At 43.2% G+C, this 57,671-nt stretch carries 50 protein-coding genes (1 of these 50 running past the window's edge); 33 read left to right on the forward strand and 17 right to left on the reverse strand.

Annotated features, from left to right (window positions below):
• On the reverse strand, positions 1-6,814 hold a 6,814-nt coding region (locus EAE93_RS19650), incomplete at its 3' end, for a non-ribosomal peptide synthetase (RefSeq protein WP_250151114.1).
• 973 nt (positions 6,815-7,787) lie between these two features.
• On the opposite strand from EAE93_RS19650, the gene hutU reads away from it, so the two are divergent.
• From hutU to EAE93_RS19690, 8 genes are all read left to right on the forward strand, one after another.
• Positions 7,788-9,467: a urocanate hydratase gene (gene hutU, locus EAE93_RS19655; protein WP_214040382.1), complete on the forward strand. Its 1,680-nt coding sequence runs from the start codon at positions 7,788-7,790 to the stop codon at positions 9,465-9,467.
• Positions 9,468-9,475: 8 nt separating this feature from the next.
• The gene (gene hutH / locus EAE93_RS19660; protein ID WP_110086640.1) at positions 9,476-11,020 is read left to right on the forward strand and encodes a histidine ammonia-lyase; all 1,545 of its coding nucleotides are present in this window, start codon (positions 9,476-9,478) and stop codon (positions 11,018-11,020) included.
• An 88-nt stretch (positions 11,021-11,108) separates the two neighbouring features.
• Positions 11,109-12,503 carry an amino acid permease gene (locus EAE93_RS19665; protein WP_040149697.1) on the forward strand — a complete coding sequence of 465 codons (1,395 nt, stop codon included), beginning with the start codon at positions 11,109-11,111 and terminating at the stop codon, positions 12,501-12,503.
• A gap of 231 nt (positions 12,504-12,734) precedes the next feature.
• Positions 12,735-13,667: a 50S ribosomal protein L3 N(5)-glutamine methyltransferase gene (prmB, locus tag EAE93_RS19670; RefSeq protein ID WP_214040383.1), complete on the forward strand. Its 933-nt coding sequence runs from the start codon at positions 12,735-12,737 to the stop codon at positions 13,665-13,667.
• 82 nt (positions 13,668-13,749) lie between these two features.
• Positions 13,750-14,835, forward strand: a complete 1,086-nt coding sequence (aroC, locus tag EAE93_RS19675) for a chorismate synthase (protein WP_214040384.1) — start codon at positions 13,750-13,752, stop codon at positions 14,833-14,835.
• A 92-nt stretch (positions 14,836-14,927) separates the two neighbouring features.
• Complete coding sequence (locus EAE93_RS19680) at positions 14,928-15,731, forward strand: sulfite exporter TauE/SafE family protein (protein ID WP_105399083.1); 804 nt, start codon at positions 14,928-14,930, stop codon at positions 15,729-15,731.
• Between the two features lie 22 nt (positions 15,732-15,753).
• A complete protein-coding gene (locus tag EAE93_RS19685) occupies positions 15,754-16,305 on the forward strand; it encodes an elongation factor P hydroxylase (RefSeq protein WP_110086644.1) in 552 nt (183 codons plus the stop codon).
• A gap of 21 nt (positions 16,306-16,326) precedes the next feature.
• Positions 16,327-16,605 (forward strand): YfcL family protein, encoded by a 279-nt coding sequence (locus EAE93_RS19690; protein WP_036778735.1) that lies wholly within the window; start codon positions 16,327-16,329, stop codon positions 16,603-16,605.
• A gap of 124 nt (positions 16,606-16,729) precedes the next feature.
• Here EAE93_RS19690 and EAE93_RS19695 read toward each other — a convergent pair whose 3' ends face one another.
• From EAE93_RS19695 to EAE93_RS19705, 3 genes are all read right to left on the reverse strand, one after another.
• Positions 16,730-17,017, reverse strand: a complete 288-nt coding sequence (locus tag EAE93_RS19695; RefSeq protein WP_040149691.1) for a type II toxin-antitoxin system RelB/DinJ family antitoxin — start codon at positions 17,015-17,017, stop codon at positions 16,730-16,732.
• A 120-nt stretch (positions 17,018-17,137) separates the two neighbouring features.
• The gene (gene mnmC / locus EAE93_RS19700; RefSeq protein WP_214040385.1) at positions 17,138-19,180 is read right to left on the reverse strand and encodes a bifunctional tRNA (5-methylaminomethyl-2-thiouridine)(34)-methyltransferase MnmC2/FAD-dependent 5-carboxymethylaminomethyl-2-thiouridine(34) oxidoreductase MnmC1; all 2,043 of its coding nucleotides are present in this window, start codon (positions 19,178-19,180) and stop codon (positions 17,138-17,140) included.
• 168 nt (positions 19,181-19,348) lie between these two features.
• A complete protein-coding gene (locus EAE93_RS19705) occupies positions 19,349-19,960 on the reverse strand; it encodes a LysE family translocator (RefSeq protein ID WP_214040386.1) in 612 nt (203 codons plus the stop codon).
• Between the two features lie 177 nt (positions 19,961-20,137).
• Here EAE93_RS19705 and EAE93_RS19710 point away from each other — a divergent pair, with 177 nt between their 5' ends.
• Both EAE93_RS19710 and fabB read left to right on the forward strand, forming a co-directional pair.
• Positions 20,138-20,602: an Lrp/AsnC family transcriptional regulator gene (locus tag EAE93_RS19710; RefSeq protein WP_214040387.1), complete on the forward strand. Its 465-nt coding sequence runs from the start codon at positions 20,138-20,140 to the stop codon at positions 20,600-20,602.
• 1,174 nt (positions 20,603-21,776) lie between these two features.
• Positions 21,777-22,991 carry a beta-ketoacyl-ACP synthase I gene (gene fabB / locus EAE93_RS19715; RefSeq protein WP_214040388.1) on the forward strand — a complete coding sequence of 405 codons (1,215 nt, stop codon included), beginning with the start codon at positions 21,777-21,779 and terminating at the stop codon, positions 22,989-22,991.
• 404 nt (positions 22,992-23,395) lie between these two features.
• On the opposite strand, the gene EAE93_RS19720 is transcribed toward fabB, so the two are convergent.
• From EAE93_RS19720 to EAE93_RS19730, 3 genes are read right to left on the reverse strand one after another with little or no spacing between them, the layout of a single operon-like run.
• Entirely contained in the window at positions 23,396-24,916 is a 1,521-nt protein-coding gene (locus tag EAE93_RS19720) for a tripartite tricarboxylate transporter permease (protein ID WP_214040389.1), read from the reverse strand.
• Positions 24,917-24,926: 10 nt separating this feature from the next.
• Complete coding sequence (locus EAE93_RS19725; protein WP_036778752.1) at positions 24,927-25,358, reverse strand: tripartite tricarboxylate transporter TctB family protein; 432 nt, start codon at positions 25,356-25,358, stop codon at positions 24,927-24,929.
• Between the two features lie 13 nt (positions 25,359-25,371).
• Positions 25,372-26,352, reverse strand: coding sequence for a Bug family tripartite tricarboxylate transporter substrate binding protein (locus tag EAE93_RS19730; RefSeq protein WP_214040390.1), 981 nt, complete (start codon positions 26,350-26,352; stop codon positions 25,372-25,374).
• Between the two features lie 378 nt (positions 26,353-26,730).
• On the opposite strand from EAE93_RS19730, the gene EAE93_RS19735 reads away from it, so the two are divergent.
• The 3 genes from EAE93_RS19735 to EAE93_RS19745 all read left to right on the forward strand — a co-directional run bounded on the left by EAE93_RS19735 (position 26,731) and on the right by EAE93_RS19745 (position 29,667).
• Positions 26,731-27,384: a DUF7424 family protein gene (locus EAE93_RS19735; protein ID WP_235319508.1), complete on the forward strand. Its 654-nt coding sequence runs from the start codon at positions 26,731-26,733 to the stop codon at positions 27,382-27,384.
• Between the two features lie 197 nt (positions 27,385-27,581).
• The gene (gene tctD / locus EAE93_RS19740) at positions 27,582-28,259 is read left to right on the forward strand and encodes a transcriptional regulator TctD (protein WP_036813992.1); all 678 of its coding nucleotides are present in this window, start codon (positions 27,582-27,584) and stop codon (positions 28,257-28,259) included.
• Positions 28,246-29,667 (forward strand): sensor histidine kinase, encoded by a 1,422-nt coding sequence (locus EAE93_RS19745; protein WP_036813989.1) that lies wholly within the window; start codon positions 28,246-28,248, stop codon positions 29,665-29,667. The genes tctD and EAE93_RS19745 overlap by 14 nt, the downstream gene beginning before the upstream one ends.
• On the opposite strand, the gene EAE93_RS19750 is transcribed toward EAE93_RS19745, so the two are convergent.
• Positions 29,648-30,562 (reverse strand): DMT family transporter, encoded by a 915-nt coding sequence (locus EAE93_RS19750; RefSeq protein ID WP_036813987.1) that lies wholly within the window; start codon positions 30,560-30,562, stop codon positions 29,648-29,650. The two genes, EAE93_RS19745 and EAE93_RS19750, sit on opposite strands and share 20 nt — an antisense overlap.
• 102 nt (positions 30,563-30,664) lie before the next feature.
• Here EAE93_RS19750 and EAE93_RS19755 point away from each other — a divergent pair, with 102 nt between their 5' ends.
• From EAE93_RS19755 to EAE93_RS19805, 11 genes are all read left to right on the forward strand, one after another.
• Positions 30,665-31,438 carry a helix-turn-helix domain-containing protein gene (locus tag EAE93_RS19755; protein ID WP_040149679.1) on the forward strand — a complete coding sequence of 258 codons (774 nt, stop codon included), beginning with the start codon at positions 30,665-30,667 and terminating at the stop codon, positions 31,436-31,438.
• A gap of 89 nt (positions 31,439-31,527) precedes the next feature.
• Positions 31,528-32,655: a 4-phosphoerythronate dehydrogenase PdxB gene (gene pdxB / locus EAE93_RS19760; protein WP_036814054.1), complete on the forward strand. Its 1,128-nt coding sequence runs from the start codon at positions 31,528-31,530 to the stop codon at positions 32,653-32,655.
• Between the two features lie 51 nt (positions 32,656-32,706).
• Entirely contained in the window at positions 32,707-33,717 is a 1,011-nt protein-coding gene (locus EAE93_RS19765) for an aspartate-semialdehyde dehydrogenase (RefSeq protein ID WP_214040391.1), read from the forward strand.
• A gap of 41 nt (positions 33,718-33,758) precedes the next feature.
• On the forward strand, positions 33,759-34,553 hold the full coding sequence (gene truA / locus EAE93_RS19770; protein ID WP_181147867.1) for a tRNA pseudouridine(38-40) synthase TruA: 795 nt from the start codon (positions 33,759-33,761) through the stop codon (positions 34,551-34,553).
• Positions 34,554-34,600: 47 nt separating this feature from the next.
• Positions 34,601-35,290: a DedA family protein gene (locus EAE93_RS19775; RefSeq protein ID WP_036778774.1), complete on the forward strand. Its 690-nt coding sequence runs from the start codon at positions 34,601-34,603 to the stop codon at positions 35,288-35,290.
• Positions 35,291-35,393: 103 nt separating this feature from the next.
• Positions 35,394-36,338, forward strand: a complete 945-nt coding sequence (gene accD / locus EAE93_RS19780; protein WP_214040392.1) for an acetyl-CoA carboxylase, carboxyltransferase subunit beta — start codon at positions 35,394-35,396, stop codon at positions 36,336-36,338.
• On the forward strand, positions 36,331-37,629 hold the full coding sequence (gene folC / locus EAE93_RS19785; protein WP_214040393.1) for a bifunctional tetrahydrofolate synthase/dihydrofolate synthase: 1,299 nt from the start codon (positions 36,331-36,333) through the stop codon (positions 37,627-37,629). The genes accD and folC overlap by 8 nt, the downstream gene beginning before the upstream one ends.
• Positions 37,619-38,302 carry a cell division protein DedD gene (gene dedD / locus EAE93_RS19790; RefSeq protein WP_036813974.1) on the forward strand — a complete coding sequence of 228 codons (684 nt, stop codon included), beginning with the start codon at positions 37,619-37,621 and terminating at the stop codon, positions 38,300-38,302. The genes folC and dedD overlap by 11 nt, the downstream gene beginning before the upstream one ends.
• A 248-nt stretch (positions 38,303-38,550) precedes the next feature.
• On the forward strand, positions 38,551-39,057 hold the full coding sequence (gene cvpA / locus EAE93_RS19795; protein ID WP_036813971.1) for a colicin V production protein: 507 nt from the start codon (positions 38,551-38,553) through the stop codon (positions 39,055-39,057).
• Positions 39,058-39,071: 14 nt separating this feature from the next.
• Positions 39,072-40,589 carry an amidophosphoribosyltransferase gene (purF, locus tag EAE93_RS19800; RefSeq protein ID WP_036778785.1) on the forward strand — a complete coding sequence of 506 codons (1,518 nt, stop codon included), beginning with the start codon at positions 39,072-39,074 and terminating at the stop codon, positions 40,587-40,589.
• 45 nt (positions 40,590-40,634) lie between these two features.
• Positions 40,635-41,219 carry a UbiX family flavin prenyltransferase gene (locus EAE93_RS19805; protein ID WP_046396071.1) on the forward strand — a complete coding sequence of 195 codons (585 nt, stop codon included), beginning with the start codon at positions 40,635-40,637 and terminating at the stop codon, positions 41,217-41,219.
• Here the strand turns inward: EAE93_RS19805 and EAE93_RS19810 are convergent.
• From EAE93_RS19810 to EAE93_RS19820, 3 genes are all read right to left on the reverse strand, one after another.
• A complete protein-coding gene (locus EAE93_RS19810; RefSeq protein ID WP_214040394.1) occupies positions 41,200-42,114 on the reverse strand; it encodes a TIGR01777 family oxidoreductase in 915 nt (304 codons plus the stop codon). The genes EAE93_RS19805 and EAE93_RS19810 overlap by 20 nt on opposite strands.
• Positions 42,115-42,268: 154 nt before the next feature.
• Positions 42,269-42,889 carry a GSH-dependent disulfide bond oxidoreductase gene (yfcG, locus tag EAE93_RS19815; protein ID WP_214040395.1) on the reverse strand — a complete coding sequence of 207 codons (621 nt, stop codon included), beginning with the start codon at positions 42,887-42,889 and terminating at the stop codon, positions 42,269-42,271.
• Between the two features lie 124 nt (positions 42,890-43,013).
• Entirely contained in the window at positions 43,014-44,186 is a 1,173-nt protein-coding gene (locus EAE93_RS19820; protein WP_214040396.1) for an RNA-guided endonuclease InsQ/TnpB family protein, read from the reverse strand.
• A 56-nt stretch (positions 44,187-44,242) separates the two neighbouring features.
• On the opposite strand from EAE93_RS19820, the gene tnpA reads away from it, so the two are divergent.
• Entirely contained in the window at positions 44,243-44,668 is a 426-nt protein-coding gene (gene tnpA / locus EAE93_RS19825; protein ID WP_036813960.1) for an IS200/IS605 family transposase, read from the forward strand.
• A 91-nt stretch (positions 44,669-44,759) separates the two neighbouring features.
• Here the strand turns inward: tnpA and EAE93_RS19830 are convergent, their stop codons facing one another.
• From EAE93_RS19830 to EAE93_RS19845, 4 genes are all read right to left on the reverse strand, one after another.
• Complete coding sequence (locus EAE93_RS19830; protein ID WP_214040397.1) at positions 44,760-45,518, reverse strand: transposase; 759 nt, start codon at positions 45,516-45,518, stop codon at positions 44,760-44,762.
• Between the two features lie 112 nt (positions 45,519-45,630).
• Positions 45,631-46,212 (reverse strand): transposase, encoded by a 582-nt coding sequence (locus tag EAE93_RS24770; RefSeq protein WP_250151116.1) that lies wholly within the window; start codon positions 46,210-46,212, stop codon positions 45,631-45,633.
• Positions 46,213-46,395: 183 nt separating this feature from the next.
• On the reverse strand, positions 46,396-47,925 hold the full coding sequence (locus EAE93_RS19840) for a hypothetical protein (RefSeq protein ID WP_214040398.1): 1,530 nt from the start codon (positions 47,923-47,925) through the stop codon (positions 46,396-46,398).
• 69 nt (positions 47,926-47,994) lie between these two features.
• Positions 47,995-48,405 carry a type III secretion system chaperone gene (locus EAE93_RS19845; RefSeq protein WP_036813954.1) on the reverse strand — a complete coding sequence of 137 codons (411 nt, stop codon included), beginning with the start codon at positions 48,403-48,405 and terminating at the stop codon, positions 47,995-47,997.
• 812 nt (positions 48,406-49,217) lie between these two features.
• Between EAE93_RS19845 and EAE93_RS19850 the strand changes: the two genes are divergently transcribed.
• Both EAE93_RS19850 and yfcD read left to right on the forward strand, forming a co-directional pair.
• Positions 49,218-51,095 (forward strand): lipase family protein, encoded by a 1,878-nt coding sequence (locus EAE93_RS19850; RefSeq protein ID WP_214040399.1) that lies wholly within the window; start codon positions 49,218-49,220, stop codon positions 51,093-51,095.
• A 357-nt stretch (positions 51,096-51,452) separates the two neighbouring features.
• A complete protein-coding gene (gene yfcD, locus EAE93_RS19855) occupies positions 51,453-51,995 on the forward strand; it encodes an NUDIX hydrolase YfcD (RefSeq protein ID WP_036778799.1) in 543 nt (180 codons plus the stop codon).
• A 182-nt stretch (positions 51,996-52,177) separates the two neighbouring features.
• Here yfcD and EAE93_RS19860 read toward each other — a convergent pair whose 3' ends face one another.
• Positions 52,178-53,047 (reverse strand): AraC family transcriptional regulator, encoded by an 870-nt coding sequence (locus EAE93_RS19860; protein WP_214040400.1) that lies wholly within the window; start codon positions 53,045-53,047, stop codon positions 52,178-52,180.
• A 703-nt stretch (positions 53,048-53,750) separates the two neighbouring features.
• Here EAE93_RS19860 and EAE93_RS19865 point away from each other — a divergent pair.
• From EAE93_RS19865 to EAE93_RS19880, 4 genes are read left to right on the forward strand one after another with little or no spacing between them, the layout of a single operon-like run.
• The gene (locus EAE93_RS19865) at positions 53,751-54,530 is read left to right on the forward strand and encodes a DUF4225 domain-containing protein (RefSeq protein ID WP_105396411.1); all 780 of its coding nucleotides are present in this window, start codon (positions 53,751-53,753) and stop codon (positions 54,528-54,530) included.
• Positions 54,523-54,882 (forward strand): hypothetical protein, encoded by a 360-nt coding sequence (locus EAE93_RS19870; RefSeq protein WP_105399568.1) that lies wholly within the window; start codon positions 54,523-54,525, stop codon positions 54,880-54,882. The genes EAE93_RS19865 and EAE93_RS19870 overlap by 8 nt, the downstream gene beginning before the upstream one ends.
• Complete coding sequence (locus EAE93_RS19875) at positions 54,875-55,228, forward strand: hypothetical protein (RefSeq protein ID WP_041380192.1); 354 nt, start codon at positions 54,875-54,877, stop codon at positions 55,226-55,228. Before EAE93_RS19870 ends, EAE93_RS19875 begins: the two co-directional genes overlap by 8 nt.
• Entirely contained in the window at positions 55,221-55,595 is a 375-nt protein-coding gene (locus tag EAE93_RS19880; RefSeq protein ID WP_146110738.1) for a hypothetical protein, read from the forward strand. The genes EAE93_RS19875 and EAE93_RS19880 overlap by 8 nt, the downstream gene beginning before the upstream one ends.
• Before the next feature lie 85 nt (positions 55,596-55,680).
• Here the strand turns inward: EAE93_RS19880 and EAE93_RS19885 are convergent, their stop codons facing one another.
• Positions 55,681-56,148 (reverse strand): Hcp family type VI secretion system effector, encoded by a 468-nt coding sequence (locus EAE93_RS19885; protein ID WP_214040406.1) that lies wholly within the window; start codon positions 56,146-56,148, stop codon positions 55,681-55,683.
• An 808-nt stretch (positions 56,149-56,956) separates the two neighbouring features.
• On the opposite strand from EAE93_RS19885, the gene EAE93_RS19890 reads away from it, so the two are divergent.
• The gene (locus EAE93_RS19890; RefSeq protein WP_110086787.1) at positions 56,957-57,265 is read left to right on the forward strand and encodes an antitoxin of toxin-antitoxin stability system; all 309 of its coding nucleotides are present in this window, start codon (positions 56,957-56,959) and stop codon (positions 57,263-57,265) included.
• Between the two features lie 362 nt (positions 57,266-57,627).
• Positions 57,628-57,671, forward strand: partial view of a hypothetical protein gene (locus tag EAE93_RS19895; RefSeq protein ID WP_052739652.1) — the start only. Its footprint extends 724 nt past the window's final position; 44 of the gene's 768 nt are visible here — the first part of the coding sequence; the start codon lies at positions 57,628-57,630; its stop codon lies beyond the right edge, outside the window.

Genomic DNA, 57,671 nt, shown 5'->3' on the forward strand with positions numbered 1-57,671 from the left:
TGTCGCGGCCTTCCTGCAAGGAGTGGTAAATCTCCGCCAGTTCAGCCATAAAGATATCGACCGACCAGCCATCAATGGCGATATGGTGCCATAGCATTAGTAAGTAGTGCCGACCAGACACCGAATAGTGGCACAGGCGCAGGCTGGGTTCTGCGGTTAAATCAAACGGGGTGGCTATTTCTGCCCGAACCGTGTTCCGCAGCATGTCAGTGTTTTCACAGGGCTGGGATTGGATAACCAAATTTCCGTCCAGTCTCTGTGGGTAAACCTGTCCATCATCATCGCTGCGGTACACCATTTTCATTACAGCATGGCGTTCAGCCAGCCGGTTAATGGCGGTCTCCAACAGGGGCAGACAGGCATCATTATCCAGTTGAACCAGATAAGGGATATGGTAGGTATTGGAGCCTTGTTCAAATTGCTCGATAAATAGCATCCGCTCCTGAGCAAACGATAAGGGATAACGCTCCCGTGCCAGATGTGGGATAACCGTATAAATCTGCTGTTCCATCTGGGTTGTCAGGCCCGCGATGGTTTTCAGCGCAAACAACTGCGCCAGTGAAACCTCGGTTGCCAGTATGCGGCGGATGGCGGCGGTCAGCTTAATTGCCGTCAGGGAGTTGCCCCCGATACGGAAGAAATTATCCTCGATGCCTACCCGTTCCACACCTAACACGTCCTGCCAAATGGCACACAGTTGGGTTTCCAGCGTATTGCGGGGCGCCACGTATCCCTCTTTATTTCCCCAGACAGGTTCCGGCAATGCCCGCCGATCCAGTTTGCCGTTCAGGGTCAGAGGAACGGACTCAATAAGGGTAAAGCTGGCAGGCACCATATGTTCTGGCAGGTGGGAAGATAAGTGCCTGACGAGCTCATCGTCTGAGAGTTTCTCTTCCGTCACCAGATACGCGACCAGTACTTTATGACCGTTATGATCACGGTCAATCACCACTGCCTGTTTGACTTGAGGATGAGTCGCAAGGGCAGTCTCAATTTCGCCCAGTTCTATGCGGTAACCGCGGATTTTGACTTGGAAATCATCGCGTCCGAGATATTCCAGATTGCCATCCGGCCGCCAGCGGACTAAATCACCGGTTTTATACAGACGGGTATAACCTTTGGCTTTATCTGCTGCGGTAGCAAAGGGGTTTGCTATAAACTTCTCGGTGGTGAGTTCAGGCTGGTTCCAGTAACCTCGCGCGACTCCGGCCCCACCGATATGCAGTTCTCCCGGCGCTCCGACAGGAGACAGATGACCATGACTATCAAGAACATAAAGGCGGGCGTTATTAATGGCTTTGCCGATATTTGTTGGGATGACCCCACGTTGATATATTTTTTCGGTTGCACAAACGGTCACTTCAGTTGGACCATAAGAATTGAGGACAGAGCTATGACGGCTGAAATGGTCAAGAAAATCCAGCGAGGGGGATTCTCCGGCGGTCACTAATAACTGCAAGGAAGGTAAGTGCGAGCCAATTAACAGCTTGAGTATGGCTGGCGGTAAGGCGGCGATTTCAATGCCTTCTCGTTGAATGAGTTTTTCAATTGCCTGGGCATGACGTTCTGTTTCGCTGCAAAGGTAAAGCGTCAGGCCATTAAATAAACTGGGGAAGAGCTCGAAAACAGAGCCATCAAACACATAGGCGGCAAACATTAAGGCTTTTTTTCTCTTGGCGGCATTAAAAATTTCTGCCTGTGCCGCCGCCATATGCGCCACATTCTTGTGCTCAATCATGACGCCTTTCGGCTGGCCGGTGGTGCCTGAGGTATAAATGATATAAGCCAAATCTGAGGGTTTGTTTACCGATATCGGATTGTCCTCGGGCTGGCCTGCGGTGATTATCGGGTCATCCGTTGCCATCAGTATCGGCTGTTCCACGAGTGCCTGACTGTATGCCGTCAGCGTTATCAAGTGTCGCTGTTGGGTCAATATGCAGGAAGCTGCCGTGTCAGTCAGGATAAACTGGACTCGTTCTGGTGGGTATTCCGGCGAAATGGGCACATAGGCGCCTCCGGCTTTCAGTACCGCCAAAATACTGATCACCATTTCCAGACTGCGGTCGAGGTAGAGGGCGATGGGGGTATCCGCTTGCATAGGGACATGATGGTGTGGCTGACACCGTTCACGGATCACATAGGCCAGTTGGTTTGCCCGTTCGTTAAGCTGGCGGTAGGTCAGGGATTCGCCTTCAAACACCAACGCTATGTTATCTGGTGTGCTTTCCACTTGGGTTTCAAACAGTTGTTGCAGGGTTTTATCCCGCGGGTAAGGCGCGTCGGTCTGATTCCAGCAGTGCAGCAGGGTATAACGTTCCTGGGCAGACAGGATGTCAATTTCGGACGGCGATTGTGTCTGGTTTGTCACGAATGCTTCTAGCACCCGTTGATAAATCCCCGCCAGTCTCTCGATGGTGGCCTCAGCAAACAGGCTGACGGCGTAATTCAGACACCCGGTAATATCGGTTTGCCCATCGGATAAAAGCAGGCTCAGGTCAAACTTGGCAGGGCTGTATAACGGCTCATCCAGTGTCACCGGCCTGAACGGCAGACGACTGTCTGGCGGATTTTCTCCAAAGTTCTGCAACCCGAACATCACCTGAAAAATCGGATGGCGGGCGGTGTCACGCTCAATATCCAGCGCCTCAACCAGCTGTTCAAACGGCATGTCCTGATGGACCTTGGCCTCAGTCACCCGCTGATGGGTCTGTTGAATCAGTGCTTCCACACTGGCGGTTTGTTGAAGTTGTATTCTTAAGGCCAGTGAGTTGACAAACATCCCAATCAGGGGTTGGGTTTGGGCGTGGTGACGGTTATCCGTCGGCGTCCCCAGGACGATATCATTTTGCCCGGATAATTTTGCCAGCGTGAGATAAAAGGCGCTGAGCAGCACGGTATACAGGGTGGTTTCCTGCGCTTTTGCCAGCGTCCTTAACTGTTCAGACAGCCGGGTGTTTAGCACAAACTTGAAATCCCGTCCCTGATAATTCACCCGTGTGGGTCTGGGATAATCGGTGGGCAAGGCCAGTGATTCATAACCGGCCAGGGCCTGCCGCCAGTAAGCGAGCTGGCGTTCACCGATGTCGCCCTGTAAATAGTCCCGTTGCCAGACGGCGTAATCGCCGTAGGTAATCTCCAACGGGGGAAGCTGGCTGTCGCGGCCTTCCCGTAAGGAGTGGTAAATCTCTGCCAGTTCAGCCATAAAGATATCGACCGACCAGCCATCAATGGCGATATGGTGCCATAGCATTAATAAGTAGTGTCGGCCAGACACCGAATAATGGCACAGGCGCAGGCTGGGTTCCGCAGCCAAATTAAACGGGGTGGCTATTTCTGCCCGAACCGTGCTCCGCAGCATGTCAGTGTTTTCACAGGGCTGGGATTGGATAACCAAACTGCTGTCCAGCACCTGAGGAGCAATCTGCCCTTCATCATTGCTGCGGTACGCCATCTTCATTACAGCATGGCGTTCAGCCAGCCGGTTAATGGCGGTTTCCAACAGGGGCAGACAGGCATCATTATCCAGTTGAACCAGATAAGGGATATGGTAGGTATCGGAGCCTTGTTCAAATTGCTCGATAAATAGCATCCGCTCCTGAGCGAACGATAAGGGATAACGCTCCCGTGCCAGATGAGGGATAACCGTATAAATCTGCTGTTCCATCTGGGTTGTCAGGCCCGCGATGGTTTTCAGCGCAAACAACTGCGCCAGTGAGACCTCGGTTGCCAGTATGCGGCGGATGGCGGCGGTCAACCTAATTGCCGTCAGGGAGTTGCCCCCGATACGGAAGAAATTATCCTCGATGCCTACCCGTTCCATACCTAACATGTCCTGCCAAATGGCACACAGTTGGGTTTCCAGCGTATTGCGGGGCGCCACGTATCCCTCTTTATTTCCCCAGACAGGTTCTGGCAATGCCCGCCGATCCAGTTTGCCGTTTAAGGTCAGAGGAATGGATTCAATACGGGTAAAGCTGGCCGGTAGCATGTAGTCCGGCAGACGGGAAGATAAGTGCCTTATAAGCTCATTGTCTGAGAGTTTCCCCGCCGTCACCAGATATGCCGCCAGTGCTTTATTACCCTCATATTCGCGATCGATCACCACGGCCTGTTTTACCTGTGGGTGCAAAGCGAGTGCAGTCTCAATTTCGCCCAGTTCAATGCGATAACCGCGGATTGTGACTTGAAAATCATTGCGCCCGAGATATTCCAAATTGCCATCCGGCTGCCAGCGGACTAAATCGCCGGTTTTATACAGGCGGGTGTAACCGCGTTCCTTATCTTTATTGGTGGCAAATGGGTTCTCTACAAAACGTTCGGCTGTCAGTTCAGGCCGGTTTAAATATCCCCGAGCCAGTCCCGCACCGCCGATGTATAACTCTCCGGGTGCGCCAATGGGGACAAGGTTCCCGGAATGATTTAAGACATAGGCGTACATGTCATTTAATGGCCGTCCAATGCAAGATACTGTTGTGGCGTCGCCTTGGGTTAATTTCTTGTAGGTAACATGTACGGTTGTTTCGGTTATCCCATACATATTGATGAGAGCAGGAGATTGATCGCCGTAATGGTTCCACCAGGGTTTCAATTGAACCGGATTCAGTTTATCTCCACCAAAAATCACGTAGCGAAGGTGGGGAAATTCAGCGCCAATATTCAATGACGCATCAATAAAGGCATAAAATGCCCCGGGTGTCTGGTTTAATACGGTAACTTTCTGGTCTGAACAGAGATGACTGAATCTGCCGAAATCCTTCGTACATTCTACGGTCGGAATAATTAAACGCCCGCCATAGAGCAATGCGCCCCATAATTCCCAGACACTGAAATCAAATGTGTAAGCATGGTACAGCACCCAGGTATCATTTTGATCAAATTGATAATCCTCCTGAGTAGTTGCGAATAAACGCACGACATTATGATGTGTCTGCAACACGCCTTTCGGTTGTCCGGTTGTGCCTGAAGTATAGATAACGTACGCCAGATCTGTGGCTCCGCTGACGGGTGTCGGATCTTCTGTCGAGAGGTTTTCTGTCACTGTCCGATCATCCGCAGCTATCAATGCAGGCTGTTTAGTCTGTGTCTGCGTATATTTCCCTAGCGTTGTCAGATATCGCTGTTGAGTCACCACACAGGGGGATGCGGTATCTTCTAAAATAAACCGGACCCGCTCCGGCGGATATTCCGGGGAGATTGGTACATAGGCTCCCCCGGCTTTCAGCACCGCCAGAATGCTGATGACCATTTCCAGACTACGATCCAGATATAAAGCTACTAGCGTATCGGCTGGCATGGGTTTATTGCACTGCTGTTGATACTGTTCGCGAATCACTGTGGCCAACTGGTTAGCCCGTTCGTTTAGTTGGCGATAAGTCAGTGTTTTCCCTTCGAACACTAACGCTATGTTGTCTGGTCTGGCTGTTGCCTGAGCCTCAAATTTCTGCTGGAGAGTGCGGTCTTGCGGATAGGATATATCGGGTTGTTTCCAGGTATGCAGTAATGTATGACGCTCCTGCTCTAATAAAATAGGTAATTCACTGACTAATGATGCAGGGTTGTTGAGTAAGGTAATAAACAGGTTTTGCAATCGTTTAAGTATTCTGTTGACATCCTGCTTATTAAAGTATTTCCGCAGATAATCTATCGTTATTTTTAATTTCTGGGCATACCCATAGTTTTTTAATCTAAAGACGATAGGATAAATATTAAATACCCCATTTATGTGATGGTGCTGATTTTCGGTGACTTCGAAGTCTGACTCAGAAAAACGTTCATAGAAAATAGATATATTAGGTAAAGAAAGCTTATGTTTATGAGCAATTCGAGCAAGGTGAGATTGAGGAAATTTACAGTGATAATAACTATTTTTGAGTTCAGATTCGGTTAATTTAATCTGTTCAATCACACTAGCCGCATGAGAAATATGACAATGCACCGGATACATATTTGCATGCATCCCAACAACATCTTTTTCTGATTTTCCTTTTCTTCCATGTGTAATCGTGTTAAAAACCAGCTCTTGTTGCCCTGTAAGTTCAGTCATAATAATGCTGACCAGACTCGAAAAGATGAAAAGCAGATTGGTTTTGTATTCTCTACAAAAAGTACGCAAATCTTCTTTAATTGGAAGAGGTAGTATTAACGTACAATTATCACTACCTGTATTTTGGTAGCAAGGTGTTAATTGATGTATTTCTTTTTGTTTCAGAAAATCAAACCAATAACTCTTATCTTTTTCATATTGAGTGTTATTAAAATATTTTCTCGACTTGATTATTGTAGTTAAATATTGTGGAATTTCTGACAACCATGCGGTAGATGTTTCATTTTCAAGACATTTGTATAATTTATGGACATATTCATGAAGTCGATATACCCCGACACCATCAATCATAATATGATGGAATTTAGTGAAAAAGTAATGTTTTTCATTATTTAAGCGAATTAGTGTAACCTGATATGGAGTTTCTTTTAAATAATCGATAGGAATACCTACTTGTTGCTTCATCCAGAGATAGGCTTTCTTTTCAGGATCAAGCTGCATCGAAACATCGTAGCACTTGATTAATTCTGGCGTACTCTGATTTTGAATATATTGAATAGCTTCATTATTCGAATTAATTGATATACGTAAACGTAACATATCAATGTGTTGATATAGTAAATTCCACACTTTTTGCAGAATAACGATATCAACATTTTTCTCTATCAATGTATACCAGCCGAGGCTGTGTATTGGACTATTCTCATAAAGCACTTGTTCGTAAAACACATCTTCCTGAGAAGGATGAAGACTATATAAGTTCGAATCCAACGAACCCTCAGATGTTCTCATAATCAGTTATACGAATGTATTCCGCTTGTAAGTTATTTGTAGTTTATGGTGCGAATGAGTAGATTTCATTACTTTCCTGACTTTAAATTATTATATTGAGCATTAATTTAATAGACATGGGCATAATCTATCATAGCGTCATTACAGATAATCTCGCAATCTTTCAACACTCTTCCTCATGAAAAAATAGTTAATATAGTATTTATTGGCTAATGATTCACTTTCTATTAATTTCCTATACACTTAAGCACACATATTTGTCACCAACCTTATTTTTATTAAATTTACTTTCGGAATTATTATTATCTTTGTTTATCATATTATAATCATGATTTTTTGCGGCGTAATAATGATTGTTATTGAAATTGATGTCTATATTGTATAACAAGCTTTTTAATCAGAGCAAGGCCGCGAATATTTTTTAATTACGAATAAAGAATAAATCAGTTGATTCGGAGAAATAGCCGTGATCTTATACTCTCTTTTTGGGAGCAGATACTATGTACTTTGAGCGGGAACTCTTAAAAATTTTCTCAATAGCCAAATTGAAGAAAATACAGACAATGTAATTCTTGACAAGGTAATGCCGTCATTTTCTCCTGTATCTGTAGAACCGCATGCACCACAGTGATAAGGCAATATGTCGATATCAGCTTTTCCACTGCTGAACCTCGTTATGGGTTACGACTGTCGTACCAGGAAAAACATTTTCTCCCTTAAATTATATTTTTGTAAAATTAATGTAAATAATTTGTGATTATAAACACAAAAATAAGAAAAACATTATTCCTTGATAATTAGAAAGAAATAATATTAACAAATTGATTTATAAGAAAATAAAAATAATAACTCTGTAAATATGTTATTTTAGTTAATGATTTGGCCTATTGAATATACATGTATATACAACTATACATTTAACAAATATCTAAAGACCAGAAGGAGCCAGATCGTGAACGCCCAGAATAGTAAATTTCGTAATGCCGATATCCGGGCCTCCAGAGGAACACAATTAACAGCCAAAAGTTGGCTAACCGAAGCTCCTCTGCGCATGTTAATGAATAATCTTGATCCGGAAGTTGCTGAAAACCCTCATGAACTGGTGGTGTATGGCGGTATTGGCCGGGCTGCTAGAGATTGGGAATGTTATGACAAGATTATTGAAACACTGAAAAAGTTGGAAGACGATGAAACGTTGTTAATCCAATCGGGTAAGCCAGTTGGGGTATTTAAAACCCACCGTAATGCCCCACGGGTACTCATTGCGAATTCGAATTTGGTGCCGCACTGGGCGACTTGGGAACATTTCAATGAGCTGGATGCTAAAGGGCTGGCTATGTATGGCCAAATGACGGCGGGTAGCTGGATTTACATTGGCAGTCAGGGAATTGTTCAAGGCACCTATGAAACGTTTGTGGAAGCTGGCCGCCAACATTATAACGGTAGTTTACAGGGTCGTTGGGTGTTAACTGCTGGTTTGGGTGGTATGGGGGGAGCACAACCGCTGGCTGCAACATTGGCTGGAGCGTGTTCACTAAATATTGAATGTCAGCAAAGCAGGATTGATTTCCGTCTGCGTACGGGTTATGTCGATGAACAAGCGAAAGATCTGGATGACGCTCTGGTTCGGATCGAAAAATACACTCAGGAAGGCAAAGCCATTTCTATCGCTCTGTGTGGCAATGCCGCTGAAATCTTGCCGGAATTAGTTCGTCGTGGTGTGCGCCCGGATTTGGTCACTGACCAGACAAGCTCACACGATCCTCTCAACGGCTATTTGCCAAAAGAGTGGAGTTGGGAAGAATATCGCCAACGTGCTATTTCAGCACCGGCAGAGGTCATCAAAGCAGCAAAAGCTTCAATGGTGGAACATGTTGAGGCGATGTTGACTTTCCATAAGCAGGGCATTCCTGTTTTTGATTACGGCAACAATATTCGCCAAATGGCATATGAAGTCGGCGTAGAAAATGCTTTCGATTTCCCTGGTTTTGTTCCTGCTTATATTCGCCCGTTATTTTGCCGTGGTATCGGGCCTTTCCGTTGGGTAGCGCTTTCCGGCGATCCACAGGATATCTATAAAACCGACGCCAAAGTTAAAGAATTACTCCCCGATGATCAACATTTGCATCACTGGCTAGATATGGCGAGGGAACGCATTAGCTTTCAGGGATTACCAGCTCGTATCTGCTGGGTTGGTTTAGGGCAACGCGCCAAATTGGGGCTGGCTTTTAACGAAATGGTGCGCAGTGGCGAACTTTCTGCACCGATTGTTATTGGTCGTGACCATCTGGATTCCGGCTCTGTCGCCAGTCCGAACCGCGAAACCGAATCTATGTGTGATGGCTCTGACGCCGTATCGGACTGGCCGTTGTTAAACGCCTTACTTAACACTGCCAGCGGCGCTACTTGGGTTTCTCTGCATCATGGCGGTGGTGTCGGCATGGGTTTCTCACAACATGCCGGTATGGTGATTGTTTGTGATGGAACCGATGAAGCCGCAGAACGTATAGCACGGGTGCTGCATAACGATCCCGCCACTGGGGTTATGCGTCATGCTGATGCAGGTTATGAAATCGCTATCCATTGTGCCAAAGAGCAAGGATTAAACTTGCCGATGCTTAATACAAAATAAGGAACATTATGAAGCAACTAACTATTTATCCAGGCAAATTGACTCTTGATGAACTGCGTCAGGTTTATCTACAACCGGTGAAAATTACGCTGGATAGTCAGATTTTTCCTGCTATTGAACACAGCGTGGAGTGTGTTAATGCGATTCTTGCTGAAAATCGCACTGCCTACGGAATTAATACTGGGTTCGGGCTATTAGCCAGTACACGGATTGAAAAGGATGACTTAGAAAAACTACAGCGTTCGCTGGTTGTCTCTCATGCTGCCGGGGTCGGCGAAGCGTTGGACGATAATATGACCCGGTTGATCATGGTATTGAAAATTAACAGCCTCTCCCGTGGTTACTCCGGTATTCGTCTTGCCGTTATTCAGGCATTAATCGCGTTAGTCAATGCGGAAATTTATCCTCATATTCCCAGTAAAGGATCGGTAGGGGCTTCTGGTGATTTGGCGCCGTTGGCACATATGAGCCTGTTATTACTTGGGGAAGGGCAAGCGCGTTATCAGGGTGAATGGCTGCCAGCCAAAGAAGCGCTGGCAAAGGCCAATTTACAACCCATTACATTAGCGGCTAAAGAAGGTTTAGCATTACTCAATGGAACCCAAGTCTCTACCGCTTTTGCGTTACGTGGATTATTTGAAGCAGAAGATCTACTGGCGGCAGCGATAGTTTGTGGTTCTTTATCCGTAGAGGCGGCATTGGGTTCACGCAAACCATTTGATGCCCGTGTACATGAAGTGCGGGGGCAACAGGGGCAGATCGATGTTGCCGCATTGTATCGTTATGTATTGGAAGAGAGCAGCGAACTATCAGATTCTCATATTAATTGCCCCAAGGTACAGGACCCTTATTCATTACGTTGTCAGCCGCAAGTTATGGGAGCCTGCTTGACTCAATTGCGTCATGCGGCTGATGTTATTCTGACCGAAGCTAATGCCGTATCTGATAACCCATTGGTGTTTGCTGAGCAGGGAGAAGTGATTTCCGGTGGTAATTTCCATGCTGAACCTGTTGCAATGGCGTCTGATAATTTGGCGCTGGTATTAGCAGAAATAGGTGCATTGTCAGAACGACGTATTGCGTTGTTGATGGATTCGCATATGTCACAGCTTCCGCCTTTTCTGGTTGAGAATGGTGGTGTGAATTCAGGTTTTATGATTGCACAGGTGACGGCAGCGGCGCTTGCCAGTGAAAATAAAGCGTTGGCGCACCCGGCGAGTGTTGACAGTTTACCGACGTCGGCCAATCAGGAAGATCATGTATCAATGGCTCCGGCTGCGGGGCGTCGTTTATGGCAGATGGCAGAAAATACCCGAGGTATTTTGGCAGTTGAATGGTTATCTGCCTGCCAGGGAATTGATTTCCGTAATGGCCTGAGAAGCAGCCCAATTTTGGAAGAAGCGCGTGGTATCCTGCGAGCGAAAGTAGATTATTATGATCAGGATCGCTTTTTTGCGCCTGATATTGATGCTGCTGTGAAATTATTAGCCGAGCAACATCTCACCTCATTACTTCCTTCTGGACAGATATTACAGAGTAAAAATAGTCGTTAAACAAACCAATGGCCGGCACCTGACCGGCCTGATTATCACATTTATCTTTCTCATAAAACCCACATAATAAAAGATAAGAGGGTAAATCATGCAAGCCTCATTACAACTAGAGCGAGGACTCAACGCACGCCATATCCGGTTTATGGCGTTGGGTTCTGCGATTGGTACAGGTCTTTTTTATGGTTCTGCTGAAGCAATAAACATGGCTGGTCCGGCAGTATTATTAGCTTATTTAGTGGGCGGCGCCGCTGTTTTTATGGTGATGCGTGCTTTAGGGGAGATGGCGGTCCACAGACCGGATGCCGGCTCTTTTGCCAGTTACGCTCATCAATATTTAGGCCCGTTACCCGGATTTATTACCGGCTGGACTTATACTTTCGAAATGATCATCGTTTGCCTGGCGGATGTGACTGCTTTTGGCATTTATATGGGGCTATGGTACCCGGAAGTGCCACGTTGGATATGGGTACTTAGCATTATTTTCATTATTGGCGCACTCAATCTTTGCAAAGTTAAAGTGTTTGGCGAAATGGAGTTCTGGTTATCGATTCTGAAAGTTGCTGCAATCAGCGCCATGATTATTGCCGGAACAGGTATCATTCTGTTTGGTTTTAGCGGCCATTTTCAGGCAACGGGAGTTCAAAATCTGTGGCAACACGGTGGGTTTATGCCTAATGGGTTGGGGGGCATTATTGAGTCTCTGGCTGTTGTGATGTTCGCTTTCGGCGGTATTGAAATCATCGGTATTACATCCAGTGAAGCTAAAAATCCGGCGAAAATGATCCCGCAAGCGATTAACTCTATCCCGTTTCGTATTCTTCTGTTTTATATATTCACTATTTTTGTATTAATGGCGATTTACCCTTGGAATAGCATCGGCCAAGAAGGTAGTCCATTTGTCGCAATATTTCAGGGGTTAGGCATTGGTTCGGCGGCGAATATTCTGAATATTATCGTCATTACGGCGGCAATTTCGGCCATTAACAGCGATATCTTTGGCGCTGGTCGTATGATGTACGGTATGGCTGAGAAAGGATTAGCCCATAAAAAATTTATGCATTTAAGCCGTAATGGGGTGCCTTGGGTGACAATCATGGTTATGACGTTGGCATTATTGTGTGCCGTGGTTCTCAATTACTTGCTTCCTAAACAGGTATTCGTCATTGTTGCTTCGATTGCGACTTTCGCCACCGTGTGGGTCTGGTTAATGATTTTGCTATCTCAATTTGCTATGCGTAGAAAGATGTCACCGGGAGAAGTACAGAAATTACAATTCCCGGTACCGATGTGGCCTGTTGCGCCGATTCTGACCATCGTGTTTATGATATTTATCATTGCTGTTCTCAGTTACTTTCCGGCGACACGCATTGCGTTCTATGTAGGAGGAGTATGGATCGTACTGTTGACATCCGCCTATTATTTATGGATACGAAAAAATGTCATTATTGTGAACCCTCAATCAGCCAAAGAAACACAGTGTTAAATATCTAGAAAGCAAACCGTCTTGTTGTTGAATAAGACGGTTTGTGCTGAAAATTAATTAAAAATCTGCAATAAAACATCCGGGCCGCTTTTTTAATTGTCATGTCTTAATTCATTGCTCGTTGAACATTAGCACTGAAAATTCTATGTCATTAACCTGATATAAAGCTGATTTGTTTTAATGATCGTGGCAAACTAGCAGGCTAATGAATTTGCAGGGCTGGAGGCGCTTTTGGACAAGATTTTTATCGATGAGGCAGTAGCTGAGTTATATACCATTCAGGATATGTTGCGCTGGTCTGTTAGCCGGTTTAATGCGGCGAATATTTATTACGGGCACGGTACAGACAATCCTTGGGATGAGGCGCTGCAACTGGTTCTTCCATCACTGTTTTTGCCGCTGGATATCCCACAAGAGATGCTAACCACGCGACTGACATCAACTGAGCGTCATCGTATTGTCGAAAGGGTACTGCGCCGTATTAATGATCGTATTCCGGTTGCTTATTTGACTAACAGAGCCTGGTTTTGTGGTCATGAATTTTATGTTGATGAGCGGGTTTTGATTCCACGTTCACCGATTGGTGAATTAATTAATAATGAATTTGCAGGATTGATTCCTGACCAACCCGCCAATATCCTCGATCTCTGCACGGGTAGTGGTTGTATTGCTATTGCCTGTGCATATGCTTTCTCGGAAGCAGAAATAGATGCCGTGGATATTTCCGCAGATGTACTGGCCGTGACTGAACAGAATATTCAGAATCACAGTCTTGACCACCGGGTCATTCCGATTCGTTCTGATCTGTTCCGCGATATGCCGCCGGTTAAATACGATCTTATTGTCACAAATCCGCCTTATGTCGATGCCGAGGATATGAGCGACTTGCCGGAAGAGTTTCGCCGTGAGCCTGAGTTGGGTTTGGCAGCGGGTTCAGATGGTTTGAAACTGGCACGCCGTATTCTGGCGACTGCTCCAGATTTTCTCACTGAACGAGGTGTGTTGATTTGCGAGGTTGGCAACAGTATGGTGCATTTGATTGAACAATATCCTGATGTGCCATTTACTTGGTTGGAATTTGAATATGGTGGCGATGGCGTATTTATGTTGACACGTCAACAGTTAGTTGAACATCACGAACATTTTCGTTTATTCAAAGATTGAATAATTGAATAGGTTGTAGCTGCGGTAATAATGCAAAACAGGCAGAGTCAAATAGAAGAACGATTAACAAGAAGGAGTTGGGATGGCGGGAAATAGTATCGGGCAATTTTTCCGGGTCACCACTTTTGGCGAATCTCACGGTTTGGCGTTGGGATGTATTGTCGATGGTGTGCCACCGGGCATTGCAATCACAGAAGCCGATTTGCAAATTGATTTAGACAGGCGTCGTCCGGGAACTTCCCGTTATACAACACAACGCCGTGAGCCGGATCAGGTTCGCATTCTTTCGGGTGTATTTGAAGGGGTAACAACCGGTACCAGTATCGGTTTACTCATTGAAAATACTGACCAGCGTTCTCAGGATTACAGCGCTATTAAAGATGTGTTTCGTCCGGGCCATGCCGATTACACTTATGAACAGAAATACGGTATCCGCGACTATCGTGGCGGGGGCCGCTCCTCTGCGCGTGAAACGGCGATGCGTGTTGCTGCGGGTGCAATAGCGAAAAAATATTTGTTGGATAAATATGGTATTCGTGTCCGTGCCTGTTTGACTCAAATGGGCAATATCCATTGCCAATTGAAAGATTGGGAACAGGTGGAACAAAACCCATTTTTCAGTCCTGATGAGACTAAACTTGAACAACTTGATGCCTTGATGCGTGAACTGAAAAAAGCGGGGGACTCTGTTGGCGCGAAAGTGACGGTTGTCGCGGAAAATGTTCCGGCTGGTTTGGGAGAACCGGTTTTCGACCGTCTTGATGCCGATATTGCTCATGCGCTGATGAGTATTAACGCAGTAAAAGGCGTCGAAATTGGCGATGGTTTCGGTGTTATCAATTTACGCGGCAGCGAAAACAGAGATGAAATAACTGCTCTGGGATTCACCAGTAATCATGCGGGAGGAATTCTGGGTGGTATTAGCAGCAGCCAGCCAATTATTGCTCATATTGCGTTGAAACCGACATCCAGCATTATGGTGCCGGGCAAAACGATTAATCGTCAGGGTGAAGAGGTGGAAATGGTCACTCGTGGCCGCCATGATCCCTGTGTTGGTATCCGCGCCGTACCGATTGCGGAAGCAATGATGGCTATTGTGTTGATGGATCACCTATTACGCCAGAGGGCACAGTGTGCTGATGTCGAATCCAGCCTTCCTCGCTGGTGAACTTGAGAATAATGAAGCTAGCCTTGAAAATCCCAGAGACTGAAATGGGTAGCTTGAATATTGATAAGTGGTTGCTGTTGATGGGATGAAATATGGACTGGTTATTGTCGTCAGGTGCGGAAGTTTACATTTTGCTCTTTCTGGTTGCAATGATGGCTGGATTTATTGACTCGATTTCTGGCGGTGGCGGTTTACTAACCATCCCGGCGCTGTTATCCGTTGGAGTCTCGCCGGTACAGGCGCTAGCGACAAACAAGTTGCAGGCAGTGGGCGGTTCCTTCTCTGCCAGCCTCTATTTTGTCCGTTATGGTGCGGTTGATCTCAAATCTCAACGCTTTGCCATATTGATGACATTACTTGGCTCAATGGCTGGTGCGATTATTGTCCAGTTTATAAAGCCAGATTTTCTCTGTCAGCTATTGCCGGTTTTGGTCATTATCATTGGTCTTTATTTCCTTTTGACGCCAGCCATTGGCATAGAAGAGCGCCATCGTCGCTTGACGCCTGTGGCATTCGCCTTGCTTGTCGGGAGTGGACTGGGTTTATATGACGGCATATTTGGCCCCGGTGTCGGCTCATTTTATGCGTTAGCTTATGTCGTGTTGTGTGGCTATAACCTGGCGAAATCCACCGCTCATGCTAAAGTACTGAACTTTGCTTCTAACGTAGGTTCACTGGCGCTTTTTATCCTTGGCGGTCAAGTTTTGTGGGTATTGGGCCTTGTGATGTTGGCAGGACAGGTGATTGGCGCACGGTTGGGTGCAAGTTTAGTTTTGACTCATGGACAGAAACTGATTCGCCCAATGATTGTCATCATCTCCTTTTTGATGAGTATTAAATTACTGAATGATAATCACGGCGATACGATCCGTAGCTGGTTGGCATTTTATTTCTGATTCAGGGTTTTGTTTTTAATTCATGATAATACATAACTATCAACAACTTATTGATATTTTTAATCGCTGTTTTGGTGATGAATACAACACACGTTTGGTCAAAGGTGATAATGAACCTATTTATCTGCCGGCAGATGAAGAGATCTCCTATAACCGGATTGTATTTGCTCATGGTTTTTATGCCAGTGCATTACATGAAATTGCGCATTGGTGCATTGCGGGTCAAGAGCGCCGGAAATTGGTGGATTTTGGTTACTGGTATTGCCCGGATGGTCGTGACGCACAGACGCAAAGTGAATTTGAAAAAGTAGAAATTAAACCACAGGCACTTGATTGGTTGTTTTGTACTGCGGCAGGTTTTCCGTTTAATGTCAGTTGTGACAACCTTGAAGGGGATTTTGAACCTGATAGATTAGCTTTTCAGCGTAAAGTTCATGAGCAGATCATGGATTATTTAGCGCAGGGAATACCGGCAAGAGCAGAGTGCTTTATTCAGGGGCTGCAATCGTTTTACAATACGCCTCCGTTAAAAGCGGAACATTTTCCTTACCCGGAAGATATATTCGCAGAATGAAACTGAATTTGAGGAAAAATGATGCTCGCTGAGTTTGAAACGCGTATTTTAGCGCAAATTGATGGCATGGTAGATCACGCCAGTGATGATGAATTGTTTGCTGGTGGTTATCTCCGCGGGCATCTCACCTTAGCGGTAGCAGAATTGGAGCAGGAAGGCGCGCATACGGCTGAACAGCTTCATGACCGTGTTGAAGAAAGTATCCAAAATGCGATTAAAGCGGGAGAATTGGCGCCGCCGGATCAGATTCTGGTGCTTAATACCTGGCAGCGCCTGCTGGATAATGCTAAAACTCAATAAGTTGAATTAAAGTAATAGAATAGAAAAAACGAGCTACCCCCCCTAAGAAACCATATGAATTTCTTGGGGGCCAGTGGATCAGAAACGGAGACTTAATGGCGATTTTTATTCCTTTTTCCACCATTCAAGAGCAAGCACGAAGTTTCCTTTCAATTAATTCTTGCGCTTCATCCATTATTTGCTGATGTGGGACAGGTTGGCGCGTATCGTCGAGCGCTTCTTGCACTTTAGCGTGAAACCGGGCGTCGTAAGCTTCTAAGTCAGCAGGTAACACACCATCTTTGACGATATAGGTGAGTAGAATGTGTACCGCATCTGATATGGTCAATCCTAAATTTGAGAGATTTTCCGTAGCATCAGCCTTGAGTTTATCGTCTACACGAACGTGCAGTATTGATGTTTGAACAGCCATTTTGTGTCCTCCACTTGTCAGACTTCATTATGTGACGTGATATCTGCAATAGTATTGAGATGTATTGAGCTGCCTCCCAAAAGTTACATAAGCATTTCACTGCTTAGGCAGCGCAGTTCCTTAGGGTCTTTCAGTTTTCACTTTACGGCCTTTCAGTAGTTTTCTGATCCAAAAACGGTTTGGATGAAGAGCTGCCAATGTTTCATTATCCAGTGGTAATGGCTCATCAAAGATCTGCCCGGCAAGAATTTCTGCACTGAGTGGCGCAGAGCATAATCCACGGGAACCTAATGCACCGATAACAAACAGATTGGAATAACAGGGTGCATCAGTGATGGTGCTTCCTGTGCGGATTTTTTCTGGCAAATCTTGATAATCTGTCATTATTTTATTGAGATCCGGCACATTTCCCACCATTGGCATATGATCACGGATAACGCAGCGAATACCTTGACGGGATTGTTTAGCAGAAACATCAACCTGATTTACCCATTCGGCATCAGATAAACATTTCAGCAACCGGTCACGGTTTTCCTGTTGTTCTGTTTCAGAATATTCATTATCAAGCCGATGACGCTGATAACTGGCGCCGATACAGTGGTGTTGATTGGCTGGATTAGCCGGTGTCATATAACCATCGTAGCAAAGCACATTTTGCAATTGGCTCAGATCAGTTGTGGTTGGGATGTGACTGACCTGACCACGCACAGCAGTTACCGGCAGTTTCTCGGTTTGTTCAAATTGGGGGAGATGATGACCGTTGGCAATCACCACCGTTTTATGCTGTGCGTTTAATAGTTGTCCTTGATGCATGAGATGCAGTTGCCAGCCATGCTGGTTGTAATTGAGCGCGGTAACTTGATGATTGAAGCGACAGAGCATTCCTTGCTGTTGTGCCAATTCTGTTGCTGCTTTAGTGAGTTCAGCCGGGCATAGCCATCCGCCCTGTGGATAGTGAATGCCGTGGTGATGAATATCCAGCCCGCATTTTTCACTCAACTGGTGACAATTCATGCCGATGGCGAGTTCATTCGGCCACTCTGCCGCCAGCATTTTCTCAATTTTCTTACTACTTTTTTCATCATAGGCAAGCTGGCTGACGCCACACCATTGATGGTTGAAATCAACTCCTTGCGCTGATAACTGTTCATATTGGCGGTGAGCAAAGGTAAATGCAGAGATAAAGAATTTTTCGAGTCCGTTATTACTACCGTTCAGTAGCGGATAAAGTGCTCCCTGGCGATTACCGGACGCACCTTGTGCTGGGGCTGCATCCTGACAATAAAGAGTCACCTGTGCTCCACGGCGCAGTAGAGCAAGTGCGGTGAGAATACCGGCAATCCCTCCGCCGATAATCGCGATATCATCGGTGTGGCTTGCTGTCGGCCGGGCAAACCAAGGTGCAGGTAATGGCTGATACTTCTGAGTTGCCAGAACCCCGGTCAGCATTTCTCTTTTTCGACCGAATCCTTTGATTTTACTGACATTAAAACCAGCCTGTTGTAAACCTCGACGGACGATGCCGGCAGAAGTAAAGGTTGCAAAGGTGCCTTCTGGATGGGCAAATTGTGCCATTGCGGCAAACAACTGTTCACTCCACATTTGCGGGTTTTTGGCAGGAGCAAAGCCGTCTAAAAACCAGGCATCTATTTTACCGTGAAGAGTGGAATCCATTGTGGGCAGCAGATCATTGACGTCACCGAACCATAAATCCAATGTGACAGCGCCATTTGCCATAATCAGTCGGTGGCAGCCTGCCAGAGGTTGAGGCCATTGCTGGCAAAGTTGCTGTGAAAAAATTCCAAGTTCAGGCCAGCGTTGATGAGCGGCTTTTAAGTCATTGGTTTTCAGCGGATACTTCTCAAAACTGATGAAATGTAGACGTTTCAACGGCGCATCAGGATTTCGCTGTCGAAATGCATCAAATGATTGCCAGAGCGTCAGAAAATTTAATCCTGTTCCGAAGCCGGTTTCCGCGATTACACAATTAGAACGGGAATGAGTGCTGAATCGTTGGGGGAAGCGGTTACCATTAAGAAATACATAACGGGTTTCTTCCAGCCCATCCTGATTTGAGAAGTAAACATCATCAAACTGTGTTGAAACCGGGGTACCTTGATCATTCCAACTTAGGGTTGCGGTACAGATAGCAGAATTTTTCACGGTAATGCCTGCAATATTACTGATAATAATGCGATTTTAGCGAGGTTGAGATTGATGTACCACCTGACAGAAGAAAAGAGTGAAAAAGTGCTGATTTGAACAGCAGCCAGCGCCTGTATTTGGACAAGTGCTGGACATTATTGGGCATTATATCAACAATCATTCTGTTCAGCTCTTCGCCAGGTACCCGGCGGCCAAACACAAAAGCCCTGCGGCAATGCCTTCAACCCAGCGACGGCGACGATCGCTGAATGAACCTTTTTGCCCCATGCTAGCTATGGTGACACCGATTAATCCGTAAATGAGAGCGCAGGTAGTGATGAAAATTGCTGAGAGAATAATGGATTGGAGCGTATAGTTGCTGTCCGCAGTGATGAAGTTTGGCAGAATAGCAAAGTAAACCAGCAACCCCTTAGGGTTCAGAAAGCTGGTTAGGAAACCTTTGGTCAGCGAGGTCTTGGCTGATGAGGACGAGAAAATAATTTTGCCGGGACGCATGGCTGAACGGAACATCTGAACCGCTAAATAGACTAAGTAGACAACGCCAATCCAACGCATCACCTCGAACAGAATTGGTGAGGTTGCCACAATAGCAGTAACACCCAGAGCGCCAAGAATGCTATGTAGACAATAACCGGAGATGACTCCTGCATTGGCGCGTAGGGCTGCGCTTTTTCCTGCTGACAGACCTTGAGATGCCACAAACATGATATCGGGTCCGGGAGTACAGATTAACGGCAGTACAGTTGCAGCGAAAATTAAAAAGTTCTCTAACTGCATGATTTTTCCTCCATAAATGTTTAAGAGTAAGTTGGCAGGCTAGACGCTATAATCAATCTATAAAAAGATAATTTTTGGTATTTTAAGCTAATTATTATGATATTTTGTGTCTATTTTTTCATTTTTTATATTAATATTGCAATCAGATTAATTTATTTTTAGTTTTAATGGAATCGAATGCTAATGAAATTAGATAATATTGATAAACGTATTCTTCGTGCCTTACAACGTAACGGCCGACTCCAGAATATCGAATTAGCTAAAGAGGTTGGTTTATCACCATCGTCTTGCTTGCGGCGTGTACGGTTATTGGAAGAAGCAGGGGTCATCAAGCGTTATGTTGCCGTTCTTGATGGTTCGAAGATCGGCGCTAATCTTTCATTGTTTGCCCGAATTTGGCTCAAGGCTCAGGATGCAGAGACGATCCAGCGTTTCACTGATGCTATCCAAGAAATGCCTGAAATTGTGGAATGTCACTTAATGGCAGGAGAATGTGATGCGCTTCTGAGAATCGTTACTGAGGATCTCCATTCTTATCGTCGTTTCCATGCCGAACATCTAACTCGGATCGACAGTATTCAAAGCGTGAAGACGGAGGTACCGATGGAAACGGCGAAACTTACCCATATGTTACCAATATGAGTAAGTTCTCCTTATAATAAAGCCGGGATGCCCAAGGAAATAATGCCCCGCCAGCGAAGCGGGGTTTATATTTATAAATCAATGTGAAATTCACATAATTTTTTAAATTCTTTTGATTGCCTCTCTTTTAAATGTGAGGAAATAGTATTAATCATTGATATCACTTTACGCTTGGCCGCTTCCTATTAGCTCGTTTTAAGTAATCTGAGTTTTGCATAGGTGTAGGTATGAATACATCTTTTGAATTGAATTCGGCAATCTCCTTAATATTACTTCTGTATATAGACTCTAATAATCTCTGATTCCTACTGGATATAATCATAATTAGCCCATAAAGTGTAATGAATGCGCCAATTAGGATATGATTTTGTTGTAAAATAATTGGCTCCATATTGTTAAATTTGTTGCCATATTGTGATAATATGTTTATGTCCATATTAAAAGCCACTAAAATCCATATGATACCAACGCTTAGCAGAAGGTAACCAAGTCCTCTCATTATTAACCCCCATTAGGATTATTGGGTAAAGTTATTTAGGTCTTACAATGAACCGACCATTTGCATATGACATAGCATAATTACCATCACTTTTTGTGTGAATAATGGCTTTATCGGTTGATAAAGTCGGAAAATTTTCTGTTCTAAAACATTTGTTGCTGTAAGTTTAAGTATTTTACCTAATTCAGTCAGTAATATAACATAGGGATTGATTCATTTCATAAAAATTTTATTCACCCTTATTATTCCCAGTTATTAAATTTATTTCCAATTAGCAATAAACTTAATAAAAATAACAAGTATATCAACTTATATATAAATATAAGCCTGCTAATCATTATTCGAATGCTTGATAGATTTATATATATTTCATTGATATTATTATCCTTAGTCTAAATTTTTGATGGAAATTAAAAGTATTTTATGATTTTATTGTTCACCAAAATAATTCCTATCTGAAATTTATTTTTGTCTATTAAAGCCCGAATGTTTTTTACTGTATTCTATGAAAATTAACAGTTATTTTAACGAGAAAACATATTGGGGTTTTTAGAGAGATGAATTTTTCTTCGTAATTTTATCCTGATCGGACTTGTTCAGCGTACAAGTGTACGCTAAAGTGCTACATAGCATAGATAGAAATCCCGCGGATAAACACATTTAATGAGGTATTTGATGAAGCGTGTAGTGATCACTGGCTTGGGTATTGTTTCCAGCATTGGTAATAATCAGAAAGAAGTACTGGCATCTCTGAAAGAAGGCCGCTCCGGGATAACTTTTTCTGAGAAATTCAAAGAGATAGGAATGAGAAGCCATGTCTGGGGGAATGTAAAACTGGATACCACCGGGTTAATAGACCGAAAAATTCAGCGTTTCATGAGCGATGCCTCTGTTTATGCTTATCTGGCGATGGATGAAGCAATTAAAGATTCTGGCCTGACTGATGATCAGGTTTCCAATATTCGTAGCGGATTGGTAGTGGGTTCTGGTGGTGGTTCTCCATATAACCAGGTTGCGAGTGCTGATGGTATGCGCGCTCGTGGTTTACGCGGTGTGGGGCCTTATATGGTAACCCGCGCAATGGCTTCCGGTGTGTCAGCTTGCCTTGCAACTCCTTTTAAAATCAAAGGGGTAAATTATTCTATCAGTTCTGCCTGTTCTACTTCTGCTCATTGCATTGGTCATGCGGCTGAACTTATTCAGTTAGGAAAACAGGATATTGTTTTTGCCGGTGGTGGTGAAGAGCTGTGCTGGGAAATGAGCTGTGAATTTGATGCAATGGGCGCACTTTCAACCAAATACAACGAAACGCCAGAAAAATCGTCCCGCACTTATGATAAAAACCGTGATGGTTTTGTTATTGCTGGCGGCGGCGGTATTGTTGTTGTGGAAGAATTAGAGCATGCACTGGCACGTGGCGCACACATATACGCTGAAATTGTTGGTTATGGTGCAACATCGGATGGCGCAGATATGGTTGTTCCATCTGGCGAAGGTGCGGTTCGTTGTATGAATATGGCATTGCAAGGTATGAAAGGTTCCATCGATTATGTGAATACGCACGGTACTTCTACTCCTGCGGGTGATTTGAAAGAGTTGGAAGCGATCAGGGAAGTCTTTGGTGATACAACACCGGCAATTTCTGCAACAAAAGCGATGACTGGTCATTCACTGGGTGCTGCCGGTGTACACGAAGCGATTTATAGCCTACTGATGTTAGAGCATGATTTTATTGCACCGAGTATTAACATTGAAGATCTTGATGATAAAGCGGCGGGCATGAATATCATCACTAAACCTACTGAGCAAAAGTTGAATACGGTGATGTCCAATAGTTTTGGTTTCGGTGGCACTAATGCTTCTTTGGTGATGAGCAAGTATTTAGGTTGATATCCCCCATCACAGATTATTTCGGACCAAAAATGGTTATTATTTGATACATCTTAGGTGACCGCGTATAGCGGGTCACCTTTGTGTATAGTCCCGTTTCTGCGTGTTGTTTGTATCTTGTTTATACCCGTCATCTTTCAAGTTGCCTCTTTGTTGGCTGTGCTCGCTCACCCCGGTCACATAGTTTGCTATGCTCCCGGGGATTCACTCCCTTGCCGTCGCGATGCACCTTGAAATCCATAAGGTATATTCGTTTATATAAAGTAAATTCAAACCTATTTTGCTTAGTGTTGATTTTGTCTGAAATATAATGTGAATACGGAAATATATTCTTGTTGTGATAGAAAAGCCCATAATATCTTTATGATAATTATGATTTTTTAATATTATGGGCTTTTTCTTAATTATGATTTATTTTCAGTAGCTACTTGCTGAATACGGCGCTTACGGACAATTCGTAATATTGGTGGAATAACCAAAACCAGAGTTGCCAGTATCAATAAACTCTGAGCAATTGCACTACTCCACAGAATGCCAAATTCTCCGTTGCTAATAGAAAGTGCGCGACGTAAGTTTTGTTCCAGCATTTCTCCTAATACAAAACCGAGGATTAATGGCGACATCGGGAAATTCATTTTCCTCAGAATATAACCGAAAACGCCCAACCCTACCATCAATAGAAGATCAAACGTCGTGCTATGTATGGCATATACACCAACCGCTGAAACAGTAGCAATAGCTGGAACAAGCAACCAGAGTGGAATAGTGAGCATCCGTGTAAACAGACCTATCATTGGGATATTCATAATCAGCAGAATAACATTGGCAATTAATAAAGCCGCAATTAACCCCCAGACAATATCCGGTTGCTCAGTAAACATTCCCGGCCCAGGCGTAATGTTATAGAGCGTTAATGCCCCCATCATGACGGCAGTGGTACCTGAACCTGGCACTCCTAATGTTAGCATTGGAATAAAGGAGCCGCAGGCCGAGGCATTATTAGCTGCTTCTGGTGCTGCTACGCCGCGAATATCACCTTTACCAAATGAATCGCTATTCCCACTGAGCTTCTTTTCAGTCATATAGGTAATTGCGCTGGCAATTGTCGCTCCTGCGCCAGGCAAAATACCGACAAAGAAACCGATAAAGGATGATCTAAGCGTTGGTATGGCGCATTCAGCCGCTTCCTTGCGATTGAACAGCAGGCGGCCTGTTTTGCGAATAATGGTTTTGCCGGTTGAGGTGTTCTCTAACATCAGCAGAATTTCGCTGACAGAAAACAGACCTATTACCACAACAATAAACTGTATACCATCTGATAGATGAACACTGTCGAAAGTAAAACGATAAACCCCGGTGTTGGCGTCTACTCCGACAGTTGCCAGACTCAATCCTATTAATGCTGCTAATAGTGATTTCAGCGGATTCTGGCTCATCATGCTACCCAGACAAGCAATAGCAAAAACCATAAGTGCAAAATATTCAGCAGGGCCGAAAGCTAGTGACCACTGCGCCAGTAATGGAGCAAATAAAATAATGCCGAAAATTGCCAGCAAAGAACCACAAAAAGAACTCACCGCGGAAATAGACAGCGCCACACCCGCACGACCCTGTTTGGCCATCGGATAACCGTCTAGTGCGGTCATAATGGCAGCGGCGTCACCAGGAACATTCAGCAGAATCGATGATATACGCCCACCATACTCACAACCGATATAAACGGTTGCCAATAAAATCAGGGCAGATTCAGCAGGCAGCTTTAAAGCGAAAGCCAGTGGCAGCAGAATCGCAACGCCATTAATCGGCCCAAGCCCCGGCAACAACCCAACAATCGTGCCGACAAAACAGCCAATTAAAGCAATAATCAGGTTTTGCGGCACCATTGCAACTTCAAAACCTTGGCTAAGATACATCCACGTTTCCATAAGTTCTCCGTCAGTTGAGCCAGCTACCGAGAGGCAGGGTTACGTCAAGTAAGCGGTCAAAGGCGAAATAGAGCGTGACGCCAAGGAACACCCCGGAAATGATTGCGGCAGGCAATGTTGCGTTAAACAACAGTGCGACACTGAATGTCAGCAGCGCTGTAGCGAGAGGGAACCCCAGCCACTCAAATGCCCAGCCATAGATAACCAAAGAGATAATCAACAACATTAGGCGACGGATAACGGGGGCGCTAGGCCAATTGCTCTGTTCTGGTTTTTTGAAAAGCAGTAGTAAGGCACAGAGCGCCATCAGAGACAGAATGATCATTGGGAAAGGTCTAGGTCCCAAAGGTTCATAAGTGTATTCGCTCTGAATGCCCCAACCAATAACCATCCCAATGGCACAGAGCACTAGCCAGATAGCAGCAAAGATACGATCGCTCATAATGATGACTCTGTTATTTGGCTAAGCCAAAAGCTCTGGCTTGTTCACGATATTGTTCAACCTGTTTTTTCACATAGTTGTCCAACTCTTTGCCGGTCATGTTGAATTCGAACAACCCACGGATATCACGCTGTTTTTTAAAAACATCTGTTTGTTGTAGTTTATTAAAAGTATCGACCCACCATTGGTACTCTTCGTCAGAAACTTTTGGGCCCATGTAAAATCCGCGGATAATCGGCCATACCAAGTCATAACCTTGCTCTTTGGCAGTAGGAATATTGGCTAAATCACCATCCAGTCGTTTATCTGCATAAACAGCTAAAACTCGGATTTTGTCTCCATTCAGGTAAGGTACCATTTCACTTAGATCACCAGAAACCGCCTGAATATGATTACCTAGCAGAGCGGTGACAGGTTCGCCACCTCCCTCAAAAGCGACATAACGCATCTTGTGAGGATCAATACCGACCTCTTTTGCCAGTAGTGCGGTTTTCATCCAGTCCTGACTACCGATAGAAGCGCCAGCGCCAAATACAATGCTGTTAGGATTATTCTTGAAAGCGTTCATCAAATCGTTCAGGGTGCGGTAAGGTGAATCGGCACGGACAGCGATCATCCCATAATCAGTCCCAACACTCGCCAGCCAGCGCACATCATTAACGTTATAGCGGCCAAATTTCCCCTGAGACAGATTGAGCAGAGAACCGCCAGAAAAGGCAACAAGGGTTCCCGCTTCAGCAGGTCGTTGTGCGACGATAGCATTGTAAGCGACAGCGCCAACACCACCGGGCATAAAGGTGACGCGCATAGGTTTGCTGATCTCTTTCGTATCCAGTAATGAAACTTGGATCAGTTTGCAGGTCAGGTCAAACCCGCCACCCGGTTTTGCAGGGGCAATGCATTCGGTCCTGCCAGGCGCACTGGCAGCAAAAACACTGCTTGTGCCAAATAGTAAAGCGGTTGCCGCTAATATCTTGATCGTTATAGCTTTCATTTGTTTACTCTCATCAATACCCGTGTAAGATATACCACTACAACCAAACTTGGTTGACCCAATTAGTAATAACAAAACCTTTCATTTACCTTTCATTAACAAGAAAAGTTGTTGATATGTGATTTTAATCTCTTAAATTTGCGTAGTGTTTCGCATTAATGAGCTAACAAATAGCTACAGGCTTTCTTTTTTGTTTTGGTTTGTTGTAAGTTTCTCGTAGTTTTGAGGTTGTACTGTTTTGTTTGCGAGAATTTTACATTCGGCTAAGAGGGGATCATGTAAACGGTAATTCTTTATTTGTGCAATCTGTTAAATTAAACGGAGAATTTATTGAATATAATCAGGCTTTATCTTGCGGAAATCTGAATTGAGGAAATGATGAAAAAATTGATTCTTTGTAGTGTTATGGCTAGTGTTATGGCTCTTGCTTTGACAGGATGTAAAACAGAACTCGACACCTCGGTATCCGTTAACCAGCTATTATCTGAACAGGTTAAAATGGTAACATCTGACTTGTTGGTTGAAGTCAGTGCATGTGGTGATTATAAAGATTCCAGACAGCCATCAAAATCTCTGTTAGAGGCTCAGGAAAAAGTACCGGCTATTTTTGCAGGCGTGGAATATGTGGAATGTTTTAGAAAAAATATGGATTCACTTGCTCACTTTAAAGTTCCCATCACTGTAGGGAATTCAAGTGTGGCTGGTTCTACTCAGGGTATTCATCTTTACGGTAATGGCGCAGATATCTTAGCGATAAGCATACCAAAAGAGATGAAGAAGAAAATTAACCAGCTAAATAATTCAATAGCATCAAAAATCAAAATCTCAATTAATATTAAGAATGACACAGATAAGATTTTAAAAATGAAGGGTTTATCTGTGTTTCTTAATGATAAGGAGCCGATTGTGATATCGAATTTTAGTTTAAAAGTAGGCAGTGAAATAAAACTCACTTTGTCTAATGTCTCTGTGGCGTCTGCATTGGATGAACGTTTTGATTTTACCCCTGTGCTTATGGCAATATCTGAGTAAATGGAAGCGGTAATAGAAATCTATTACTTGATTCGGTATGACAGAATATCCTGTTATTGATAGCGCGATATTTTGGCGCTCAAATGGAGTTGAGTCAGTGTCTGACTATTTTTCAGAAAGATAGGTGTGGCGATATAAACTGAAAATATAGTTATGCTTGTAATTATATTTATATTGGTCGATTAGATATTTAAAATATGCGCTTACTTTTGGTGGAAGACCACCCTGAATTATTGCACTGGCTGCAAAAAGCCCTGAGTAGTGCGGGGTTTGCTGTAGATGTTGCGAGTGATGGCATCATCGCTGATCAATTATTGCAGACAGAAAACTATGCGTTGTTGATTTTAGATGTTTCTTTGCCGAGGCTGGATGGCCTTTCATTATTGGTTCGTTTGCGTAAACGTGGACAAAATTTGCCGGTATTATTATTAACGGCAAAGGCTGATGTTTCTGAGCGAGTGAAAGGGCTTAATTCTGGTGCTGATGATTATCTGACGAAACCTTTTGATTTACAGGAATTGGAGGCACGTATCCGGGCATTACTTCGGCGTAGTGCAAATGTGCTACAGGAGACGCTGACATTCGGTTCCCTTGTTTATCAGGATGATGGTTACTTTATTCTGAACGATGAGCCATTGGCTTTGACGCCACGGGAACTTTCGGTTTTGACAACATTGTTCCATCGTCGAGGGAGACCTGTTTCTAAACAACAGCTGTTTGAACAGGTATTTGCACTGTTAGATGAAGCAAACCCACAAAGTATTGAACTTTATGTACACCGGATTCGGAAAAAATTGTCAGGCAGTAATGTGGGAATAAGTACATTACGGGGATTAGGTTATCGTCTGGAGTGCCAGAAAGATGAGATGGTTTAAAGTACCGAACTCATTGTTTCACCAATTACTCTTGTTTTTTGGCGTTCCGCTATTTTTGTTGGGTTGTTTATCGGTTTGCACCCATTATTGTAGCGCAGAGAATGCGGCTACGTTGGCTTATGACCGGACCTTATTGGCGTCTGCTCGAACTGTCGCAGAACGGCTGGCTGTTCAGAATAATCAATTGATTGTCGATGTACCTTATGTCGTTTTGGATAGTTTTGAGCGAAATATGAATGATAGATTGTTCTATCAAGTATTATCTCCTGAAGGGAAAACCATTTCTGGTTATGATGATTTGCCTTTAATACCTAAAGATACGCTTCGCTCCAATTTATACACCGCTTTGGTTTATTTCTATGATGCTGAATATCACGGCCATCCTATTAGGGTTGCCGCCCTTTATCAGCCGATTAATGAAGGAGGGATGATGGGAATGGCGTTGATACTGGTTGCCGAAACAGTGGCTTCCCGCCATTATCTTGCGCAACAATTATTAATATCATCTTTGATGAGTCAAGGAACAGTGGTTGGGTTGACTCTGATTCTGGCTTACTTTCTGTTGAAACAGTTACTTAAACCATTGCATAAACTTTCTGGCGTCATGGTCCGTCGTCCCGCTAATGATCTTACTCCATTACCGGATATGTTGCCTTGGTCAGAACTTTCCCTGTTATTATATGCATTTAATCGTTATATAGAGCGACTGAAACTGATGGTGAACCGACAGGAGAGGTTCAGCGCGGATGCTTCTCATCAACTTAGAACACCATTAACGGTATTAAAAACTCAAGTAGCGGTAGCGCTTGCCAGCGAAGATCCCATGCAATGGAAAGAAAGCTTACAGGCCATTAATAGTACATTGGATAACACTATCTCTCTGACGGATCGTTTATTACAGCTCTCTCGTTTGAAAGCGCATGAAAAGGAAGCTGTTCGGGATTATAGGCCGGTCAATTTAGTTGAATTGTTGCAACAGGCGTGTTTTTCTCGTTTGCAACAGGCTGAAAGTAAGCATATTGATTTGGGTTATGAAGGAGAAAATGCTCAATGGATTAAGGGGGAACCTGTATTACTGACAGAAATGTGCGCGAACTTATTGGACAATGCGATTAAATATACGCCGGAAGGTGGCATTGTTACGGCTAGAGTGATTCTCAGCGCTTGTAAGGCATACTGTTATTTGGAAGTGGATGATAGTGGGCCGGGGATTGCTAAAGAAGAAGTTAATTTGTCTCTAATGGCTTTTAATCGTCTTGATAATGCAGCGGGGCATGAAGGGGCAGGGCTGGGATTAGCCCTGGTCAAAGACATCAGTATTTATCATGGCACTCACCCCCAATTATTGCCTAGCGAAATGCTAGGAGGCTTATTGGTAAGAATCCCTTTTAAGCTTTCTGATGATTAACATCCTGAGATTTTCCTGTCTTACGTCCAATAAGAGGAGTACGTAGTTGCTGTGCCAGCATAACGCCCAATAACGTTATACCGCCGCCAATCAAATGGTAACTGTGCATCTCTTCATGTAGAACCAGAATAGCGATAATTGCGGTAAATACCGGGGCCAGATTCATAAATATGGAAGCAGTATTAGCGCCAAGCTTTATAACACCTTGTATCCATAAGTAGGGAGCGAGAATTGAGGCCGGAATGCCAGCGAATAGGACTAACGAAATATTGTTGGTGTTTAGTTGAACATCTTTTGTTAACAAAAAATTGGGCAGTAATAACAGGACGCCAAAAGCGATTTGTACATACAGGGATTGCCAGTTGGGTAATGGAATAGACCAACGTTTGGTTAATACGCCATAGAGTGCATAGGAGATGGAAGCAATCAACATCATCAATTCTCCGTGACCTAAACCGTGTTGTAGCAATGACATAGGATCACCGGCGCTAACCAACCAGACTAAACCAAACAGGGATAAAACAGTACCGAGAGCAATACCGACAGTGGGGATAACACGTAAAACAAATATACTGATAACGACAGTTAAAAGAGGAATAAGTGAATTAAGAATTCCCATAAATGTTGCGCTGACGCTGTGTGCCGCGTAATAAGCCAGGCTTTGATAAAGCACCATACCAAGTGAGCTAAGTATTAAAAGTTTCCACCAGTGTTGGCAGATTGTTTTCCATTGGCGAATGACAGGTAATACAACAAAGGGGGTTAATGTGAGAAAAGCAAGGAACCAGCGGTAAAAAGAGATTGCAGCCGGATCAATAACGGTGGCAGAGGCTTTACTTACCACAGCATTAATTGACCAAATCAAGACTGCCAGAAGTGGAAAAATCATATTCATATAAGTAAATCGCATTGAGATAAAAATGAAGGTTCAGTCTAAAGGTGTCTGGTTTATTATATATAACGATAATCAGACAATAGATAAGGCAATTAAGACAATATGACAGAAAAGCTGAATGAACCTGTAGATGTCATGGCTATTCCTGCGAGTATCTCTTTTCGTAACGAATTATTCAGTGCGAATACAGAATGTTTACGTCATGTCCATTCATTTGGGCAGCTTATTTATGTCGTTTGTGGCGTAATGGCAATGAATGTTGGGGAACAACATTTTTTGGCTCCACCACAATTTTGTGTCTGGATACCGGAAGGAATAGAACATTCGGGTTATAGCAAAAAGGCTATGCGATTTAGGGCAATAGATATCTCTCCTCAGTGGGGAAAATTATTACCAGAGCAACCTTGTATTATCCGGCTGAGTCCAATATTCAATATCATTATGGCTGATTGTTTTAAACGTGGCTTGAAGGTACCGGAAACAGAGCAGGATTTGCGGTTAGCTCAGGTGCTGATTGATCAATTGGTCCAATCTCCTGTGCAATATACCTATCTGCCTTCATCTAAAGATAAACTTTTGGCGCCGATATTACAGGAACTTGAACATAATCCGGCTGATAATAGATCATTAGCACAATGGGCAAAACGGTGTTATACCTCGGAACGTACGTTGTCACGGCGTTGCCAACAAGAATTGGGAATGTCATTTCGTGAGTGGCGGCAACGGTTACGGTTTTTGCATGCTATTTCCTTATTGGAACAAGGGAAAACAGTGAATGAAGTCGCTTTTGATGTGGGTTATAGCTCATCTTCTGCTTTTATCGCGGTGTTTCAGCAATTGGCGGGTACGACACCGGACCGTTTCAGGAAAAGTTAATAATAAAAGAAACCGTTATTATGGGTTTTGTTATGATTAAATGGCAGAATAGTTAGCTACGTCCGTTTTACGCCACAGGATGGAATTAAGTGAAGATTCTGGTTGATGAAAATATGCCTTATGCTGAACAACTATTTCAGCCATTGGGGGATGTGCAAGCTATTCCGGGGCGTCCGGTGCCGAAAGGTATACTAGATAATGCGGACGCATTTATGGTTCGCTCGGTGACTAAGATTGATGAAGAACTGCTGAAAGGCAGCACGATAAAATTTATCGGTACGGCTACCGCAGGGACTGACCATGTGGATCAGTCGTGGTTATCGCAGGCAGGAATTGGGTTTTCAGCGGCGCCGGGATGTAATGCCATTGCTGTGGTTGAATACGTTTTCTCTGCATTAATGTTGCTGGCTGAACGTGATAGTTTTGAGCTTAAAGATAAAGTTGTCGGAATTATTGGTGTCGGTAATGTCGGCAGTAGACTGGCGGAACGGTTAGCTGTTCTTGGTGTGCGGACACTTTTATGTGATCCACCAAGAGCTGCCAGAGGGGATGTTGGTGACTTTTGGCCGTTGGAGAAACTGGTTAAAGAGGCAGATATTCTGACATTCCACACGCCATTGAATACATCGGGTCCATATAAAACCCACCATTTAGTGGATGCTGAATTATTGTCAGCTTTGCCGGATAATCGCATATTGATTAACGCCAGCCGCGGTGAGGTTGTTGATAATCAGGCTCTGCTTGGCGTGTTGGAACATGGCAAGAAACTTCGTGTTGTTCTGGATGTTTGGGAGCCGGAGCCTGACTTATCCCTGCCATTATTGGAATTAGTTGATATTGGTACACCACATATCGCAGGTTATACCCTCGAAGGTAAAGCGCGTGGTACTACACAGGTATTTGAAGCTTACTGCGGATTCCTCGGCCACCCTCGTAAAGTGGCTTTATCTGATCTATTGCCGGAACCGGATTTCAGCCGGGTTACCCTGCATGGCAATGTGACTCAAAGCACACTGAAGCGGTTGATGCATTTAGTGTATGATGTGCGCCGCGATGATATGCCATTACGGCAAGTGGCCGGTCAAAAAGGGCAATTTGATTATCTGCGCAAAAACTATTTAGAACGCCGGGAATGGTCATCCCTGACTGTATGTTGTGATAACAGAGAGAGTGCTGAATTGTTAGCCGCTCTTGGTTTCAGCACAGAACTGATTTAATTCGTGCAGAAATATATCTGCATGTCAGAAATATAGATGGAGAAAACCAACATGTCAGAAGGTTGGAATATTGCCCTGTTGGGTGCGACAGGGGCAGTAGGTGAAGCGATATTGGCGTTATTACAAGAGCGTCAGTTTCCCGTTGGTGAATTGTATCCTCTCGCCAGTGAGCGCAGTGCCGGTGAAAGCCTGCGTTTTAATGGTAAAAATTTTGTTGTTGGTGATGCTGCTGATTTTGACTGGTCACAGGTACAACTCGCTTTTTTCGTTGCTGGATTAGAAGCCACAGCACGATATGTTGAAAAAGCGACAGAAGAAGGTTGTCTGGTGATTGATAGCAGTGGGTTGTTTGCTATGGAACCGGATGTACCTTTAGTTGTTCCGGGTGTTAACCCTCATGCATTGGCGGATTATCGCAACCGTAATATTATCGCTTTGGCGGATAATATGACCAGTCAGGTACTGACAGCCATTAAACCGCTGGTGGATGCTGCTGGAATTGCACGTTTGCATTTGACTAATCTGTTCTCTGTTTCTGTTCATGGCAAAGCGGCGGTTGATGAATTAGCCGGGCAGAGCGCACGTTTACTTAACGGCATCCCACCGGAGCCAGGCCGTTTCAGTAAACAACTGGCATTTAATCTTTTACCGTTGCCAACAGATGTTGAGGGTTCTGTGAGTGAAGAGCGTCGTCTTGTGGATCAAATACGCAAAGTTTTACAGGATGAGGGATTACCCATTTCAGTGAGTTGCGTTCAGTCTTCTGTTTTTTATGGTAATGCTCAGGTCGTTCATTTGGAAACCTTGCGTTCGGTCGGAGTGGAAGAAGCTCGAGAAGAATTGGAGCGGATGGTTGATATTAACGTTGCAGATGAAGGCGATTATCCGACGCCGGTGACAGAAGCATCAGGTAATGATGCGCTGAGTATTGGTTGTCTGCGCCATGATTATGGTATGCCGGAAGTATTACAATTCTGGTCTGTGGCCGACAACATCCGATTTGGTGGTGCATTAATGGCTGTTGAGACAGCGGAAAAACTGATTCAGGAGCAATTTTACTGATGTTTGGTACAGAACAAACAGAATCTGTGCCAGGTTCAAAAATGAAAATTGCATTGGGCATTGAGTACGATGGCAGCCGATATTATGGTTGGCAACGTCAGCAAGAAGTGAAAAGTGTTCAAGGATGCCTTGAAGAAGCATTATCAAAAGTCGCCGATGAACCTGTATCGGTATTTTGTGCTGGTCGGACCGATGCTGGGGTACATGCAACAGGGCAAGTTGTGCATTTTGAAACGGCTGTTCAGCGCAAGGATGCCGCATGGACAATGGGTGTCAACGTACACTTACCGCCGGATATTGCTGTTCGTTGGGTAAAAACCGTGGATGAGAGTTTCCATGCCCGTTTTAGCGCAACTGCCCGGCGATATCGTTACATTATTTTTAATCATCGTTATCGCCCGGCAGTGTTGGCTAATGGCGTGACTCATTTTCACTATTCATTGGATGAAAAGCGAATGCATCAGGCAGCGCAATGTTTGTTAGGGGAAAATGATTTTACCTCTTTCCGTGCAGTGCAATGCCAATCTAAAACACCTTGGCGTAATGTGATGCATATTAATGTCAGCCGTTATGGGCATTATGTCGTTATAGATATTAAAGCCAATGCTTTTGTACATCATATGGTGCGTAATATTGCCGGTAGCCTGATGGAAATTGGTTGTGGGAATCAGGATATTAACTGGATGGCCCAGTTGCTTGTTTTAAAAGACCGGACGAAAGCCGCTGCGACGGCAAAAGCGGCAGGGTTGTATTTGGTTGCTGTTGATTATCCGGCGCAATTTGATTTGCCTGGCGCTGCTATGGGACCTCTGTTTTTGGCAGATGATCTGATTTAACATTTGTTAGTTGCCGACACGGATGTTTTGGCATAGCGGGGAATATGATGGAATTTCTGACTCATTTTGTTGATTTTGCTAAATTTATTATTGATTTCATTCTCCATATTGACATTCATTTAGCCGAACTGGTCGCACAATATGGTCATTGGGTGTATGGCATTCTGTTTCTGATTTTATTTTGTGAAACAGGATTAGTGATTACGCCGTTTCTGCCGGGAGATTCGCTGTTATTTGTCGCCGGTGCTTTAGCGGCTTTGGACTCAAATGATCTGAATGTACATCTCATGGTGGTATTGATGATTATTGCGGCTGTTATTGGCGATGCTGTGAACTATGCTATTGGCCGCATCTTTGGCGAAAGGTTATTTACTAATCCAAATTCAAAAATTTTCCGTCGCAGTTATTTAGATAAAACACATGAGTTTTATGAAAAACATGGTGGGAAGGCAATTATTTTGGCGCGATTTGTACCGATTATCAGAACATTTGCACCATTTGTTGCAGGTATGGGGAAAATGTCTTATCGTCGTTTTGCTGCTTATAACGTGATTGGCGCACTAGTTTGGGTTCTGTTATTCACCTATTCTGGTTATATATTCGGTGATATGCCAATGGTACAACAGAATTTGAAACTGTTGATTGTCGCTATCATCTTTATCTCAATCCTGCCCGGAGTGATTGAAATTTGGCGTCATCGTCGTGCGGTGATGAAGCAGAATAGTGATAACCGGTAACAGGTTTGAGCAGTTTTTTATCCACACTGTAATAGCATTGTGGTTTAATGGCACACAAATAACAAAACTGGCATAAGCCAGATTCAGACGGAAAGATCATTCAATGAGCTGGATTGAAAAAATTCTTAATAAAAGCAACATTACCCAAACTCGTAAAGCGAACATCCCAGAAGGGGTTTGGACTAAATGTGATAGTTGCAGTCAGGTGCTCTACCGTGCTGAGTTAGAGCGCAATCTTGAGGTTTGCCCTAAATGTGATCATCACATGCGTATTTCGGCGCGTACCCGATTGGCTACATTCCTTGATGAAGGAGCAACGACGGAATTAGGGGGGGAATTAGAGCCAAAAGATATTCTTAAATTCCGCGATTCCAAAAAGTATAAAGATCGTATATCAGCGGCGCAGAAACAAACCCAAGAGAAAGATGCCCTGATCGTGATGAAAGGCACTCTGAGTGGGATGCCAGTTGTTGCTGCTGCTTTTGAATTTGCATTTATGGGCGGTTCTATGGCTTCGGTTGTTGGAGCCCGTTTTGTCCGTGCCGTAGAACAAGCGTTGGCAGACAATTGTCCTCTGATTTGTTTTTCTGCCAGTGGCGGCGCTCGTATGCAAGAGGCATTGATGTCATTGATGCAGATGGCGAAAACTAGTGCTGCTTTAGCAAAAATGCAAGAACGTGGTTTGCCTTATATTTCTGTCATGACCGATCCGACAATGGGCGGTGTTTCAGCAAGTCTGGCGATGTTGGGTGATATCAATATTGCTGAACCAAAGGCATTGATTGGTTTTGCCGGGCCACGAGTTATTGAGCAGACGGTTCGTGAAAAATTACCGTCCGGTTTCCAGCGTAGTGAGTTTTTGCTGGAAAAGGGAGCGATTGACATGATTGTTCGTCGTCCTGAAATGCGTGACACACTTGCCAGTTTACTTTCTAAACTCACTCATCAGTCACAGCCAGGTACTAAGCCAATTGTTGCTGAATTTGTGGTAGAACCCGCTGATGTCGAGGCGGATATTCAAATAAACACCAATAAAGAAGATGTCTGACACTTTACAAATTCCTCAAGCCACGTCGCCATTGATGACGTGGCTTTCCTATCTTGGGAACCTGCACGCTAAGGCCATTGATATGGGGCTTGAGCGTGTGGGGAAGCTTGCCCAAACGTTAGAATTGGTTAATCCTGCGCCTAAGGTGATAACTGTATCCGGGACTAATGGCAAAGGAACCACCTGTTGCACGATAGAATCTATTTTGTTGGCGTCCGGGCTGAGAGTGGGTGTTTACAGCTCTCCGCATCTTGTACGTTATACCGAAAGAGTGCGTATTCAGGGGAAAGAGTTACCTGAACAGGAATTCTGCCGTGTATTTGCGGATATTGAATCTCGTCGCGGCGATATTTCACTAACTTATTTTGAATATGGCACATTGGCGGCTTTGCAACTGTTTAAACAAGCTTGTCTGGATGTGGTCATCTTAGAAGTAGGCTTAGGTGGGCGGTTGGATGCGACAAATATTGTAGATGCCGATATTGCCGCTATTACCAGCATTGCAATTGATCATATTGATTGGTTGGGGTCGGACCGCGAGCATATTGGCCGTGAGAAGGCGGGGATTTTCCGTAAAGATCATTTTGCCGTAGTGGGTGAGCCGGATATGCCATCTTCTGTCGCGGAAGTTGCGGACGAATTAAGCGCCAAGCTGTTCCGTTGTGGCGTTGATTGGCGTTTCTCTCAACAGGATAAAAACTGGCGCTGGCAATCTGATGATAGGCTATTTAGCAATCTACCTTTGCCAAATATTCCTCTGATGAATGCTGCAACGGCAATGGGAGTTGTTTGTTGCCTGCTACGACAAGATGATAAAGTCAGCCGGGCTATTAATGAGAGCGCCATCCATCAAGGGTTGCAAAATGCACAGTTGCCGGGGCGTTTTCAGGTAGTTCGTGAAAATCCACTGTTGATCTTGGACGTGGCGCATAATCCCCATGCGGCGGCTTATCTGGTACAGAAACTGGCTCAATTGCCTCGTCAACCGGGTAGCAAAATCCTTGGTGTCGTGGGTATGTTAGGTGATAAAGATATTGCCGGTACACTGACTTGCCTGTCACAGCAAATAAATGAGTGGTATTGCGCTCCGTTGACTGAATTTCGTGGTGCCGATGCACAGACATTGGCGCAGTATCTTGAACAGCCACGGCTATTTACTGATGTGGAAAGTGCCTGGCATCAGGCGATGGCTGATGCTGATGAGCAAGATATTGTTGTCGTTTGTGGTTCATTCCACACAGTAGCGCATGTCATGGAGGCTCTGGACAGGGAGAAAGGAAGTGGCAAGTAGATTTCAGAATCGTTTGGTTGGAACAATTGTCTTGGTAGCATTGGGTGTCATTGTGCTGCCTGCGTTGCTAGACGGCAACAAGAAATATAACGAAGATAAATTTGCATCAATTCCCCTGGTTCCAAAGCCAGGGGACGAGCAGGAAATTGAATCTATACCTCCTCTTAATCCACCAATATTATCAGTGCCTCTGGAAGATGAGACAGAGGCATTGCAGCCAGAAACACTGGAGCAGCCGGAAATTCCATCGGTTACTATTCCTCAACCCACGCCGATAGTCCCTCCTGCTGTTCAGCCAGAAGTGAAGCCTCAACCACAGATTAAGTTTGAACCAAAACCAGAGACTAAGCCGCCAGCCCCGGCGCTTAAACCTAAACCAGACATTAAGCCAGAGCTGAAACCTGAAGTTAAACCGGTTGAAACCGCCCCGCAAGGGCAGGCTTATATCGTACAACTGGGTGCTTTAAAAAATGCCGGAAAGGTAGATGAAATTGTTGCCAGACTACGTTTGTCTGGTTATCAGGTTTATACGGTTCCTTCATCTCCGGTTCAGGGTCAATTAACCAGAATATATGTTGGTCCGAATGCCTCTAAGCAACAACTTGACTCGGCATTATCAGAATTGAAAAGTTTGACTGGATTACAAGGGCAGGTAAGGAGTTACCGGCCGTAATGGTTATAGATTGTAATAGTTACAAACTGTAATAAAAGTGAGTGATGCCTATGTGAAGAATAGGGCAACTATCATGAAGAAGTAAGTGTTCATGAAGAAGTAAATCTTAAGTGATTGCGGTGATGATTATTCAAATTCGCCGCCCAATTATTTTCTGTGGGATAGGAAATCTTGCTACGCAAACGTTTTCGTTTTCTGTTAGAATGCACTTGAAACGGATGCCGAGGTGTCTATTTTGGAATTAAAACATGGTTTGGATTGATTACGTTATTATCGCCATTATTGGCTTCTCGGCATTAGTTAGCCTGATTCGTGGGTTTATTCGTGAGGCATTATCGCTGGTTACTTGGGGATGTGCTTTCTTTGTGGCAAGCCATTTTTATACTTACTTAGCGGTCTATTTCACCCGTTTTGAAGATGAATTGGTGCGTAACGGGATCGCTATTGCGTTGCTGTTTATTGCTACTTTGATTGTCGGTTCTATGGTGAACTATGTGATAGGTTCTCTTGTGCAACGGACTGGATTGTCAGGTACTGATCGAGTACTGGGGGTCTGCTTTGGGGCATTGCGTGGTGTACTGATTGTCGCGGCTATTCTGTTTTTTCTGGATACATTTACACCATTGGCTCGAAGTGAAGATTGGAAACAGTCACAATTGATCCCACAGTTCAGTCATATCATTAGGTGGTTCTTTGACTACCTGCAAAATGCGTCAAGTTTCTTGCCGGAGAAATATACCTCTCCGTTTGGCTGATGAGGAAAAACTACATGTGCGGTATTGTTGGTATCGTCGGTTTTACACCGGTTAACCAGTCGATTTATGATGCGTTGACGGTGCTTCAGCACCGTGGGCAAGATGCTGCGGGCATTGCCACTATTGATGGTAACAATGGGTTTCGTTTACGCAAGGCCAATGGCTTAGTGAGAGACGTGTTTGAAGCCCGGCATATGCTGCGTTTACAGGGAACAATTGGGATTGGTCATGTTCGCTACCCGACAGCGGGCAGTTCCAGTGCATCGGAAGCTCAACCGTTTTATGTGAATTCTCCATTTGGTATTACACTGACACACAATGGTAATTTGACAAATGCTCATGAGTTGAAGAAAAAGCTGTTTGAGAATGCCCGTCGTCATGTGAATACCACGTCAGATTCTGAGATTTTGCTTAATGTTTTTGCTAGTGAACTGGATTGCTTCCAGCATTATCCATTGGAGCCTGATAATATTTTTGCGGCGGTAGCGGCACTGCATAAACAGGTGAGTGGCGCTTATGCCTGCATTGCGATGATTATTGGTCATGGATTAGTGGCTTTCCGTGATCCGCATGGTATTCGTCCGTTGGTTTTAGGCAAGCGTACTTTGGATGATGGCCGTAATGAGTATATGGTCGCTTCTGAAAGCGTTGCATTGGATACGCTAGGCTTTGAATTCCTGCGGGATGTTGCTTCAGGTGAAGCAGTTTATATTACTGAACAAGGTCAGCTATTTACTCGTCAATGTGCTGAAAATCCTTCTCTGACTCCTTGTTTATTCGAATTTGTCTATTTGGCTCGTCCAGACTCCTTTATTGATAAAATTTCGGTTTATAACTCCCGTATACGGATGGGACATAAACTGGGGGCGAAAATTGCCCGTGAATGGGAAGATTTGCATATTGATGTGGTGATTCCAATCCCCGAAACATCTTGTGATGTCGCGCTAGAAATTGCCCGCATACTCGGTAAACCCTATCGTCAGGGATTTGTGAAAAACCGTTATGTTGGCCGAACATTTATCATGCCTGGGCAACAGGAACGCCGGAAATCAGTCCGCCGTAAACTGAATGCCAATCGCGCGGAATTCCGTGATAAGAATGTGCTATTGGTGGATGATTCTATTGTGCGTGGTACAACGTCAGAACAGATTGTTGATATGGCTCGTGAAGCGGGCGCGAAGAGAGTTTATCTTGCTTCGGCAGCACCGGAAGTGCGTTTCCCGAATGTCTATGGTATTGATATGCCCAATGCAAATGAACTGATTGCTCATGGGCGTGAAGTGGATGAAATTCGTCAACTTATTGGTGCAGATGCATTGATATTTCAGGATTTAACCGATCTGATCGACGCTGTTCGTGAAGAGAACCCGGATGTTGATGGGTTTGAGTGTTCAGTATTCAATGGTGTTTATGTTACCAAAGACGTCGACCAGACTTATCTCTATTATCTGGAGAATCTGCGTAAAGATGATGAAGTAAAACTGAATAATCAGAATGAAATCGAAAACCTGGATATCTATAATGAAGGTTGATGGCCTTCGGGTTTAAATAGCTGTTCGGTGTTTGATGAGGAAAAAATGAAAAGATTGATAGTAGGGCTTACAGGAGCAAGCGGGGCTATTTATGGCGTAAGGCTACTGCAAGTTTTACAACCAGTTGAAGGAATAGAGACACATCTGGTTATCAGTCGTTCCGCCCGCCAGACACTGGCGCTTGAAACAGATTATAGTTTACGAGATGTGCAGGCGCTGGCTGATGTTGTATATGACAACAGAGATATTGCCGCTGCCATCTCTTCAGGTTCATTCAAAACTTCGGGCATGGTCATTCTGCCATGCTCAATAAAAACCCTTTCAGGTATTGTTCACAGCTATACTGATGGATTAGTGACCAGAGCGGCAGATGTTGTATTAAAAGAAAGTCGTAAGTTAGTGCTTGGGGTGAGAGAGACGCCGTTGCATTTGGGGCATCTCAGGCTGATGACTCAAGCGGCAGAAATTGGCGCGGTGATTATGCCGCCTGTGCCTGCATTTTATCATCAGCCTCAACAGATTCAGGATATTATTGACCAGACAGTTAACCGAGTGCTTGATCAGTTTGATATCGAGTTGCCTCATGATCTATTTACCCGCTGGCAAGGGGCTAAAAGCGTTGAGATTTAGCATTTAGCAGGTCTTCAAATGCCTCTTTTAGCTGAAAATAGCGGAAGCCAAAACCTGCTTGTTCCAAGTTATGCGGTATGGCCTGTTGCCCGCCTAGTACCAGCGCTGAAGCTTCTCCCATCAGTAATTTCAGCACAAAAGCAGGTATTCGAATAATGGCAGGGCGATGCAATACTTCTCCCAGTGTTGCAGCAAATTGATCATTATGTACTGGATAAGGGGCGGTCATATTAAAAGGACCGCTCAAATCAGGCGTCATTAACAGGTAATAGATGCCATTCACCATATCGTCAATATGAATCCAGGGCAGATACTGTTTCCCGCTCCCCATAGGGCCGCCAAGCCCAAGACGGAACAGGGGAAGCATTTTTTTCAGTGCTCCGCCGTTTTTTGCCAGTACAACACCAGTACGTAAAAGACAAACCCGAGTTTTATCACTGGCTGCCTGTAATGCAAGTTGTTCCCACTGCTTACATAGCTGATGAGTAAATTCATCATGAGGCGGCTCATGCTCTGTGACAACTGTTTGATTCTGATCCCCGTAATAGCCTACCGCAGAGCCGGAAATAAAGACTTCCGGTGGTGTCTGGCTGGCATTAATCAGCTTGCTGAGTTGCTCTGTTAATGTCCAGCGACTTTGGCACAGCTTCTCTTTTTGCGTTGAAGTCCATAGCTTGTTTGCTATGGGTTCGCCAGCAAGATTGATTACGGCATTAAAATCGTTGAGATCGGTTTTATCTTTCAGGCTGGTCCAGCATTCAGCTTGATTGCTGAATAGAGAATAAACTTTTTGAGGTGAGCGGCTTAGAATAGTAATGGAATGGGATAGAGAAAGAAGTTGGCAAACCAGACGGCTACCAATCAAACCTGTTCCGCCAGTGATTAAAATACGCATAACCACTCCTATAACCTAAATTGTTGATATAAGAACTGTTGTTGATATAAAAACTATAGCATATAGCAGAGATATAAGGACTGGTGGTTAAAGATATAGCTATCTGTCAGCCTGATCAAGTTTTGCGGGGAAATAGTTACCCCGCAGACAGGTATTAGGCTTTGCTATAGGTAATTTGAGTGGCGGGGCGTTGGCTGATAACGTCAAACCATTTTTTCACTGACGGATAATCGTTCAGATCAATATTCTGACGTTCATAGGCACGAACCCACGGATAAGTTGAGATATCAGCAATACTGTATTCCTGACCGCCCAGATAGGGTGTTTTTTCCAATTGGGTATTCAGGACTTGATACAAGCGCTTTGTCTCTTCCTGATAACGATTAATCGCGTAAGGGACTTTCTCCGGCGCGAAGTGACTAAAATGGTGATTTTGTCCTAGCATTGGGCCAAAGCCGCCGACCTGCCAAAACAGCCATTGCAGGCTTTGAATACGCTCACGTATGTCTTTGCTGAGTAACTTACCCGTTTTTTCTGCCAGATAAGTAAGAATGGCGCCAGATTCGAAAATGGCGATAGGTTTACCCCCATCGACTGGTTGCTGATCAACGATGGCGGGAATCTTATTATTCGGCGAAATGGCAAGAAATTCAGGTTTGAATTGATCTCCGGCGCCAATATCAATTCGGTGAATATGATAGGGAAGACCCGCTTCTTCCAGGAAGAGGGTGATTTTATGGCCGTTTGGCGTTGGAGCATAATACAGATCGATCATGGAACCTCCAGTGGAACACGTAATTGCGTCACACATTACCATTAATTTATGCAGCGTGTAAGGTATGTTGATATCCTTCCTAGCGTGACTGCTTCCCGCCCTGTCGGGCGAGGCTTCCCACTTCCTAGGCCGCAACCGTCTGTATGACGGATTTACGCTGGCCTCCATGGGCAGATTGCACGACGAGTCCCGCCGCACATAATTCCAGTATGCCCTTGCGTTCGATGTTGATTGCCGCGTTGATATCGCGGTCATGTTCAACTCCGCATTCTGGACATTGCCAGATTCGCTTATTTAACGGCATTTCCGGCATTTTGTGACCACAACAGTGACAGGTTTTTGAACTGGCAAACCATTGATCCAGTTTCACCAGATGCACACCTTTCTCTGCGGCCTTGTATTCCAGTTTTGTGATGAACCCAGACCATCCGGCATCGCCGATAGCACGTGCCAGATGGTGATTTTTCATCATATTTGCTGCTTTCAGTGTCTCCACAATTACCGCTTGGCTTTCGTCAACAATTTTGTGGGAGAGTTTATGCTGGAAATCAGCACGGGTATTGGCTACCCGTTCATGCACACCCGCAAGCTGTATACGGGCTTTACGACGGTTCGCACTACCCTTTTTCTTACGGGACAACGCTTTCTGTTTACGTCGCAGGTTGCGGCTGGCATTGATGAGATGGCGGGGATTCGGGGTTTTGTCACCATTCGATTTAATGGCGTAGTGCGATAGTCCCATATCAAGACCCGTAACATTTGATATCAATGTTGGTTTCGCTGGCGCTTCTGTCCCGTCATCGCAGAGTATTGAAGCATAATATTTCCCCGTTGCGCTGCGGCTCAGCGTGATACTTTTCAATGTGCCCGTAATTTCACGATGTAAACGCGCTTCAATCGGTGAAACTTTCGGGATCTTGATCGCGCTATCAAGCACTTTAACCCCAACGCAATGATAGCTTGATTGCTTTCCATGCTTACTTTTAAATGCCGGAAAACGCGCTTTCAGTTTCGGATTAAAAAAATTGGAAAAAGCCACATCAAGATTAATGACCGCCTGCTGTAATGCGATGGAATCATACTCTTTGAGCCATGCATATTTACGGGATTTTTTCGCGACTGCCAACAGCGGTTTCAGATCTTTACGGGGGCTTAAACTGACACCGTGGCGCTGGTAAGCCTGTTTTTTGATGTGCAGAGCTTTGTTGTACGCAAAACGAACTGCACCGAACTGGGCATTGAGAAACTCAGCCTGTTCCGGTGTCGGATAAATGCGTACTTTCGTGGCTCTTAACATAGTCAGCGCTCATTGATATAATACTTTTATTTTAACAGGTTAGTGGAATATATCAATTGAGTAATCACGATGATTTACTGGAGGGGTTCCTCCGTAAACGGCATAGTGTCAGCAAACTTGTTGTGCATCTGATTTTTACGACAAAATACCGCCGTAGACTGTTTGATGGACGCATGATAGAACAGTTGCGGCATGCTTTTGCTTCTGCTGCCGCAAAACTCGAATGTGAAATTATTGAGATGGACGGAGAACCAGACCATGTGCATCTGCTGGTTGCCTATCCGCCAAAACTTGCTGTCAGTGTGATGGTCAACAATCTGAAATCCGTGTCGTCGCGTCTGCTGCGCCAGCAAAACACGCATTTACGGATGCAGAGTAAAACGGGGCTTTTATGGTCAAGATCATACTTTGTCTGTAGCACCGGAGGAGCAACGATTGAAACGCTCAGAGCCTATGTTCAAAGCCAGACAACGCCTGATTGATCTTTAAAGCCCTACGGGCTTTTCGCCTTATATCCCCGCCCGCATTGAGGGTGTCGCAAAAGGCCGGCATTGACAATAAACCCACAGAGATTTATTGCCTGTTATTGGGACTGACAACCCATGACAGGCTAAAAATAACCCATAATATCAGGGCAACGGCCCTTGATAAGTTATACGCTATGGCGTGCAAGGTAAATTCCACTCTGACTGCCGATAAACCTCTGCGCCGAAAACGCTCCAACCCCGGGATACCTCGTAAGGCAGAAAATACCGGTTCTACCATGACCTTTCGTTGACTCAATATCCGTTTTGACTCCGGTTGGGTCATACGTGAACGCAGTTTATCCCGCGCTTCATCTTCCGGGTAACGTTTAATTTTTCTGCCCTTTTTCGCCTGCGTACATTTTTCTTTTTTCAGGCAATCGGCACAATTTGCTCCCGTATAAACCCGATGCCCACGGCTCTTTTCAGACGGTTTTACTGTACTCACAAGACGTAACTTGTCATTGGCCGGGCAGAGATAAAGGTCTTTCTCTGCATGATAAATAAACCGCGATTTTGGGTAGATTTTTCTTTGGCTCTGGTGCTCATTGCCGTCAGGACAGAACAACAGAATTTGATGTTTTTGAGTCTCAGCAATCACCTCGTCATGAAAATAACCCGCATCCAGTAAGAGGGTTTTGGGGTGACACCCAGATAGCTGATAATGTTGAGCCAATAAATCCGCGATAACCCGTGTTTCACTGGCAGGATCGACTGTCTGAGCAACAATGATACGGGCCTCATTGACCAAAACTGAAGGTTTATACGCACTGGAAAATCCCCGTCTCCGCTTGAGCCGCTGGATCATCGCTTCTGGCTCTATCGGGTTGATACGTCACTGGCTGGCGTCTTTACCGTTTTTTTCACGATTTTCTTGTCGGATTTGTAAGACGGCGGCAGACTGTTCCAGTCGCCTGATTTTATCTGCTTTTTGGGGATTGGCGGGGGGCGGTAGTTAAAGCTTTTTTTTCTCGCAAAATCGCTTCCTGAGTCAGGAGATGATAGTGAGAACACGCCGCTTCTATCACGGTTCCATCCCCCGCCAGACATGAAACACCGGATTGACTGTGATGTAATACGGATGAAGCTACCCCGTTAAAAAACGAGCCCGTCAGCGTGGATTGATGTTGATAGATGAAACGTCCAGGGCTGGCGTGATCAGGTGTCATGCCATGACTCACAAAGAGACATCCCAAATCCAGACGTGCCAGCCGTTCAAGTCCTCTGAGAGAACTGATCCCTTTCATGATCCCATAAAGCAGAATGCCCATCATGGAACGTGGGGAATACGGCGCTCTACCGGATGAGGCGTAATCGCGTTCGAAAGGGGCCCAATCCTGCTCATCAAGGATATCGGAGACAATAAATGCCGTGCGTTCCCCCACTTGCTTCAAATAGTCATGGAGGGAAAGAGTTCCTTCCAGTACAGTTAGGTGCTGAGCGGTGACAAACTGACGCCCGGTATGAACGGAAGGTGTCAGTTGCCGTAGGAATTGAGTCATAGAAGGTCTCGTTTGGAATATTAACCCAGAGCTTAACTGATAAGGGTTAACTTTTGCGACACCCTCGCATTGGGCGAGGGTTTACGGCGGATTTTGCTAAGACCAACGTGATCTTCCTGAGCAGTACGACAGGAAGATCATGAATAAAGAAATGATCAGTTTTTCTTTTGGAGAAAAGCGTACTTATTTAGAGCTTGTTTTTATGCTGCCATCCGCGTTAACTGTTGCCCGACTTCCGCCGTACAGATCTTTCCTGAAAGTAGAGTAATCTGTGTGGACATCATCACGGCCTTCTAATTCTGCCAATATTTCTTGGCTGGATACGCTAAACCCTTTGGCATGGATAGGAGAAGAAAAGGGTTCGGTATAGAGATTCAATCCCCACTGAGGCGCTAAACCGTGGTTAGCCGCGCCTAAATTAACTTCAATCATAGAGTGGTGATTATCATCAACCAGATAACCCGTTGCCAGCCATCGAGTCAGTTCTTTCATTTCCCGATCCCCACGTTGAATGGATTGCTCTGGTGATTCACCGTTAGTAGGCGTACCTAAAGCAAGATCATTTTTCAGACCGGCGCCCAACAACCTGGCCGCAGTAATAAAACGATCCGTAGTACCCGAAGGTGCAGCGACAGTTGGCAAATTGTGCAAAGCGGCATCCTTGGAAAATCCTGTATTTTCTTTCACATTCCAGACAGAAAAACCGTTACCACGTTGTACGATAATGTTTTCCTTAGCTAACTCTTGATGTGCTTTGATAGGTTCTGAACGACCAAATTGATAGTCAGTTCTGTCCAGCCGGTTGCGAGGATTTAAACTGGCAAACGCCAGCTCTCGGTTGGTCAGACGATTATCGGCCTCAAGTGAAGCGGCGGTTGACCAGACACTATCCTTATCAGGCGCTGCTGTTCTGAAATCATTTTGGACTTTTGTAAGGCTATTGCCGGCCAGAGCCGGGTTACTGATAACTTCTTGCCCGTCTTTCTGTTTAGTCACCTGATATAATTCGGGATTTTCAGAGGCATTAAGTTTATTTTCATTTTTAAAAGTGTAGAGATTCAATTGATCAGGTAAGGGCTTTTCCTTAGTGGAACCGCGGGCAGGTGCAAAATTTTTACTTTCTAAGTAACCAATATCAATTATATCCTTGAATTCTGATTTCAATTCAGGTGATGAATAAATTTTCTCCAGAGTGTCCCGGAAATAAGCTGAGTTAGTGAGATCATAATAAGCAGTGGCCTTCTCCCTCAATGTTAGCGGTTCTGTATCTGCCCTATCAGGTCTTACACCATTCTGCCGTGCTTCACTAATGATTCGAGTAAATCCACCTGCGCCAAGTTGACCGACAATACTAAAACCGGGCTTATCTCCGGTATAGGCATTAAGCATTTTAGTAACTGCTGTTAACTCATTACCCTCCGCCCGAACAAAAAGTTTCACCAGATTGGACAAGAGAGAATCAACTGTTTTATGGGCGGCAGTGCTTTCGCTGGCTAAACGAGAAATATTAGTTTCAATTTGCTTGTTAGTTACGACGGATTTTTCATTCCAACGTGTGATAACCGAGGTTGGCGCTGTCAGTGGATTATCAATGGTATTATTTAATAATGGCTCGCAGCAATGGCTAGTTTTATCTGTTGCCGTTGGTTGATGCAATTCAGTTTGATGAATATCGATTCTGGTGTTAGCTCTCTGTATTGAAAAATCTGGCATATTTTTTCTCCGTTATTTTATTCTATTTTCTGTTGTGAACCCTTTGAATTTACAGTCTGAAAAAACGTGTCAAACAAAAATATCGTGGGCCGAAGCGGAAGTGGTGGTTTTAGTTTCTGGAAAAGGAAGTTCAGCTCTTATTTTTTGCAGGTTTCCCAGAATATTAGCCAAGTCAGTAGCATCGATTCGTTCTATATCTTGTAATAAACAGAGACGAATAGTTTGCGTTGGCTGATGTAATGCAAGCCATGCTCCTCCAAGCATATTTATATTACTGTTTAATGAGAGCCAAAATTCCGCATCACTATTAACAAACGGAGCCACTGTATGATGGAAAGTCAGCATCGATCCTGTTGAATCTACTTCTAACCACCAGGGGCCATAATCACCAATGTTCAATTGCACTGCGCCGGTGGAAAGATTCAACATAATGTTGGTTTGAGCGGCAAAATCTGCGCATAATTTTTCTAATTTGGACATCAATAAATCTCATCAAAAAAATTAACAGTAAAATATTGCCACAAATTATGTGGCAGGAGCGTGGGATCGTCTATCAAAAATAGGCAATGATATTGTAGGAATTAATCAGATAGATGGGTTCTTAGTCGGATGTCAACATACGGTGAGGGTTGGTTTTTATGAAGAATGTGGTGATAAACCTGACGGAGTAAAGCGACATGCTAATACTGAATTCGGCGATGATTTCCGAGTCCTGGTAGATTAAGGAGCTAGTTCGGACATATTGCGTAATGATTATTTTATATGATGATTATGGCAAGAATATGGAAGTGTCAGGCATTGCTATTATATAGATTATAAATTATTGACATAATATTTATGTCAATAATAAAGTGCTGATATATTATCACTTGATCTTCTTCGCTATTTTTGTTTTGGATAGACAGGCTGTTTTTATTATTTAATTCATTAAGGATAAAATTTAATGATTAATCATGACAATTAGTATGGATAATTTTTTCCCTATGTAAATCAAACTATTATTTCTTCTGTTTTGTGGTGATAATAACTTCATATCAGGATAATGAGTTTTTGGTTTTTATTTTTTGTGGATTTAGTATTTGTGAAATTAAATAAATCAATGATCTGCATTGTTATTTGGTTGCCATTTTTTACCTTATGTTTTTCATAATGATATTCGTTTTGCATTTATTGAATTTTATTACAATTACAGACTTGAGTGAATGAATTTTCTCTCCCACTATTATTGATGTATCGACCTAATAATAAGTGTCGAATTAATATTCCAGAATAAAAAGAGGGAGATAATAATTATGAGCGAATTATGCCCAGGTGACATTATTGATAGCCAAAAAACTACAGAAAATTGGGTGGAGTTCCAATTAGTTGATGAACAAGGTAATCCATTAGTGAATATGCCTTATCGTCTGATAAGTAGCGGGAGGTTCCGAGATGAACGCAAAGGTGTGACTAATAATCAAGGATTGATTAGGGAAGAAAACTTATCACCTGATGCTGTGACGTTATATATCAGCGCTCAACCATTAGCTGATGAAATGGAACAACGTCCATTACGGGAAAAACGCAGTATTAGGGCGTCAGTTGTCAAACCCAAAGCAGAAACGGAAGGTCATCAACACCATTATGTGACGATTGGACAGATAAGTGATGGCTTGCCTGTCATTGATAAATGGATAGAAGAGAAACCGCCACGCTATCATTTCCCGGATTCGGTACCGAAAGGTTTTCGTGTTCTCTCAACAAACTGCCGGTATGTTTTGGAAGTATGTCCGTTTCGTGCGTGGGTACTATTGTTACATCATCAGAAAGATTATTCCCTGGTGAATGCTTATAATTTGGCACTAATGGGATTACTGTCATATTTTGATGATAATGTCGATATAGCTGGTTCTATTACTCATTTTTTTAACCGACAGATGCTGGATATATCTCAATTGCCTGGTAAGGTGGAAAAAATAGCGCGTACTCCCATTGTTTATGATGTGCCATTTAGTGAACGTTACACTGATGTTGTATTTATTGATTCAAAAGCAGGTGAAAGCGGGATAGGAGATACGGAATTATTTTATGCAGCTAACCAACAGGATATTATTATCAGTTGGAGGGGGACGGCGAGTGTTGATGACGCCATTACTGATATTATGTATCAACCATTGAAATTGGGGTGTGAACCAGATGGGGTATGCAGTGGTTTTATTAATAATGGTAAAGTTCATAGGGGATTTTGGGAGGCATTTAATCTTATTGGTCAGTTAAAAGTTCCCGGTTCTGATGAAAATATGTTTGATAAAATTATTAATTTAGCTAAAAACCGAAACGTATTTGTTTGTGGACATAGTTTAGGTGGTGCTTTAGGGTTATTGCATAGTGCCCAACTGAAAGAATATCATCCTTGCTTGTATAGCTATGGGATGCCTCGGACATTAACCCGCAGCGCGGTACAAGAATTGGAAAATATGACACATTACCGTCATGTGAATGAAAATGATTTGGTTCCCTCTATGCCCCCGGAAAAAGATTTGGATAACTGGCTTTATAATTATTGGGGACCATTGGGTTATCTATTTAGTGCTATTGAATTGTTGGGTTTGACGAAAGGTCAGGAGGTTTTTTTACATCATGGAGAAATAGTTCATTTTTATAAGGCTGATCTTATTATTGAGACTTTAAAACAGGATGATTCAAACAACTTTATACGGCTTACAGAGGTATTGCCTGTCATGGCAAAATTGTATTTGATTCCGTCACTGAATCATGAAACTGAAGATAATATGAAGATGGCATCGGAGATTCAAAAGGAATTTTTTAAACATATAAGTAGTGCTGATAGGGATAAGTGGTTCCCACGTAATGCAAATCCGACCTTAAAATATGCTTTAGGTGTCCCTGATCACCGTATGCTAAACTATATTCATTACATTGGTGATAGAATTGCAGAATTGTTTTCTCCCGATAAATATTATTTTTATCAAGAACAGAGACAATTATTTGAAAAAACAATGAATGAAAGGAATGATATTATTCCTGATATTCGGCAACGCAATACGCTGTTTTTGAATATGGATAACCAATTAGAGCTAGCACTTATTGATACTCTGCAAGATAAACGCGATATTTTGGCCTTAACACGTTATACCAATATTGCTACGCGGATTGAGAAAGAATTATGATGAAACAGAGGTCAATAAATTAAATATTAAGATTAATGAATTGAAATTTATAACCAAATAAATAGAACGCCAGAAAATAATGCCGCCATAATGAGGAATATGGACGGACGACGGTTTGAATTTCTCTTTTCTAATTTTCAGGGTTGATAAGATGAAGCTGTCAACCCTGTTATCATTACCAGTAAAAACCTTATCAGACTACAGTTTCTTTACAGTTCTATTTCAAGTTTAGCGAAAAGGTTGCATGAGCCGTCTGAAACGAATAACTTCGTAGGGTCCCTATCGATTTGGTTGTTTTGAGTAGAATAAACATTTTGTAGATTTACAAGTTCTTGCTAATAAAAAAGGTTTTTGAAGATGGAACAAGAGAATGTAGTGAGTGTTGAGTGGATCGATATCGTTAATGAAAATAATGAAGTCATTGCTCAGGCTACGCGTCGACAAATGCGTGCCCAACGTTTACGACACCGTGCGACTTATATCGTTGTTCACAACGGCATGGGAAAGATTTTGGTTCAACATCGTACAATAACTAAAGATTTTTATCCGGGAAAGCTGGATGCGACCGCAGGCGGTGTTGTGATGGCGGGTGAAAATATGTTGGATTCTGCCCGGCGTGAAGCAGAAGAAGAGTTAGGTATTGCCGGTGTACCTTTTGCAGAACATGGTAGTTTTTATTATGAAGCAGAAGATTGCCGTATTTGTGGCGCATTATTCAGTTGCATCAGTCATGGTCCGTTTGCTTTACAGGAAGCGGAAATTGATGATGTGTGCTGGTTGACGCCGGAGGAGATAACCGCTCGCTGTGATGAATTCACCCCTGATTCGCTGAAAGCGCTTTCTCTGTGGCTGACACGTAATAACGATTTTGATGCAATTATTGTCAATAGAAAAAAATGAGAATAGTCCAAAAAGAATTTCCAATTAATCTGAGTAAAAATTAATGAGGTTGTACGTTCTTATTGATGAAATGCGGGAGGATGGCTGGCGGCCATCCTCCAATACGACCGTACCGTTCTTTCGAGGTTTTGAGCGAACTGTTAATAACGTGCTGTAAGATATATGTCTGGTGATACAAGCCTCTATTTAAGCGGCAAGTAAATATCCGTCAGTAATTCGTGTGTAGCGACTTCATGCACAAAATTAAAGTAATGAAAGTACAGTGGGAAATCGCGTAGTTCTTCTCCGCTGGCAGGTAGCCAGTCGCGATACAAATATCGCGCACTCTCTGATAAAGAATCATGTGAACCATGATAGCGAGCCACGGCACAGCGTCCACCGGGTATGACGCCGTTAGTCACTCCGAACAGATTATCCTCTTGGATTGGCGCCTCGACTGTACCGCAAATATCAAAGCGGAAATCTTCTCCTTTTATCGTTGCTGGATCGTGTGGAGCGATACCGTAGGTTTGACTGCTGGTAACAGGTGACAGTCCTGTGGTTTTGCGCCATGCGATAAAACGTGCGGCGGTTGCATTGACCAACTCGGGTTGACCATGATGGGACAACATGGCAACAAGTGTTTCTGGAAAATTAACAATTTTTACATTCATGGTTTGTCTCCTGATATGTTTTTGTTCAGGCATACGCTGGTGCCAATTTATCCAAGCCGGTTGTTTACGGAACTGGCTTGGTGTCAGACCAAATGACTGTTTGAAGGCCCTGCTGAACGATTCTGGATTCTGAAAACCTGCGTCCAACGCAATATCGATGATTTTTTCTAACGGATTGAATGCCAGACGGTAAGAAGCACGCTTTAACCTCATTAATTGGATATAGCGTCCTACAGGTATACCGCAGTAATTGGCAAACTGCCTATGAAAGTGATAACGCGAAAAATTCGCTACCTCACTCAGTTGTTCCAATGTAAGCGGCTCATCCAAATGGCGCTCAATATAATTAAATACCTGATTGAATCGTTTGACGTAGGCGTCAGTTTTATCATTGTGCATTGAATCCTCCAATTAGAGAGCACTATGCCTGAACATAAGAGACATTGCCTGACTGATATTGCTGACTTTTGCGTTAAGCCGGTGTGGAAAACGTTATTTCAAATGAAATTCTAATCGTGTAAGTAAGGAAATAACAGCACATAGCAGGGCAATGAATTTAAAGCGTATTAGGTAGTAAAAGAGTATGAAGATTTTAAGCCTCTTGATTTTGTTAATGAAAATAACCGGGTTCTTTAGGGATGAGAAACTCTATGGGGATATAATTACTATTATTGAAGAATAGATAGTGTTTAAAAAAATTAGGTTTGAATAATGGTTAGTATTTAGAAGATAGAATATCTGGGGAAGAAAAGACTATTTATTGTTCTATTATTGTGATTTAATGGATTTGGTTTGATTTGATAGAAGTCGTAAAGATATTGTATGGCCCAGATAATCTGGGTATCCGCTATGGAAAAGCATTTCTCGATATTAGCGTGCCTTAATAGGTATTATCAGGAATTAGGATCATGTGGGACCAAATCATAGCTATCTGATTCAGCCGTGGATGAGGACCTTTTTATATAACGGTTATCCATTGGAGTTTAGAATCAGCATTCTAAGGTTAAGGGCTTACAGTGTTCTTTTGGACAGGATCATGGAGTGGTTATCACATTGTTTGGGGATCGTATGAGTCAAAATTAACGAGTTATAGAGGTTTAACATGGCGTTTTCATCAAGACAGAGTTTGCATTATTTAGAGCTCAAAATTAAAGAATTACATGAGATATCATCCAAGCTTAATTTTAGATATCTTTCTGATGCTAGAAGCGGGTGTCGTTTCCTTTTTGAAATAAATGAACTCATCAGAACGGTTAATCATGAGATAGGTACAAATTGCTTATCTGTTGATGGTGGTATTGCAATCCTGCAAGATGAAATAGATAACCTAAAGAGACAGGAATTTGACCTGTTAATGAATGATAGCCAGATATATATGATTGTTCAAAAAGAAAAAAAAGAAGAAGGGGATGAAGAAACCAATTTAACTTTGAAAGGAATTGGTTTTGTTAGCGGTGGTTCTCAAATCTTTGCTGGTCTTGGCGTATGCGTGGCCTCTCTTGGCGCCGCTTGTGCGGGTTTTGGTGTACCTCTACTGATACAGGGAGGAAATAATGTTTATGAGAATGGGTATTACCTGTTATTAAGAAAAGAGGTTTCAGGTCCGGTAAGAGATGTTTATCGTGATGCAGCTAAAACCCTTGGTTATAGTGGAGCTGATGGTGATAGAATTTACGGCTATGTAGATCTGGCGTTGTCTGGGTACGGAATGGCAAGATCTGTTGTGAGGCCCGGAACGTTTCGTTTATTTCGGTATATAAAAACTGATTACATCAGAGGGTGGCAGGTGATGGGGAGGATACCTTTGCTTGCTGAGATTACTGGTGATCTTGTGACTAGTTTCGGTATTTATTCGATTTCTAAAGGTGAGAAAAATGAATGATGATGTGACGTTATCCTATTACAATGTTTTTTTTGTAATTATTTATTACGCAATGTCTATTCTCGTGCTTATTGTACTTTTTAAGTTGAGGGGGTACGTAAAAATTTATATTCAAGCGGTTATTTTTACTGTTATTCTTTTGGTTTTTACTGTTATTCAATATAATATTTTATTAAATGGCGGTGTTCTGATATATATATATCCACATTATTTTAGTATTTATGATTATAGCTCAATTCGGTTTGGTGCTCTGTTTTTCTTTATTGTATATTGCTGTCTGATGCCTGTGAGCAAATTTGATCGTGAGGAAAAAGAAAAGCAAAGTGGAAATAATGGTGAAAAAAATGAATGATGATGTGACATTATCCTATTACAATGTCTTTTTTGTAATTATTTATTACGTAATGTCTATTTTGGTGCTTATTGTACTGTTTAAGCTGAGTGAATATGTCAGGGGCTATATTAGAGAGGTGATTTTTACTGTTATTATTGTGGTTATTGGTGCTATTCAATATGGTATTTTTGTAAATGGTGGTGTGCTGGTATATATATTCCCACATTATTTTAGCATTGACGATTATGATTCAATTAGATATGGTGCGAATTTTCTTTTATTTTTATATCCTTGTCTTCTTATTATGGATAGACCCTATAGTAAAGAAAAGGAAAGCAGAGATAATGGTGAAAAAGATGAATGATGATGTGACATTATCCTATTACAATGTCTTTTTTGTAATTATTTATTACGCAATGTCTATTTTGGTGCTTATTGTACTGTTTAAGTTGAGGGAATATGTAAGGGGTCATATTCGAACGGTGCTTTTTACTGTTATCTTTGTGATTGTTAATACTGTACAGCATAACATTGCTGTAAATGGCGGTGTACTGGTATATATATTTCCACATTATTTTAGTATTTATGATTATAGATCAATCCGGTTTGGTGCTTTGTTTTTTGCAATTGCATATTCTTGTCTTCTTACTATGAATAAACCTGATAGTGAAGAAAAAGAAAAAGAAAAAGAAAAAGAAAAAGAAAAAGAAAAAGAAAAAGAAAAGAATTGATATTTATTCAATGGATTACAGAGTGAAGTTTATTTTGAAGTTTATCTAAATACCTCCCGTTTGGGAGGTGGTATTTTATTGAGAGTTAATATACCGTATCTTCCCATATACTATAACCGCCGGTTCCTGCGATAATATGGTTCCACGTTATACTTTTATATATTAACGATAGTGTTTCTTGAGGTTGCTGGTCATTATTTTCTAAAGAGTTGGGATGGAGTACACTGTATTCCAATATTTGAGCTCCGATTAGCTTTAAATTAAAATATAATTCTAATCCTCCATTTAAACTTGTCCGATAATGGTTAATAAAACAATCCATTACTTCATTATTGGAAATTGCAACACCTAACAGAGGCGTTGATTTATCAACGGGTTTTCTAATTATCACCGGTTGATGTTTAACGTTTTTCTTACGTAACATTGAGTGGCTCAAACCGTAAACCAGAATTTCATCTTGATGGTTAACTTGGTATTTATTACCAATCGAGTCAATTGATGAACAACCCGCGGAGATGAGTCCCTGATCTTGCCCTTTTATCGTTAAATAAATTAACGGCCTATCCCAATAGGGCTATTTTATTTGCCCTTCTTTACCATAAAGAGCGAACCTGGGCAGTGCTCAAAATCCTCACGTACTACGTGTACGCTCCGGTTTTTCCGCGCTGTCCGTGTTCAAACTGCCTGCAACAATTACGCCTATTGGGATTGGCACTAAGTCAGCCAAAATATATTTACTCCTATGTCATTGGTATGAATGATGTAGATAAGAAAGTAGTTTGGTTTTCAGACTCATCTCTCTTTCTTCTAACTTTCGTCATGCTGCCAAGAAGGTAAAACATAAGTATGCTTGCCTGTTTGGAAAGCATATTTAAAAATATTCCAAGTTAGTATCAAAGAGGAGAATGCTAATCAAGGTTCTTTCCATTCCTCAAAAATAGCGCAATTCGATCAAAAGTCAACCTTTTTGGTTGGTTTTAAAACAATTGTTTGTTGGCGATATCGGTATTATTAACACGACATTCAGTAATGCAGATTGTGACTTTGAGAGATTCTGTTGGGAATTATTACTTGTTGATTTTAGTGATAGGCAAGGAAAACGTAGCGTTATTCTTGGAGAATAAATATGAATAGAGGTTTATAAAGAAAGAACATGGAGGAGAATGAGGAATATTGATGCCGCGTTAGCCCCGCTGGTTGCAAATATATACTGCTTCACAGTATAGTCCTGAGAAGTAAAAACATGATCAGAGTGTACTGGTTTATTATGAGAACCCTGTAAATTAATAATTTATTAATCTACGAGATGTTAGAGCTGAATTTGGAACTATATATGGCAGTGTAAAGTGGAGGTATTCTATATGTTACAGAAGGTTATGTGTGGTTACACCATACCGATAAGCAAGTTTAAATCCAATCCTAGCGCGGCCTTGGCGGAAGCCCAAGGAGATGCTATTGCTGTCTCATCAAACAATCAGATCCAGTTTTATGCTGTGCCTGCACATATGTATGAAGAGATTATTAATTTTGTTGAGTTTGCTCAACGGGGGACAACTGAGTTAAAAAACATTCCTGCTAATTTTACTGGTGAAGGTTTGGATATGAATCAGGTTGCTACTGAGATGGCAACGAAACTCAAACATGGTTCCACTGGAGACTACGAAGAATGATTGTAATTCTCTGAAAGCACTTTTTCTGTGGTTGACACGTAATAATGATTTTGATGAAGCCATTTTTAATAAAAAAATTGATTAATTTTGCTCTCTGTTTTAGTTGAATAGCTAACTTCAAAAAGGTAGAGCTTATTGTTTTTGTTCTTAAATTTTTTTCTTATAACAGCAGTGAATATTCCTCTTTTGAATAAAAATCTTGTCAGTACACAAGGGTTACAATGTAACAACAATATTTATTATTAGCGCTATGGTGACTAGCCATGATATATCCTATATATTGAATATATCCATATGCTGCTATGATGAGAAGGTATACTATGACAACTAGAATGCATTCGTCCACTAAGGTGAAGAAATCAGTGGAAATAGAAACATTGAGTGGATCTGAGCTCATCGAACGTAA

It is taken from the genome of Photorhabdus akhurstii, assembly GCF_018448925.1.
Taxonomy (GTDB): Bacteria; Pseudomonadota; Gammaproteobacteria; order Enterobacterales; family Enterobacteriaceae; genus Photorhabdus; species Photorhabdus akhurstii.

Bases quoted from the DNA above. Each gene is read 5' to 3' on its own strand.
- EAE93_RS19865 (WP_105396411.1), top strand. From the start codon at position 53,751: ATGGCGTTTTCATCAAGACAGAGTTTGCATTATTTAGAGCTCAAAATT.
- EAE93_RS19775 (WP_036778774.1), top strand. From the start codon at position 34,601: ATGGAATTTCTGACTCATTTTGTTGATTTTGCTAAATTTATTATTGAT.
- EAE93_RS19745 (WP_036813989.1), top strand. From the start codon at position 28,246: ATGAGATGGTTTAAAGTACCGAACTCATTGTTTCACCAATTACTCTTG.
- EAE93_RS19860 (WP_214040400.1), bottom strand. From the start codon at position 53,047: ATGCACAATGATAAAACTGACGCCTACGTCAAACGATTCAATCAGGTA.
- EAE93_RS19720 (WP_214040389.1), bottom strand. From the start codon at position 24,916: ATGGAAACGTGGATGTATCTTAGCCAAGGTTTTGAAGTTGCAATGGTG.
- EAE93_RS19725 (WP_036778752.1), bottom strand. From the start codon at position 25,358: ATGAGCGATCGTATCTTTGCTGCTATCTGGCTAGTGCTCTGTGCCATT.
- fabB (WP_214040388.1), top strand. From the start codon at position 21,777: ATGAAGCGTGTAGTGATCACTGGCTTGGGTATTGTTTCCAGCATTGGT.
- purF (WP_036778785.1), top strand. From the start codon at position 39,072: ATGTGCGGTATTGTTGGTATCGTCGGTTTTACACCGGTTAACCAGTCG.
- EAE93_RS19820 (WP_214040396.1), bottom strand. From the start codon at position 44,186: ATGTTAAGAGCCACGAAAGTACGCATTTATCCGACACCGGAACAGGCT.
- cvpA (WP_036813971.1), top strand. From the start codon at position 38,551: ATGGTTTGGATTGATTACGTTATTATCGCCATTATTGGCTTCTCGGCA.
- accD (WP_214040392.1), top strand. From the start codon at position 35,394: ATGAGCTGGATTGAAAAAATTCTTAATAAAAGCAACATTACCCAAACT.
- EAE93_RS19890 (WP_110086787.1), top strand. From the start codon at position 56,957: ATGTTACAGAAGGTTATGTGTGGTTACACCATACCGATAAGCAAGTTT.
- aroC (WP_214040384.1), top strand. From the start codon at position 13,750: ATGGCGGGAAATAGTATCGGGCAATTTTTCCGGGTCACCACTTTTGGC.
- EAE93_RS19755 (WP_040149679.1), top strand. From the start codon at position 30,665: ATGACAGAAAAGCTGAATGAACCTGTAGATGTCATGGCTATTCCTGCG.
- EAE93_RS19875 (WP_041380192.1), top strand. From the start codon at position 54,875: ATGAATGATGATGTGACATTATCCTATTACAATGTCTTTTTTGTAATT.
- EAE93_RS19690 (WP_036778735.1), top strand. From the start codon at position 16,327: ATGCTCGCTGAGTTTGAAACGCGTATTTTAGCGCAAATTGATGGCATG.
- truA (WP_181147867.1), top strand. From the start codon at position 33,759: ATGAAAATTGCATTGGGCATTGAGTACGATGGCAGCCGATATTATGGT.
- EAE93_RS19710 (WP_214040387.1), top strand. From the start codon at position 20,138: ATGCTAATGAAATTAGATAATATTGATAAACGTATTCTTCGTGCCTTA.
- EAE93_RS19870 (WP_105399568.1), top strand. From the start codon at position 54,523: ATGAATGATGATGTGACGTTATCCTATTACAATGTTTTTTTTGTAATT.
- EAE93_RS19765 (WP_214040391.1), top strand. From the start codon at position 32,707: ATGTCAGAAGGTTGGAATATTGCCCTGTTGGGTGCGACAGGGGCAGTA.
- folC (WP_214040393.1), top strand. From the start codon at position 36,331: ATGTCTGACACTTTACAAATTCCTCAAGCCACGTCGCCATTGATGACG.
- EAE93_RS19830 (WP_214040397.1), bottom strand. From the start codon at position 45,518: ATGATCCAGCGGCTCAAGCGGAGACGGGGATTTTCCAGTGCGTATAAA.
- EAE93_RS19680 (WP_105399083.1), top strand. From the start codon at position 14,928: ATGGACTGGTTATTGTCGTCAGGTGCGGAAGTTTACATTTTGCTCTTT.
- hutH (WP_110086640.1), top strand. From the start codon at position 9,476: ATGAAGCAACTAACTATTTATCCAGGCAAATTGACTCTTGATGAACTG.
- EAE93_RS19735 (WP_235319508.1), top strand. From the start codon at position 26,731: ATGAAAAAATTGATTCTTTGTAGTGTTATGGCTAGTGTTATGGCTCTT.
- yfcG (WP_214040395.1), bottom strand. From the start codon at position 42,889: ATGATCGATCTGTATTATGCTCCAACGCCAAACGGCCATAAAATCACC.
- EAE93_RS19880 (WP_146110738.1), top strand. From the start codon at position 55,221: ATGAATGATGATGTGACATTATCCTATTACAATGTCTTTTTTGTAATT.
- EAE93_RS19840 (WP_214040398.1), bottom strand. From the start codon at position 47,925: ATGCCAGATTTTTCAATACAGAGAGCTAACACCAGAATCGATATTCAT.
- EAE93_RS19810 (WP_214040394.1), bottom strand. From the start codon at position 42,114: ATGCGTATTTTAATCACTGGCGGAACAGGTTTGATTGGTAGCCGTCTG.
- EAE93_RS24770 (WP_250151116.1), bottom strand. From the start codon at position 46,212: ATGACTCAATTCCTACGGCAACTGACACCTTCCGTTCATACCGGGCGT.
- EAE93_RS19750 (WP_036813987.1), bottom strand. From the start codon at position 30,562: ATGAATATGATTTTTCCACTTCTGGCAGTCTTGATTTGGTCAATTAAT.
- EAE93_RS19685 (WP_110086644.1), top strand. From the start codon at position 15,754: ATGATAATACATAACTATCAACAACTTATTGATATTTTTAATCGCTGT.
- EAE93_RS19805 (WP_046396071.1), top strand. From the start codon at position 40,635: ATGAAAAGATTGATAGTAGGGCTTACAGGAGCAAGCGGGGCTATTTAT.
- yfcD (WP_036778799.1), top strand. From the start codon at position 51,453: ATGGAACAAGAGAATGTAGTGAGTGTTGAGTGGATCGATATCGTTAAT.
- EAE93_RS19665 (WP_040149697.1), top strand. From the start codon at position 11,109: ATGCAAGCCTCATTACAACTAGAGCGAGGACTCAACGCACGCCATATC.
- EAE93_RS19850 (WP_214040399.1), top strand. From the start codon at position 49,218: ATGAGCGAATTATGCCCAGGTGACATTATTGATAGCCAAAAAACTACA.
- EAE93_RS19845 (WP_036813954.1), bottom strand. From the start codon at position 48,405: ATGTCCAAATTAGAAAAATTATGCGCAGATTTTGCCGCTCAAACCAAC.
- tctD (WP_036813992.1), top strand. From the start codon at position 27,582: ATGCGCTTACTTTTGGTGGAAGACCACCCTGAATTATTGCACTGGCTG.
- EAE93_RS19695 (WP_040149691.1), bottom strand. From the start codon at position 17,017: ATGGCTGTTCAAACATCAATACTGCACGTTCGTGTAGACGATAAACTC.
- EAE93_RS19705 (WP_214040386.1), bottom strand. From the start codon at position 19,960: ATGCAGTTAGAGAACTTTTTAATTTTCGCTGCAACTGTACTGCCGTTA.
- EAE93_RS19730 (WP_214040390.1), bottom strand. From the start codon at position 26,352: ATGAAAGCTATAACGATCAAGATATTAGCGGCAACCGCTTTACTATTT.